The organism is Buchnera aphidicola (Kaburagia rhusicola ensigallis), from assembly GCA_039830025.1.
In the GTDB taxonomy this organism is placed as follows: domain Bacteria; phylum Pseudomonadota; class Gammaproteobacteria; order Enterobacterales; family Enterobacteriaceae; genus Buchnera_B; species Buchnera_B aphidicola_AW.
Genome location: CP140040.1, coordinates 173014 through 230684, shown reverse-complemented (window position 1 = coordinate 230684; position 57671 = coordinate 173014). Strand labels below are relative to the sequence as shown.

The window sequence follows — 57671 nt, the reverse complement described above, 5'->3', positions numbered from 1 at the left end:
ATTTAAAAAAGTACTACTTAAAATCGATGAATTATTGCTTTTAAACGTTTACTCAGCTAACGAAAATCCCATCTCAGGATCAGATAGTTTTGATTTGTATAACGCACTACAAAAATGTAAAAAAACATCAGTAACATTAATATCTAATTATAATGAAATATTTAAAACATTAGTTGAAAAACTATCAGAAAATAACGTGCTCTTAATACAAGGAGCCGGAAATATACATATTATAATAGAAAATTACGTTATTAAAAAACTTAAAAAAATAAAAAAGAAATAATTATTATGATTGAAAAAGTAGCCGTATTGTTTGGTGGTACATCGAAAGAGAGAAATATATCCTTATTATCTGGAAAAAATATATTAAAATACCTATTTAAATCTAAAATAAACGCGTATCCCATAGATACAAAATATTTTCCTATTACGCAATTGCCAAATCAGGGATTTAAAAAAGCATTTATTGCTCTTCACGGAAAAGAAGGTGAAGATGGAACTATACAAGGATTATTAACTCATCTAAAAATTTCATACACAGGAAGCAAAATTTTACCATCAGCAATTTCAATTGATAAAATAAAAACCAAATTACTATGGAAAGGTGCTAATTTACCTGTAGTTCCTTGTTATTTTATTAATATTAAAAAATTTCAAACCATGATTGAAAAAGACTTTAGAAAAAAAATCCTTATGTTAGGATTCCCTGTAATTGTTAAACCTAACACTGAAGGATCTAGTATTGGAATATCACTAGTTTACTCATATCAGTGTTTATATCATGCATGCAAAATAGCATTTCAATATGACAACAACATACTCATAGAAAAATTTATACGCGGATCAGAATATTCTGTCGGAATTTTAGAAGACAAAATCCTCCCATCCATTCGTATATCTTCAAACAACGACTTTTACGATTACGAATCTAAATATATGTCTAAAAAAACAAAATATTTTTGTCCAAGTGGATTAAAAAGAAATAAAGAAATAGAATTGAATAAAATAATAAAAATAGCTTGGAATACTCTTGGATGCATAGGATGGGGAAGAATCGATTTAATCATGGATCGTTCTGAGAAATTTTGGCTATTAGAAATGAATACGTGTCCTGGCATGACTAAAAATAGTTTAATGCCTATAGCTGCCAAGAATGCTGGAATATCCTTAAAATTATTAGTTTTAAAAATTTTACAATCAGCTAATTGAAAAAATTTAAAATAAAGCTATGTATAAAACGAATACATATATTATGTCAAAAAGAATACCAGTCTTACTAAAATATACTATAATATTATCTTTAATTGTTTTTATAATACTTAGTAGTTTCATAATTATAAAATTATCTAAACAATGGTATAAAAAAAAGTTATCTCATTTTATAATTTCAGGACAATTTAGTTATTTAAACAGAAAAGAAATAAAAGATTTTATTTTGTCCTTAAAAACTTCATGCGATTTTTTTTCCCCATGTAATTTTTTTATAAAAAATAAGTTACAAGAATTCACTTTTACACAAAAAATTAAAGTTCAAAAACAATGGCCAGATAAATTACTAATTTATATTGTAAGCACTATTCCCGTAGCATATTGGAATAATGAATATATACTAGATAAAAAAGAAATAATATTTCATATTATAAAAAAAAAACAAAACATTAAAAATATTCCATACTTTTATGGACCACAAAATAGTGAAAAAGAAATTTTAAAAAATTACGACAAAGTAAAAAACGTGCTAAAGAAAAATAAAATTGTATTGAGATCTATCACGATCACACCTTATCATTCATGGAAACTAGTAATTGAAAATAACATTGAAATAGCTTTAGGAAAAATAAATAATATTATTCAATTAAAAAGATTAATGATGATTTGGAAAACTTTAAAATATGAAGAAAAAATCAAAAGAAAAAAAATAAAATACATCGATTTACGATATGAATCAGGTATAGCAATAGCATGGAAATAATGAATACAGGCTAAAATAAATATGAAAGAAAGAGATAGAAATTTAATAGTTGGACTTGAAATCGGAACTACTAAAGTAATTACTTTAGTAGGAGAAATTCTTATAGACGGTATAATTAATATTATTGGAATAGGAATCTGCCCCTCATACGGAATAAAAAAGGGCATCATAAATGATTTGAAATCAATTATAAAATGTATTAAAAAATCTGTAAACCAAGCTGAAAGTATGGCTGATTGTAAGATTTCTTCTGTATATTTAGCTCTATCTAACAAATATATTAACTGTCAAAATGAAATAGGCATTGTTCCTATATCTGAAAATGAAGTGACAATTGAAGATATGAACAATGTAATACACACAGCAAAATGTGTACAAATACGAAATGAACATCATATTTTACATATTATTCCACAAGAATATTCTATTGATCAACACGTAGGTATAAAAAATCCAATTGGATTATCTGGCAAAAGGATAAAAGCGCAAGTTCACTTAATTACATGTCATACTGAAATAGAAAAAAATATCATTAAAGCAGTAAAAACATGCGGACTACACGTTAACCATACTATTTTTTCAGGACTAGCTTCTGGAAAAGCGGTATTAACAAAAGATGAATATCAATTAGGAGTATGCATAGCAGATATCGGAAGCGGAACAATAGATATCGCTATGTACACAAATGGAGTATTGCAGCATAGTTGTGTTATTCCATACGCTGGAAATACTGTAACCAATGATATATCCTATGCATTTAATATTCCTTTTATAAAAGCTGAAACGATAAAAATTCAATACGGACAGGCTGAAATCCTTTCTAATACAAAAACATGCGAACAAATTGAAATATCTAATATAAATAATAAATTAATTAAAACATTTAAAAAAAACACTTTAATAGACGTTATTGAACCACGATATACCGAATTATTAAACTTAATAAATAAAAAAATTTTAAACGTGCAAGAAATACTCAAACAATCTAATAACAATTATAATTTTGGAGCAGGAATAGTGTTTACTGGTGGAGCTTCCAACATTAAATATCTTAAAGAAAATGCTGAAAAAATTTTTACAATACCAATAAGAATAGGTAAACCAAAAAAAATTAGCAGCTTAGTAAACAATATTGAAGAAACAAACTGTGCTACTGCAGTAGGATTACTGTACTATGGAAAAGAACATATCAAAAATTATAAAAAAAATCATGAATCTAAAAATATTTTTAAAAAATGGTTTCAGTATATTAATAACTGGATAAAAAAAGAACTATAATGATACCTAAAAATAATGGATATAAACTTATGTTTGAACCTATAGAAAATAATAATGATGCAATTATTAGAGTAATTGGAATAGGAGGAGGAGGAGGTAACGCAGTAGAATACATGGTACGAGAGCATATTGAAGGAGTAGAATTTTTTGCTATTAATACAGATACACAAGCGTTAAGAAAAATAGAAGTTGGAAAAACTATACAAATCGGAAGTCATATAACGAAAGGACTAGGAGCTGGAGCTAACCCAACAATAGGACGAAATGCAGCTGAAGAAGACCGAGAAAACTTAAAATTAGTATTAGAAGGTGCAGATATGGTTTTTATAGCAGCTGGAATGGGAGGAGGAACAGGTACAGGAGCTGCGCCAGTGATTGCAGAAATAACAAAAGAACTAGGAATATTAACAGTTGCTGTAGTCACAAAACCTTTCAATTTTGAAGGAAAAAAAAGAATGGCTTATGCTGATCAGGGTATAATAGAACTATCAAAACACGTCGATTCACTAATCACTATTCCAAACGATAAATTACTAAAAGTATTGAACAAAGGTATTTCTTTACTAGATGCATTTAGCTCAGCAAACAACATATTAAAAGGAGCAGTGCAAGGAATAGCGGAACTAATCACTAAACCCGGATTAATTAATGTAGATTTTGCTGATATACGTACTGTTATGTCTGAAATGGGATACGCTATGATGGGAACTGGAATTTCTTCTGGAGACAATAGAGCCAAAGAAGCAGCAGAAATTGCTATTTCTAGTCCATTATTAGAAGATATCGATTTATCTGGTGCTCAAGGAGTATTAGTAAATATTACTTCTGGGTTTAATATGAGATTAGATGAATTTGAAGCTGTGGGGAACACTATTCGATCTTTTTCTTCAGATAATGCTACTGTAGTAATTGGTACATCACTAGATACTGAAATGGATGATAATCTTAGAGTAACCGTAGTTGCAACAGGAATAGGAATGGAAACAACATCTATAGATCTATATCTCTCAACACATACATATCCAAAAAAATCACTGTTTAATCATGCAAATAAACAAAATGAACTTTTAAATACCAATAAATATGTCAGAACATCTAAAAAAGAAAAAGTAAACCGTGAATCTGAAACGTTATTACAAGACAATGATAACGATTACTTAGACATTCCAACTTTTTTAAGAAAAAAACCTAAATGAAAATACTTTATTGTATTAAAATAATAAAATTTAAATATTAAAATCTATACAAATAGATTCAAATACGCGCATACTCAGAAATTTAAATCAAATATTAAAATACATTTTATTCTTTATGCATCTTAACATTTTAAAAACATTAAAATATTTTATAAACTAGGAGACATTATATGATAAGTAAAATTAAACTATCATTATCTTTTTCTGACGCAGCAATTAAAAAAATTGATTGTATTACTAAAAACAGAAACACACCAAATTTAAAACTAAGAGTTTACATTACTGGAGGCGGATGTAGTGGTTTTCAATATAATTTTAAATTTGACAAACATCAACATGAAGATGATATCATTATCACTCAATTAGGGATTTCTGTTATAGTAGATCCTATTAGTTTTCAATATTTAATTGGTGGAAAAATAGATTATCAAGAAAACTTAAATGGTTCAAAATTTATTATATTTAACCCTTCAGCAAAAACTACTTGTGGTTGCGGATCTTCATTTAGTATTTGATTAAACATAATTATTAGTTGATACACAGCGTAAAATGAAAATTAAAAAAAATATTAAAATTGGTATTATTGGTGCTTTAAATGAAGAAATCATATTCTTACGTCAAAAAATTAAATATTTAAAAAAAACAAAAGTCCATAGTCAAATATTTTATACAGGGCAACTAAATTGTATAGATATCATATTAACAAAATCAGGAGTTGGAAAGGTTTCAGCTAGTATAACATGTACTATGCTATTAAATTTGTATAAAATAGACTTAATTATCAATGTAGGAACAGCTGGAAGTTTAGATATAAAACTAGTTCCCGGAAGTATAGTCCTTCCTAATAATACATGCTATCATGATGTTGATCTTACTGCTTTTGGTTATGAATTAGGACAAATCCAAAAATTACCTCAATTATTCTCAGCAAATAATTATATGATACGATTAACTGAAATATGTATGTTAAAATCTAACATATACTATAACAAAAATCTTATAATCAGTGGAGACTCATTCATTAATAAGAAAAAATATAAAAAAATATTAAAAGAAAGGTTTCCAACAGCAATTGCTGTAGATATGGAATCAACAGCGATTGCTCAAGTTTGTTATCAATTTAAAAAACCTCTTTTAATTATTAAATCTATATCTGATTATTCAGATAACTATGCTTTATCCAACTTTAAAGAATTTTCGAATTTAGCATCTAAAAAATTTTCAAAAATCACTCAAAATATATTGAAAAATTTATACAAAAAAATAATAACTGAAACATAATTTCTTATTATAAATCGTTTTAAACGATACCTTACATGCAAATTAATTTATATTACGAAAATGTATAATAACAATAAATGTTCTTTGTTTTTAAAAAATATAATATATATGATATAATTTTAAAATATCCATCATGTATTAATCACATACCAATATTAATTTTTTTTTACATTCATCAAATCAGTAACAGTTCCTTGAAAAATTTGAGCTGATAAATTTATGGATTCATATAAAGTAGGATGCGCATGTATAGTTAATGCAATATCTTCTGCATCACATCCCATTTCTATAGCTAATCCAATTTCTCCTAACAATTCACCAGCATTATTACCTACTATACAACCACCTATGATTTTATTTGTTTGTACATCAAAAATTAACTTAGTCATTCCATTGGAATAATTAGAAGAAATCGCCCGCCCCAAAGCTTTCCATGGAAAAACAGCAGCTTCATATTTTATATTATTTTTAATAGCTTCTTTTTCTGTCATACCTACCCAAGCAATTTCCGGATCAGTATATAGTATACATGGAATAACATAAGGATCAAAACAATGATTTTTACCAGAAATAATTTCAGCTACTATATGTCCTTGATGAATACCTTTATGCGCCAACATTGGTTGTCCTGTAATATCACCAATGGCATATATATTAGATACATTAGTACGTAACTTGTTATCTACTTTTAGACATCCATTATCGTCAATGTTAAGCCCTACTTTTTCAATATCTAACATATGTAAGTTTGGTATTCTTCCTACAGACACTAAGATAGCATCATATAACTTATTTTCTTGAATATTATCTTTTTTGATATTAATAGAAACCAATAGACCTTCTTTATGCGATGTAATTTTACTAATTTCAGAATTTAAAATAATGTTAAAATCTTTACTTATTAAATTAGAAAATACATTAATGATATCTCTATCTAAATGAGATAATAAGTCACGAGAACTATCTATAATATCTACTTTTGAACCCAATGAACTATAAATAGTAGCTATTTCTAAACCAATTACTCCTGAACCAATAATTAATAAATTTTTTGGTATATTAGGAATAGATAATGCAGAAGTAGAATTCCAAATTCTCGGATCATTATGAGGAACATAAGACAATTTTCTAGCATGAGAACCTACTGCTAAAATTATGTTTTCAAAAGACACAATAATATTTTCTTTATCCCCTTCAATAAGAATACTATTCGAATCTAAAAATTTAGCAAGTCCGCAAATTACCTTAACATTACGTTTATTTGCTAGATTTTTTATACCAGAATTAAGATTACTAATAACTTTATTTTTCCATTGACATATTTTGCTAATATTAATTTTCGGTTCTTCAAATTTTACACCTAAATTAGACAAATTTCTTGATTCTTTTATCACTTTAGCAATATGTAGTAAAGATTTAGATGGTATGCAACCAACGTTAAGACAAACCCCACCTAAATTAGTGTATCTTTCTACCAAAATAGTATCTATGCCTAAATCAGAACATCGAAATGCAGAAGAATATCCTGAAGGACCAGATCCAATAACAACTACTTGAGTATGTATCTTTTTATATGACATATTTTTACCTATCTGAGAAAGATTATCATATGAAGCTTAATTATAATACAAAACTTTCAATTTGCTATAGTAAACATTACCAGTTAAGTTACAAGTATCACGCTATTAATACATACATACTATATAAAAATAATGATCAAACGTTTAAAGTAATAATAACCTAATATCAGATAACAACTTTTTAACATAATTCATAAATAAAACAGCTTCTACTCCATCAATAACACGATGATCATAAGACAAAGACAACGGAAGCATTAAGCGTGGTACAAATTCTGTACCATTCCAAAATGGTTTTATCAAAGCTTTAGACATACCCAAAATTGCTACTTCAGGATAATTTATAATAGGCGTAAATCCAGTACCACCAATTCCACCCAAATTAGAAATAGTAAAACCTCCACCTGACATACATGATATATTTAAAGTTCCTAATTCAACTTTTTTTGACAACGAAGTTAATTCCACCGATAGCTCTACTAAACTTTTATTATTTACATTATTAATAACAGGAACTAACAATCCATTTTTAGAATTCACTGCAATTCCTATATTAACATCTTTTTTTAATATTACTTTTTTTTTAATTTTAGTACATAAAATACTATTAAATTTAGGAAAAATTTTTAATGACTTTGCTATCACTTTAATTACAAAAACTAATGCAGTCAATTTAGAATTAATATTTTGGTTATCTAAATTAGAATTATAGATTTTTCTGAATTTTTCTAAGTTCGTAATATCCGCATCATCAAATTGAGTTACATGAGGTACTATAGACCAACTTTTAAATATATTTTTACCAGATTGTGCTTGTATATTAGTTAAATATAACTCTGCAACATCACTAGACTTATGAGAATCATATTTAACAAAATCTTTCATATCATTTTTTGTATCACATTTTATATAAGAGTCATCTTTATGTATCATTTCTACTTGATTAATATATGACATGATATCTTCTCTAATAATGCGACCTTTTCTTCCACTTCCTATTACATTATCTAAATTAACATTTAATTCTCTAGCTAGTCTCCTAACAATAGGAGTAGCATGAACTAATGTTTCTGTTTTATTTCGATACGTTTTAAATATTTCACGACTAGAAAAATTAGTTTTATTTTTAAATTTTGTATCATATAAACACATATTTTGTTTGTTATTTAATATATTAAAATTATCCAATAATGTTAGAAAAGCAATCGAAGAACCAGTTTTTACTTTATGCCCTATATTTACTAAGATAGATTTTACAACGCCGAAATGAGTAGACGGTACTTCCATAGATACTTTTTTCCCTTCCACTGTTATTAAAGAATCATCTTTTTTTACTGTATCTCCTACTTTAACTAAAATCTCAATGACTTCGACTACATCCACTCCAATATCAGGAATTTTAATTTCAATATCCATGTTATCTCCTATGCTAACCTTGGATTTACTTTGCTTACATTAATTTTAAACTGATTGATAGCATTAGTAATCACCGCTTTATCAAAATCATTACATTTAGATAATTCTACTAAAGCAGCAATAACTATATAAAATTCATTAATTTCAAAATAATTCCGCAAATTTGTTCTACTATCAGAACGTCCAAATCCATCCGTTCCTAACACACGAAAACTTATGCCAGGTACATAAGCTCTTACTTGTTCAGCAAAGAGTTTCATATAGTCAGTAACAGCAATAGCTGGTGAACTATTCATTATTTTAGTAATATAAGGAACTTTTTTATCTTTATTGTCTGGATGTAACAAATTCCATCGTTCGCAATCTTGTCCATTTCTAGCTAATTCAGTAAAAGATGTCACACTATAAACATCTGAACTCACATTATATTTTTGTAATAACATTAAAGCAGCTTTACAAACACATGGTAAAATAGATCCTGATCCTAATAATTGGACTTTTAGCTTGGTTTTTCCTATACTTTTTAACTTATAAATTCCTTTTCGAATTCCTTCTTCGGAACCTATTGGCATAGCAGGCATCATATAGTTTTCATTAAGTGTAGTAATATAATAATAAATATTTTCTTGTTTATCACCATACATTCTATTTAATCCATCATGAATAATTACTGCAAGTTCATACGAATAAGCAGGATTATAAGATATACAATTTGGTATAGTTAATGATTGAATATGACTATGACCATCTCCATGCTGTAAACCTTCTCCATTCAATGTTGTTCTACCTGAAGTTCCACCTATTAAAAAACCTCTAGCTTGTTGATCTCCTGCTGCCCAACATATATCACCTATTCTTTGAAATCCAAATATAGAATAATAAATATAAAAAGGAATCATAGGAAAATTATTGGTACTATAAGAAGTAGCCGCTGCTAACCACGAAGCGAAAGCGCCTAGTTCACTAATTCCTTCTTGTAAAATTTGACCTTGTCTATCTTCCTTATAAAATGCAAGTTGTTCTTTATCCTGAGGAATATATTTCTGACCATTTATATTATAAATTCCTATTTGACGAAATAATCCTTCCATTCCAAATGTACGAGCTTCATCAGCAATAATAGGAACTATTCTTTTTTTTATAGGAATAATCCTTAAAATAATATTTAACATACGTACGAAAGCTATTGTAGTAGAAATCTCTTTTTTCTGTTCAATCAAAAGCATATTGAAATCGCTTAATTTCGGTAGTTCAAGTTTTTCAGTAAAACGAGAAATGCGAAAAGGAAGATATCCTCCTAACTTCTTTCTCCTTTTATGAAGATATTTGTATTCTTTACTATCCACTTTAAAAGAAACATAAGGAAAAGAACCAAGATCTTTATCTTTTATCGGAATGCAAAATTTATCACGAATATTCCGTATAACTTTTTCATCAATTTGTTTTAATTGATGAGCAATATTTTTTCCTTCTGCAATATCTCCTAATCCATAACCCTTGATAGTATGTATCAATATTATCACCGGTCTATCAACGACATTATTAGCTTTTCTAAACGCTGCATAAACTTTTTTAAAATCGTGCCCTCCTCTGTTCAAATCCCAAATTTGTTCGTCAGTCATATTCTTTACTAAATGCATTGTTTCTTTATATTTTCCAAAAAAATGCTTTCTTACATAAGCTCCATTCTTAGACTTAAATGTTTGATAGTCACCATCTAAAGTCTCATTCATTAATTTTACTAATGTTCCAGTTGTATCTTTTTCTAACAACCGATCCCATGCACTACCCCAGATCACTTTAATAACTACCCAACCTGCTCCTCTAAAAATACTTTCTAATTCATTAATAATCTTTCCATTTCCCATTACCGGGCCATCCAATCTCTGCAAATTACAATTCACAATAAAAACTAAATTATCCAATTTTTCACGAAAAGCAATGGAAATAGCTCCTTTAGATTCTGGTTCGTCCATTTCTCCATCCCCTAAAAAAGCATATACTTTTTGATTAGATGTATTTTTCAAATTTCTATTTTGCAAATATTTTAAAAATTTTGCTTGATAAATAGCACATAATGGACTCAATCCCATAGATACTGTAGGAAATTGCCAAAAATTAGGCATACACTTAGGATGTGGATAAGAAGGAAGGCCATTTCCATTTACTTCTTGTCTAAAATTGTCTAATTGTTCTTGATTCAATCTCCCTTCAACAAACGCACGAGAATAAATTCCTGGAGAAATATGTCCTTGAAAATAAACTAAATCTCCACTATCTTTTTGATTGTAAGCACGGAAAAAATGATTAAAACATACTTCATAAATCATTGCTGCTGATTGAAAAGAAGACAAATGACCACCTAAATCTAAATTTTTTTTTGACGCACGAAGTACAATCATGATCGCATTCCATCTTATTACAGAACATATTTTATGCTCTATAAATAAATCTCCTGGATATATAGGCTCTTTTGAAACAGGTATAGTATTAATATAATCACTCGTAGTCTTATGTTGTATAACTTTTGAATTTTCTCGTTCTAACCTTTCGATAACTGATTGAACAATAAAATTTGCCCGTTCAATTCCTTCTTCACGAATTACTGATTCAATTCCTTGCACCCAATCGTCTGTTTCAATAGGATCGATATCATTAAACAAAAATTCTGTCATATTCCCCACCCTTATAAATTATGTATATAAACTATTAATTAATTTACTTTTTCGTAGTTATCAAAAGAATATATTAATATATCTAATTAAATCTTTAAAAAAATAAAATCTAAAAATTAATGATCCAATAAATAAAAATGTTTATTAAAAATTATTTCACTCATTACATCAGTACACATTAAAAAAATTAAAAAATATATTCTTACAATTAAATGTACATGCGTTACTCTACTTGAAACCATATATTATTAATTTAACTTTTGCATTACGATAATAAAAACTATAAACGAAATATTTAAAATAATAAAAATTTTTAAATAACTTTTGTATTCATACTAATTTAGTAAACATATCAAAATAGTCTATTTAAAAAAAACAATTTCATATTTCTTGATTATTAAATATTTTATTTTCTTGTTCAGAAACTTTTATAAACGTAGTACGTTTTGTTAGTTCTTTTAAACTCGCAGCTCCTACATAAGTACATGTAGAACGCAAACCTCCCAAAATATCACGTATAGTTTTTTCTACTGAACCACGAAACAATAATTTTACTGTTTTTCCCTCCACAGCTTTATATCCGGCTACACCTCCTATATAACGATCCATTGCCGATTTAGAACTCATACCATAAAAAATCATATATTTTTTTTTATTTTCTTCAAAAACAGATCCTTCGCATTCATTATGTCCTGCTAACATTCCACCCAACATAACAAAATCTGCTCCACCTCCAAAAGCTTTTGCTATATCTCCTGATACAATACAGCCACCATCACTGATGATTTGCCCACCCAAACCATGAGCAGCATCTGAGCACTCAATAACAGCAGACAATTGCGGATATCCTATAGCTGTTTTAATTCGTGTAGTACAAACAGATCCAGGGCCTATACCTACTTTGACTATATCAGCACCAGACAAAATTAATTCTTCTACCATCTCTCCAGTAACTACATTTCCTGCGCAAATAATTTTTTCTGAAAAACAGTCTCGTACTTTTTTTAAAAAATCAACAAAATGTTCAGTGTAACCATTAGCAGCATCTATACAAATATACTGTAATTGAGGAGACAAAGAAAAAATTTGCTTCAATTTTATAAAATCTTTTTCTGATGTACCAGTAGATACAATAACGTAATTTAATACCGAATCAGAAATACTACGTACAAAACGCTTCCAATGCGCATATGAATAATATTTATGCACTGCAGTTAATATATGAAATAGTGATAGTACTCGAACCATACTAAAAGTACCTATAGTATCCATATTAGCAGCAATTAAAGGAACACCCGTCCATAATTTTCCAGAATTTTTAAAAATAAAGCTACGAGTGAGATCCACTTGTGATCGACTTTGTAATATAGAACGTTTTGGACGAATAAGAACATCCTTAAACCCTAGCTTAATATCTTCTTCGATACGCATAAATTAATAATCTCTAATTTTAAACAAAACAATATTTTCTCTACTTTTAACAAGAAAACTAGTTTATAATTAATATCATTATCGCATAACAAAATTCATTTATAAAAATTTTAAAATAAAAAATTTTAAAATTAAATTTTATGACTTATATTGTAGCTCTTATTGGAGGGATTGGTAGCGGAAAAACTACCATATCAAATTTATTCAAGGATATTGGTATACGCATTATCGATGCTGATATAATTACAAGAAATATCTTAAAAAATAACAAAATTGTAATAAATGCAATTATAAAAAATTTTGGAGTTCGATTTTTAAAAACAGATGGATCAATAAACCGAAAACTTTTGAGAAATGATATATTTTCTTGTAAAACAAAAAAAATATGGCTAGAAAAATTATTACATCCCATAATTATTAATACTATGCAAAAAGAGATAAAAAGGGTTACATCTCCATGGTGTTTGTGGGTAGTTCCTTTGTTAATAGAGATGAAACTATGTAAATATACCAATAGAATATTATTAGTTGACGTACCTATACAACAACAACTAGAGAGAACCATAAAACGAGACAATGTTAATAAAATTCAAGCCAATCTTATTATTTCTTCTCAGTCTACTCGTCAAGAACGTCTATTAATTGCAGATGACATTATACACAACATTAATACAATACAATCTTTAAAAACATATGTAAAAAAATTAAATAAATATTATTCTGAACTAGCTAAACAATATAATTTTCTGAATTAAGTATTTTATACAACCGAAATACGTTTATGATAATTTAAAGAAAAATATTATTACATAAAAATATTCTTTACAAAAATAGCTTTTTGCATAAAACATTAAATACTAATTTTACGACTATAATAAGAAAAACAAACTATTTTTAGACTAATTTATTTTTATAAATATACATATATATTTACTTTTATAAACAAAAAATAATTTAAAAACGTAACGAAAAAATAGAAAAAATAATCAAAAATTTTAAATAACATCACTTTAAAATTTAACATTTCATTATAACAAATCTTGATCCGCAATATTATAACTTATGTTGATTAATTCTATCATGCATGATGATTTGTATTAAAAAAATTAATTTTAAATAAGATAGACACTACTTCTTTTTTTAATAATTTTAACATAGAAGAAAACATGATAAATGACTCTCTTTTATATTCTTGTTTAGGATCTTTTTGCGCATAACTTCGCAAATGAATACCCTGACGTAAACATTCCATAGCTGATAAATGCTCTTTCCAAAACATGTCTAATGTTTCAATCATTATTGATTTTTCAAGTTGGTTCATATTTTTTATTCCAACTAAATCCCGTTTTCTTTTATAACTAATATTAGCAAATTTTAAAATTCTCTTAGTTAATTCTTCTTCATACAACGTATTATCATCGTGCAACCATTGTACAATTGGACAAACTAAATTAAAATCATTATATAAGCATAATTCTAATTTAGATGTTTTCCATGTTTCTTTCAAAGAATCTTTTTTTATATATTTATTGATAACATCAATAAATATGTCATAGGAAATTCTTTTAATAACATCGTTAATATTTCCAGAATCAATTATACGATTTCTTTGATAATAAATAATACAACGTTGTTCATTTGCAATGTCATCATATTCTAGCAGTTGTTTACGAATATCAAAATTTTGGTTTTCAACTTTTTTTTGAGCATTAGCAATTGCTTTTGTAATAAAAGAATGAGTAATAGCTTCACCATGTTTTACCCCTAATGCTTTCATGATACTAATAATACGATCTGAAGAAAAAATTCGCATTAAAGAATCTTCCATAGACAAATAAAATCGAGAAGAACCAACATCACCTTGACGACCAGATCGACCTCTTAATTGATTGTCAATTCTTCTAGACTCATGTCTTTCTGTTCCTATTATATGCAATCCACCAGATTTTAAAACGAGATCATGTTCTTTTTTCCATTTATCTTTAATATCTTGTATTTTTTTCTCATTAAACGTCTTTCTCTTAATGAAGTTCAACACTAAACTACCACCTAATACTATATCCGTACCTCGTCCTGCCATATTAGTAGCAATAGTAACTGCTTTTAACTTTCCTGCTTGAGCAATAATATCTGCTTCTTGAGAATGAAAATTTGCATTTAAAACATTGTGTTTAATACCTAATTGTACTAAACGTTTAGAAATTAACTCAGATTTTTCAATAGATACTGTTCCTACTAATACAGGTTGATTTCGTTTAATACATGTCTGAATATCTTTTATAATTGCATCTATTTTTTCTAATTCAGTCATATAAATTAAATCAGGCATATCATTACGTATCATAGGACGATTTGTTGGTATAACAACCGTATCTAAATTATAAATAGAACGTAACTCCGATGCTTCTGTAATAGCAGTACCAGTCATTCCTGACAACTTATTATATAATCGAAAATAATTTTGAAAAGTAATTGATGCTAATGTTTCACTTTCACTTTTTATTTCTACTTTTTCTTTTGCTTCTATTGCTTGGTGTAAGCCATCTGACCATCTTTTTCCTTCCATAGTCCGACCAGTATGTTCGTCTACAATAACTACATTTTTATTCTGAACAATATAGTCTACATTTTTAAAAAACAAGTTATGAGCACGCAAAGCTGCTATAACATGATGCATTAAAACAATATTTTTAGAAGAATATAATGATTCTGCACTTTTTATCAAGTTTTCTTTTAATAACCACTGTTCAATTTCTACTAAACCTTTTTCAGTCAAACTAACTTGACGCTGTTTTTCATCAATTAAAAAATGTCCTATTCCAAAAGATATATCTGAATCTTCTTTTTTTTGAGATATTAGCTTAGGTATAATCTTATTAATTCTAAAATAGAGTCCTGAACTGTCTTCCAAATCTTTAGAAATTATTAGCGGTGTGCGTGCTTCATCTATTAATATAGAATCAACTTCATCTATCAATGCAAAATTTAAACTTCTTTGTACTCTATCTTTTTTATCAAAAACCATATTATCTCTTAAATAATCAAAACTATATTCATTATTAGTACCATATGTTATATCAGAAGAATAAGCTTTTCGTTTTAATTCAGGAGACATACCTGAAATATTGACACCAACTGTCAAACCAAGAAAATTAAACAAAATCTTATTATTATCAGCATCTCTCTTAGCAAGATAATCATTCATAGTAACAATATGAACACCTTTTCCTTCTAAAGCATTCAAATACGCTGGCAACGTAGCTGTTAAAGTCTTGCCTTCTCCCGTTCTCATTTCTGCAACACATCTATGATGCAATATAATTCCACCCAATAGTTGTACATCAAAATGACGCATTCCAAATACTCGTTTACTAGCTTCTCTAACTACAGAAAACGATTCAGATAATAAACTATTTAATGTATAACCGCTTTTCAAGCAGTATCGAAAAAAATCAGTTTTATTGCGTAATTCTGTATCTGATAATTTAGAAAATTTACTTTCTAAACTATTAATACGTTCTATTGTCTTTTGAATTTGTTCTAATATCCGATCATTACGATTACTAAATAATTTACTAAAAAATTTAATTATCATATTAATTTATGCTCACGTTTGAATAGAATATTAAAACATTATATTTTATATGAAATGTATTAAAACCACATAAAATATTGTATAAAATAAAATAAAACTATTTTTATTTGCTATCGAATTATAAAAATTATTTCAATATACCAAGTTGTATCAAATAAAAAAATGAATAAATTATTATTGTGATTTTACAATCAAATATTTCATTTAATATTTTATAATTACACATCTACTGTTACTGCAAACAATTTTAATAAACCTAATTACAAAAAACTATTCCGTTTTTATTCCATATCGGTAAATAACGATAAACATTATTAGATTGAATATTACATACTATGTTGCCTTTAAAATTAATACTGAATAAATTTACATCTATAGGAGGTATCAAAACAAGAGGTTGAGGTTGATGAAATTGTAAATAACGACGATAAATTTGCATTGCGCCAGAAGATCCATAAAATTTAGAAGATTCATTATTGTCTCTTCCAATCCAAATTATTACCACTTGTTTTCCATCAATACCAACAAACCAACTATCTACTAAATTGTTTGTCGTTCCCGTTTTACCTGCTAAAAAAGTATCTTTAAATAGCATCCCTAATTGCTTTGCAGTACCATACTTAACTACCGATTGCATAGCATATAGTGTCAAATATGCAGCTTGCTTAGAAATTATCCTTTCAGATTGAGGCAAACTACTGTATAATGTAATATCATCTTTGGACATTACTGATTGAATAGAAAATAAATTCGATTTATTTCCACCACTAGCTATAACTTGAAAAATTTTGGCTACTTCCATAGGAGTTAAATTAATTGATCCCAAAGATATAGCAGGACTAACAAGTAATTGATCATGATGTAAACCTAATTTTATCCAAGTTTCAACTAATTTTTTTAATCCCAATTTCATGCTAAGATTAACTGTAGGAACGTTAATTGAATGACTCAAGGCATCAATTAACATGACTTTATTCATAAATTTAAAATTACTATTTTTCGGTTTCCATATTTTTCCATTACGTAATTTTATAGTAATAGGTGTATCTGCAATCCAAGTACTTAAATTAAAATTTTCTGGCTGAGCTAAAGCAGTTAAATATGTTATAGGTTTAGACAATGATCCGATTGAACGTCGTGCTTGAATTGCTCGATTATATCCCAATGCATCTGGATTAGAACTACCTAACACACTTTGAATTTCTCCATTAACTCTATCAATAACAATGATCGCTGTTTCTAAATCTTTAAGATGTTTTTTTTTCTTTAATATAGGTATAATACTTCTTGCAGCATATTCTGCAGAAATTTGAGACATGAGATCTAATGTAGTAAAGATTTTTATTCCTGATAAATTGTTAATATCCTTACCTAATTTTTCTTTAAATTCTTTTTGAACAATTTGTATAAATGCAGATCTAGATGAAAAAATGCTACCTCGAGATTCAATATTTAAAGATTTTTTTACAAGAAAACTATACAAGTTTTTGTTAATAATATTTTGTTTAAATAACATGTGTAGAACTACATTACGCCGATTTAATGATAAAATAGGATTATTCCAAGGATTATACAAAGAAGCTCCTTTCATCATACCAACTAATAATGCATATTGATCCAAACTTAATTCATTTATAGGACGACCAAAATAGTATAAACTTGCTAACGGGAACCCTCTAATTTCGTTTTTACCATCTTGTCCTAAATAAACTTCATTCAAATACAACTCTAAAATTTGATCTTTACTATATTTCCAATCCATAATTAATGCCATATATATTTCATTAATTTTTCTCCAGAATGATCGAGTATTAGTTAAAAATAAATTTTTTACCAACTGTTGTGTTAGAGTACTTCCACCTTGAACAGTACAACCAGCATGGACATTAGCTAAAAAAGCACGAACAATAGAATAAATATTTATACCATCATGATTATAAAAATATCGGTCCTCTACAGTTAGCAATGCGTCAATTAACATCTGAGGATAATGTCGTCTAGATAAAAATAATCGTTGTTCCCCATTTGGAGAATTTAACATAGTAATGAGTTGAGGATCTAAACGCAATACACCAAAATTATGATTATTAGATAAATTTTTAATTCTTGTTAACATATTACGCGAAAAATACAATTTAGCATAAACTTTATCTTCTCTTCCATCAGGAAAGCAAAAAGGTCGTCTGATTAACGTTATACTACTCTCATCTACAATAAACTCTCCAGATGTTTTTAAAACAGATACATAGTTATATCGAATTCCTTTTAATATAGATATCATCTCTTGTTTAGTATAGTGATTTCCAGGTTCTAAAGTAATAACTCTACTGTATATTGATACAGGTAATTTCCATATTTTTTCATTAATAAAAAAACTTATTTTAGTATATAAAAAAAAGCCATATAGTATTATTGAAAAAAACAATAATAAAAACATCTTTATTAAAAAAATCGCATTTAATCTTATATTAATTTTATACATTACTAATAACCTTTACATCACATATAAAACTTTCAATATACTGTCAACATAATACCGATTTCAAAACATAGATTGACACTAATAAAGAACTATCATATGCCAGATTAAAATTATCATAAAAACAAAAATAATGTATTTATTCATATAAACATAAAAAAATTAATATCATAAATTCATACAAAATAACACATAAGTTTTTTATTACTTTAACAAGTTAATAAACAATGTCTTTGTCAACATTAATATGACATCGGTTTACATATAAAAAAAGGACCGATAGAAGTATTCGGCAAATTAAAAATACTAGGATACCGTACTTTAACTAAATATAAACCTTCTGGTTTAGCTGTGGGAGACGCTAATTTTCTGTCTCTAGACAATAGTAATTCTTCCATCCAATATTCACTATACTTGGATATACCGATATCGATTAGACATCCTACGATATTGCGAACCATACGATATAAAAACGAATTTGCTGTAATATCAATAACTACTAATCGATTTATGCTAAACACCTTTAAGGAAATAATTCTACGAATAGGTGTACATGACTGACAATCTACTGCTCTAAACGAAGTAAAATCATGTTCACCAATTAAACACTTAGCAGCACGATTCATTTTTAGTACATTTAATTCTTTATAAAAACTATATAATCCTTTTGAAAAGATAGACGAACGACACTGATAATTATAAATTATATAACGATATCTACGAGATAAAGCGCTATAACGCGCATGAAAAAATTCCGGAACTTTTTTTTTCCATAATACAGAAATATCTTTAGGTAAATATCGATTTACTCCGATTACCCAAGAACTATATTTTCTAATAGAAGAAGTATAAAAATGAATTACTTGCTCAGTGCTATGTACACCAGAATCAGTTCGTCCCGCACAATAAATATCTACTGAATGATTAGCTACAATTGATAATGCTATTTCTAACTTTTCTTGAATATTTGATACCGATTTTTGATATTGCCATCCATGATAATTACTTCCTTGATATTCAATACCTAATGCAATTTTTATACAATTATTTATTTTTTTCATTAAGTAATCACCTAAATTAGAATAAAAATGCATAATACCACTTTTATCTGAAATTAATATTTCACCAATTTCTATAATTATTTTAATTTAAAAAATGATTACTTTAAATACGAAATAAATTTATTTTTTAAAAAGTATAAAATTTACAATAAATTTATATTTTGATATTATCGACGTACTGTAAAACAAACACTTTTAAACACGAGATCAGTATTATATTATTTATGGTGTAATAACTATATAACATCAAAAAATAAAAAACTAAATGCACACATTTAATTCAAAATATTTGTTTTAAATTATACAGTTATAATTTTATTTTAAATATAATTAGTTCATAGGAATATATCATGCAAAAAGAAAAAGATAAAAAAGTATCTTCCTTGAGTATACTATTTATGGCAGGAGTGCAACCTTATGAAAATAAAAAAAACGAAAAATATATGAATACCAAACAAATCAATCACTTTAAAAAAATTCTTCTTGCTTGGATTACTCAGTTAAAAAACGACATACCTAAAAAAAAATTGTACACACAAGAAAAAACTACAAATTTTCCAGATCCAATTGATCGTGCTGTGCAAGAAGAAGAATTTAGCTTCGAATTGCGCCATCGAGATAGAGAAAGAAAATTAATAAAAAAAATAGAAAAAACTTTAAAAAAAGTAGAAGAAAACGATTTTGGATATTGTGAATCATGTGGAGTAGAAATTGGAATACGTAGATTAGAAGCAAGACCTACTGCTGATTTATGTATAGACTGCAAAACATTAGCAGAAATTAGAAAAAAACAAATATTAGGATAAAATTTATATAATATATTATAAGTGAGCGGGGGTATAACCCGTTTCACTTTAACACTATATTAGAACATTAAACAAGAAGTACACACTTTATCCTTATCAACGATACCCAAGTTATATTATACGATACCAAGCTATTTTAATTTTATTATACTTCTGATATAAAAACAACAATATAATTTAGTGTAATGGATTTTATAATTTATTATAAAATTATTTTAAATAAAGCAACTAATAAACATCTACGCGAGTTTTGGCTCTGTAATACTCATACTTGTTTCATAATAAAAAAAATAACACACACTTTAGCATGTATAATTTTAATATTTTATTTATATTAAATTGCAAATTAATAATATCATCATCATTATGATATTCTTAAAATAAATGTTATTCTAAATTTTATAAGATTTTTATTTTTTATTCAAAAAAATATCATTTCTACAACTAGAAAAAAAATAAATTTTATATTAAATATTAATAACTCAATATAAATTAGTCACAAAAATTAACGAACTACAACAATGCTATTAAAACTGTTTTACTACTGCTATTGTAATACTTTTTAACTAATTTTTTGTCTAATTTACCAATTTTTTATATTTAATTTTAATTGAACAAATGACTTAAATACTATTATTTTTTTATGTTATTTTTTATTATAACAATAATGTTAACACTCTAAAATATCACTAGTAATAATTAAAATGTAAACTCTATTTTGAAGATATATAATATAAAATATTTTAAAAAGTAAAATTTTTATTATATGAAAAAACATTTAATTAAATGTCTTGTATATTTCATGAAATAAAAAATATTTTTACTATAGATATGATAATATATTAAAATAATAAATTTATCATACACTATCATAATAGTTCAATACATTTTTAAATTAAAAATTATCATTAAATATAATTGATATACTTAAGAATAAAAATATACAATTTTTATTCAAAATATACATATATTAATTCCAAAATACATTTAAAATTAGTTCAAACTAAGCTATATACATAAAAAGAGCTTACTCTTTTGTAAAGTGTGGGCTTTTCTTATATATTTCTTCAGGAATACTATAAATATGAAAATACTTAAATTTGGTGGAACTTCATTAGCCAATGCAAAAAAATTTTTATCTGTATCGAAAATTATTAAAGCAAGTTTTGAAAAAGAACAAGTAGCTATTGTACTCTCTGCACCTGAGAAAGTAACTAATCTTTTAATTAATTCCATAGAAAGAGCTATTAGTAAAAAAAATACGCAATTAGATATATGTATAATAAAAAATATTTTTTCTAAGATAACTACTGATATATATGCAACAAATAGTAATTTTCCATACAAAAAAATCGCAGATATCATTGAACACAAATTTTTAAAACTTAAACATATTTTTCATGGAATAAGTTTATTAAACCAATGCCCTGACAATATTCGGGCCAAAATAATTTGCTTCGGAGAATTACTATCTATAGTCATCATGGATGGTATCTTAAAATCTGAACTTTACGAAATTACTATTATTGATCCAGTAAAAAATCTTTTAGCAATAGGAGAATATCTAAATTCTACTATCGATATTAACACTTCTACACAAAGAATCAATGCAATTAACATACCTAAAAATCATATTATATTGATGGCTGGCTTTATTGCTGGAAATAAAAATAACCAATTAGTTGTTTTAGGACGAAATGGTTCTGATTATTCTGCAGCTATTTTGTCTGTATGTTTGAAAGGACATGTATGCGAAATCTGGACAGATGTAGATGGAATATACACATGCGATCCTAAAACAGTAAAAAGCGCTAAATTATTAAAATCCCTTTCATATCAAGAAGCTATGGAATTATCTTATTTCGGAGCAAAAGTGCTACATCCTAAAACTATTGCTCCTATTTCAAAATTTCAGATTCCATGTTTAATTAAAAATACCGAAAATCCAAATTCTGTCGGAACAATAATATGCAAAAACCCAGACGACGCCAAAATGCCTATCAAAGGCATTGCGCATTTAAATGACATTGCTATGTTCAATGTATCAGGATCTGGAATACACAGCATGACATCAATAATATCTCGAATATTCTCTGCTATGTCTTTAAGTAAAATTGAAATAATACTTATTATGCAATCCTCTTCAGAAGCAAACATTAGTTTTTGCATATCTCAACACCATGCTAACACAGCGCGAAATATATTAGAAAATGAATTTCAGTTAGAATTAAAAAATAGACTATTAATGCCAATACAAATTGTAGAACGATTAACTATTCTATCGATTGTAGGATCAGGAATAGAGATACAAAAAAATGTCTTGTATAAAACGTTTTTAGCACTATCTAAAACTAATGCAAAAATATTGGCTATCGTGAAAGGATCATCCAAATATTCTATTTCAATAGTAATAGAAAACAATTTTTCCATATCTGGAATTAAAATAATCCATCACATATTATTTAAAAAACATCGTATTATCGAGTTATTTTTAATTGGTGTTGGCGGTGTAGGAGCTACTTTATTACAACAATTAAATAAGCAACAATGTTCACTAAAATCAAAAAATATCGATTTAAGAGTATATGGAATCGCGAATTCAAAAAGATTCTTAGTAAATATGAACGGAATTAATTTAAATAGTTGGAATCAATCTCTTTCTATGTCAACTCAATCATTTGAAATAAATGATTTAATACAAATATCTAAAAATAATACTTTGGTTAATCCAATTTTAGTAGATTGTACTTCTGACCAAAAGATAGCCCATCAATACCCTATATTGCTTAATAATGGATTTAATATAGTAACATCTAACAAGAAAGCTAATACATCTAGTTTAAAATATTATCAAGAAGTCAGACTAGCAGCATTATACGCTAATAAAAAATTTTTATATGAAACTAATGTCGGAGCTGGTTTACCTATAATAGAAAATTTAAAGAATTTATTACATTCTGGAGACAAATTAATACATTTTAGAGGAATCTTATCAGGGTCATTATCTTTTATTTTTGGAAAATTAGAAGATAACATATCACTTTCTGAAGCAACAAGACAAGCACAAAAACTAGGCTTTACCGAACCTAATCCAAAAGATGATCTTTCTGGAATAGACGTAGCACGAAAATTACTTATATTAGCTCGAGAAACTGGGCTAAAATTAGAATTAAGTGATATTAAAATTGATCCTATATTACCTAAAGAATTCAACTTCATTTCTAATACTAATGATTTTATGATACAACTAAAAAAATTAGATCAAATGTTTTTCAAAAAAATGGAAAAAACAAAAAAATCAGGAAAAACTCTAAGATTTATTGGAATTATTGAAAAAGGAGGGCATTGTCAAGTAAAATTAGATGAAATTGATAAAACAGACCCATTATATGAAATTAAAAATGGAGAAAACGCATTGGCTTTTTATAGTAAATACTATCAACCAATTCCATTAGTATTAAGAGGATATGGAGCAGGAAACAACGTTACTGCTGCTGGAGTTTTTTCTGACATACTACGAATATTGTTATAAAACAAAGGGTATAAATAATGATAAAAATTTATTCTCCTGCGTCAATTGGAAATGTAGGAGTTGGATTTGACGTATTAGGTGCTGCCATTGCACCAATAGATGGATCGTTTTTAGGAGATATTGTCACTATAACCCCTTCAAAAACATTTAATTTAATAAATAAAGGAATATTTTCAAATCAACTACCAACAAACATTAACAAAAATATAGTTTGGAAATGTTGGACTTATTTTTGTTCACTTTTAAAAAAAAACGTTCCAATTACTATAACCTTGGAAAAAAATATGCCAATTGGATCAGGACTAGGATCTAGTGCCTGTTCTGTTGTTGCTTCTATTATTGCCATGAATACATATTTTAATAATCCTATTAAAACAGCTGATCTTTTACTTCTTATGGGAAAAATAGAAGGGAAAATATCTGGTAGCGTACACTATGACAATGTTGCACCTTGTTTTCTAGGGGGGCTTCAATTAATAATTAATAAAAACAACGTTATATGCCAACAATTACCAATATTTAAAAATTGGTTATGGATTATTGCTTGGCCTGGAGTAAAAATAACAACAGCAGATGCAAGGACTATTTTACCTCTAAAATACAGTAAAGATATCTGTATCAAACATAGCCGTTATTTAGCTGGATTTATCCATTCTTTATATACAAAACAACCTAAATTAGCTGCTCAGCTCATGAATGATGTTATTGCTGAACCATATCGAATTAAATTATTACCCAACTTTTTAAAAACGCGACAAGAAATCAAAAAGATAGGATCTATAGGATTTGGAATATCAGGATCAGGCCCAACAATTTTCGCTATTGCTAATGATATAAAAACCGCAAAAAACATACAAACGTGGCTTCATAAAAACTATCTCCAAACTGATCAAGGATTTGTTCATATTTGTAAATTAGATGCCATAGGTACTCGACAAATAGGATAATGCATGAAACTTTATAATATCAAACACATAAGAGAAGAAGTTAACTTTTCAGAGGCTGTAAAACTTGGATTAGGAAAAAATCAAGGGTTATTTTTTCCAAAAGAACTACCGATAATCTCCAAAAATAAACTTTCAGAATTACTAGAAATGAATTTTCTTCAACGAAGCAGTGAAATACTTTCTATTATCATAGGAAATGAAATTGATAAATCAGAGTTATCAGAACAAATTAACGCAGCGTTTTCCTGCATCACTCCAATTATGGTACCAATTACAGAAAACATAGCTTGCTTTGAACTATTTCATGGACCTACACTTGCTTTTAAAGATTTTGGAGCAAGATTTATGGCTCAAGTTATTTCTTTTCTAAACCACAATAAAAACGACATTATAACTATTTTAACTGCTACATCTGGAGATACAGGAGCAGCAGTTGCTCACGCATTTTATAAAATGAAAAATGTTAGAGTTATAATTCTTTATCCTAAAGGAAAGATCAGTGAATTACAAGAAAAACTATTTTGCACGTTAGGAGAAAATATAACAGCTATTTCAGTTAATGGTAGTTTCGACGAATGCCAAAACTTAGTTAAACAAGCTTTTCAAGACTATGAACTAAAAAAATTAATAGGGCTTAATTCTGCAAATTCAATTAATATCAGTAGATTATTCGCACAAATATGTTATTATTTTGAAGCATTTTCTTTAATAACTGATGAACAAAAGAAAAATCTAGTTATATCTGTACCATGCGGAAATTTCGGTAATATCACTGCTGGATTATTAGCCAAATCTTTAGGACTTTCTATAAAATATTTTATAGCTGCTACAAATTCTAATGATACAGTACCAAGATTTCTTAATACAGGTAGATGGTCACCTAAAAATACTATATCAACTATATCTAACGCTATGGATATAAGCCAACCAAACAATTGGCCAAGAGTAGAAGAACTATATAAAAGAAAATCATGGTCCTTAAAAAAACTTGGATTTGGTAGTGTATCTGACCTATTAACAAAAAAAAGTTTGAGAGAACTTAAAGAGAAAGGTTACATTTCAGAACCACACGCAGCAATAGCATATCACTTATTAAAAAATAAAATAAAAGAAAACGAATTTGGTTTATTTTTAGGTACTGCTCATCCATCTAAGTTTAAAAATACTGTAGAACAAATATTAAATATAACTTTATCTTTACCTATAGAGTTAGAAAATAGAATTAAATTACCTTTATTATCACATAATATTCATCCTAACTTTCCTATATTAAAAAACTTTTTATTACAACAATAAAATATTATTTGTATATAGAGATACAATTTTTCTCTATATACAAAAAAAATAATGAGCATAAAACTCTATTAATTTTTTTTAAAACTATTTTTAAAATACTTGTTGCTGGAAATAATAATGTATTTTTATACTTTGTATAGAACATTAATGATATCTCCATCATTTATATAATAATTTTTTCCTTCCATTCTCATTTTTCCAAATTTTTTAACATTTTTTTCTCCTTCATATTTAATAAAATCAGAATATGCAATAACTTGAGCTCGAATAAAACCTTTACTTAAATCCGTATGAATACATTTTACTGATTTATAAATTTCAATATCACTTGTAGTAGTCCATGCACGCACTTCTTTTTTTCCAACAGTAAAAAAAGTTTTTAAGTTTAACAATGCATATCCAGAATTAGGAATAGCACTTAATCCTGATTCATCTAAATTTAACTCGCAACTATTTAAAATTTTTTTTTCGCTATTTCGAATATAATTATTATTTATCACATCCATATAAACCAACAATACGTTAGAATTGTCTTGTTTGGATAATTCATAAACTTTTTTAAGACATGCATTATTATTAGCATTTTTACTCATATTAACAATATACATCATTGGTTTTAACGTAATAAATTTTAAATAACTAATTACGTTTATTTCTTCTTGAGTTAAATTCAATAATTTTAAGAATTTATTTTTTTTTAAAAAGTCCAAACAACGATATAATATTTCAATTTCCATATCTAACGTATTTTTATTTAATAAATGACTTTTTTGAAGTTTTTTTATTCTATTTTTACAAATTTCAAGATCAGATAATATTAATTCTAAATTAATTATCTCAATATCTTCAATAGGGTTTACTTGACCATGTATGTGGACAATTTCATTATTTTTAAATCCACGTACTACATGAATAACTAAATCTGTTTGTCTGATGCAATTCAAGAATTTATTACCCAATCCTTCCCCTTTATAAGCGCCCTTTACTAATCCAGCTATATCTACTAATTCTATGTAAGTTGGAATAATACGGTTAGAATTGACTAACTTAGAAATAACATTTAAACGACTGTCAGAAACTGTAATCCTTCCAATATTAGGCTTAATAGTACAAAATGGAAAATTATCTGCTGATACTGTTGAATTTGTTAAATTATTAAATATAGTTGATTTGCCAACATTAGGTAATCCTACTAGTCCACATTTAAAACTCATAATGATACTTACCTTATCTATGTTAAAAATAAAATATTAAATTTTAAGATTTATGCTTTAAATATTTAAAATAATTTGTTTAACATTTATGTTTTAATATCTCTTGTACTATTTTTACATTTTTCTCTTGTATTAACAAATTAGTAACATATATTGCATTAAATATAGACTTTTCAATTAAACATTTTTCTTCTAATGTTGGCCGAGACAGCACAAAATCAGCTACTGATCTGGATCTTTCAGGACGACCAATTCCAATTTGCATTCTTAAAAAATTATTTTTTTTTGCCCATACGCTAATAATATTTCTTATTCCATTATGCCCATTATGCCCGCAACCCAACTTTAATTTAATACATCCAGGATTTAAATCTAATTCATCATGAATAATCAAAATTTCATCTAATGCGATTCGATAGAACTTAGAAATAATAAAAATAGATTTTCCACTTAAATTCATAAACACGTTTGGTATAAATAAACGCACTTTAAAATTGACATAAAAAAAAGACCCAGTATATCCCAAAAACTTCTTATTTTCTTTTAAAGTTTGATTGTGATAACGAGCTAGAGTCTGAATAAACCAAGAACCCACATTATGTCTAGTTTTATCATATGCGACGATTGGATTGGCTAATCCAACTATCAATTTAATATTTGTCAAATTTATCTCATGATACTACAATTAGAAAACGATTTAATAAAATAATTTTGATTATATTGGAAAATTTATACTCACAAATATTAATATGTGAAAACGTTTATATCACGGTTATATGAAAATTTTTTTTAAAAAATTAAGCGCTAATTATCTATTAAATCTCTTACTCGCTTCATCCCAATTTATTACGTTCCAAAAAGCGCGTATATAATCCATACGTCTATTTTGATATTTTAGATAATAAGCATGTTCCCAAATATCTAAACATAAAATAGGAAATCCTGATACTCCCGATATATTTTGTCCCATTAATGGATTATTTTGATTAACAGTAGTAACAATAGATAATTTCTCATTGTTTTTTACTAACCAAACCCAACCAGAACCAAAATGATTTATAGCTATTCTTTCAAATTCTTCTTTAAAATTAGTTATAGAACCAAAATTATCTTTAATAGCAATCTTTAAATCACCTTCTAAAACTGTTCCAAGTTTTAAAATAGTCCAAAATAAGCTATGATTTGCATGTCCGCCTGCATTATTTTGTAACTTTATTTTATTACTAACGTCTATAATATCTAATTGAGAAATTAAAATATCAATAGATAAATTTATGAAATTACTATTATATAGTATATCATTTGTATTATTAACATATGCTTGATGATGTTTAATATGATGAATTCTCATCGTTTTTTCATCTAAATACGGTTCCAAACTATTATAAGCATAAGACAAAGCAGGTAAAGTATATTTCATTTTTATAATCCTACAAACCTTAATATATATTATTTGACTACAGTTACATCTTAAAAACTTATGACGTTATTGCGAAAAAATATAATTCTATATCAATCATATAGCATTAAAATTATAAATTATATTATCTAATAATTTTCACAAAAACGCTCTTAAATTGATATTGTACAGTAAACAAGAAAAGAATTAAATACATTTTAATATAAACTGGACAGCTAATGTACAAAATTAAACAACAATGTTTTTTAAATAAACGTTTTCGAACTTTTTATCCTGTAATAATAGATATTGAAACTTCTGGGTTTAACTCAAAAACTAATGCGTTATTAGAAATTGCCGCTATTACATTAAAAATGAATTCATCAGGGTTTATAAAACAAGAGAACTTTTTACATTATCATATCAAGCCTTTTATAGGATCAATAATTGATCCTAATGCCATTGCATTCAATAAAATTGATCCATTCAATCCATTACGAAATGCTATTAATGAGTGTAAAGCATTAAATTCTATGTTTCAATTAATTAATGCAGGAATTAAAAAAAATAAATGCAAAAAAGGAATTATTGTCGCTCACAATGCGATATTTGATTATAGCTTTCTCATGGCTGCTATTGAAAGAAATAACATACAAAATAATCCGTTCCATTTATTTTCCGTTTTCGATACAGCTACATTAAGTGGTTTAGCTGTAGGACAAACGGTCTTAGCCAAAGCATGTAAAGCTATTGGATTAAAATTTGACAATAATCAAGCACATTCGGCTATATACGATGCAAAAAAAACGGCTAATCTTTTTTGTGAAATAGTTAATCGTTGGAAAAAATTGGGTGGATGGCCACCCAATAATGAACAATAACATATATTTTCTTTAAAAGTACTAAATTATTATTTAATTATTTCTCATATAAACATTGTTAAAAATTTCAAAAAAACTAAACTTTAGATATATTATTAGGCACTGCAATGTTATCAAAAGCCTTTGCGACTAAATTTTGTAATTTACCAGTTTCAAACAATTCTAAAATAATATTGCAACCCCCTACAAGGTTTCCATTGATCCATAATTGCGGAAAAGTTGGCCAATTAGCATACTTTGGCAACTCAGTTCGAATATCTGGATATTCAAGAATATCAACATATGCAAATTTTTTACCGCATGATAGCAATGCTTGAACAGCTTGAGCAGAAAAACCACAACTAGGTGAATCAGGTGATCCTTTCATATAAATTAATACAGGATTCTTTTTAATTTGATCTTTAATTATATTAATAGTGCTCATATTAACTTTTCCTACATAACTTTTAAAATTATTATTAAAATTGTATAATTTATAAATTATACATAAAATTCTTATACAATTTATTACTAGATTATAATTGTTTTTTATTATACAATTAATAAAAGGGGCTGATTTTGGATTCGACAAAATTATTGAAAACTAAAGTGCATGCCGAGGAACGGTTTGCCTCGATAAAAGCCGTAAAATATAGTAGCAAAAAATAACAACTACGCTTTAGCAGCTTAATAAGTTAAACTAAAGCTTCCTAATTCTTTTTTCTCTTAGAAAGAGAACAGGATCAAAAAATAAGAGATCGCGCATTAAAATTATACTTATAAATTTTAGTCGTTAAAAATATAATAAGAAAAAATTTATAATGTGTCTATACGTTTATAGATTGATTAAATATAATAGACTAAGCATGTAGTACTGAAGTCGTAAAGATTTTGGACGCGGGTTCGAATCCCGCCAGCTCCATAAATACTAAAATATCTTATCTTAAATACGCAAATTAATATTATTCGATCAAAAAGTTAATAATACACATTAAAACTTTTATGTATATGTTTACTACACAAAATATCATGTTCTTCTAAAAAATAATGTTATAATTCACACTAAAAAATATTTGATATATTGCATTAATTACTATTATCTAGACCAATGTAACTTAGAACTTAAGGTTTCGAAATAACTGTAGTTTTTAGGATGTATTAAAAATAAAAAATCATTACTTTTTTGAATCAAAACAATGTCATGTTCTTCTACTGATAATACTATTTGACTATCACAACTAATTCTTAATTCTGATACAGTTTCCATAAATTTTAGACAAACTGTACTAGTGCTATTTATTACTAAAGGACGAGAAGACAAAGTATGAGGAAACATAGGTACTAATACAATTGCATCTAATGAAGCAGCTAAAATAGGGCCTCCAGCTGACAATGAATACCCAGTAGATCCTGTAGGAGTTGAAATAATTAAACCATCAGAACGTTGAGAGAAAGCTAAGTCATTATTAATATATACTTCAAAATTTATCATACGAGCTACGTGTTCAGCATGTAATACTATCTCATTTATAGCTTTACTTATCGAAAACAATCCATTTTTTTTAATAATTTTCACTTCTAATAAAAAACGACGTTCTTGAATATATTCTCCGGACAATACGCATAACAACTGCTTTAATGCAGTGTTAGGATTCAAATCAGTTAAAAAACCCAAATTTCCTCTATTAATACCAATAATTTTTATCTTATAAGCAGACAATATACGAGCTGCATGCAACATGTTTCCGTCTCCGCCTACCACTATTACTAAATCGCACTGTTTACCAATATTAGGTAATGAATCTGCATCTATTCCTTCTAAACCTAATTTACTAGCTACTTTATCTTCAACAATAACATTGTATTCTTTTTTTTTTAACCAATTATACAACATTTTGTGTGTAGAAAACGCACTAAAATGACGAGGATAACCTACTATTCCAATACAATAAAAAAATTGTTTCACGAAATTGGTTCCTTTATAATGCAATTATAAATTATTATTTAATACATAATATTGAATAATTTATTATGATTCTCCATACTTAATAAATATGGAATCTTTCAAACAAATGTAGAGAAAAATTTTATGAACAATAAAAATAAAGATTTAGATTTTATAAAAAATAATAATATAGATGTCAAAAAAAAAGAAGCTAATGAAAATAGAAATAATACTATTGAAGATGAAAATGAATTGAACCAAAAAATACTTAAAATTAAAAAAAACATCATAAATATTAAATTACGAGAACAAGCTGAAATCGAAAATATAAAAAAAAATACTTACAATAAGATAAAAGAAATAAAAAAAATGCAATTTCAATATTTTTGCATTAATTTTATTCCAATATTAGATAATTTAAAAAATATAAAAAACACTGCATATAAACTTAATATTAAACATAATAAAATAATAGAAGGAATCACATTAACACTGAAATTACTATTAGATACAATTCAAAAATTTGATTTAACTATAGAAAATCAAAAACACATAAAATTTAATGCATTATTGCATCAAACCGAATCCAACGAAAAATTAGATGATATTCATACTTATTATGTTTCATCAGTTATTAAAGACGGTTATATATGTCAAGGAGAGATAATACGAAAAGCCACAGTAAAAATACACAAAGAGAAAAATAATATTTAAAATAAAGATATCAAAATAAAAACATTATATTTTTTAAAAATACATGATATATAACATCATATTATAAATACATAACATAATATCAGTCATATAAACCAATTAATTGGAGTTTTATTCTGTTTTTTTAATAAAACATTTGTCTTTGAAAAATGGCGGCATCCAAAAAAACCGTGATAAGATGATAACGGTGATGGATGCGATGCCAACAAAATATGATGTTTACGAATGCAAATATGCTCCATTTTTTTTTTAGCATATGATCCCCATAACAAAAAAATAACTCCTGTGTGATAATCGCTAATAATTTTTATCACTTTATTAGTAAAATTTTCCCATCCTAATTTAAAATGAGAACCAGGTTTGTTCGATTCTACTGTTAAAACAGAATTTAATAAAAATACACCTTGACGAGCCCAATTTTTGAGACATCCGTTTTGAAATAAAAAATTTTTACCTATATCGTTAACTAATTCTTTGTGTATATTAACTAAAGAGGGGGGGATTTTAACGTGTTTTCGCACGGAAAACGCTAATCCATGCGCTTGACCTTTTCTAAAATACGGATCTTGACCAATAATAACTACTTTTATATTAGAAAAATTTGTTAATGCAAAAGCATTAAATACCTCATGTTTAGGAGGATATACTATTTTAGTTTTTCTAATGTTAGCAAGATTTTTAATGATACTAACAAAATATAATTTTTTTTTTCTTCTTTTAATACATCTTTCCAATTCATGATACAATTACTCATAAAAATATCAAAACTTAAATTTTAAAAATACCATTACCATAATAACATTATGCACTGTATTTCTATATTATACTATTTCATTTATCTAAAAATATTCAAAATAAAATACAAAACTAAAACATTAAAAACTGTTTACAAAAATTTTTTACAAAATACAATATTTTAAAATGAAATACCTTATACTTAAAAAAAGTATACCAATCAATCAAGGAAATAAACATGTTAATAACACAACAAGCTCCCGATTTTACTGCACCTGCTATTTTAAATAACAATGATATTGTAGATTACTTTAATTTTAAAAACCATATTAATGGAAAAACCACAGTGCTATTTTTTTGGCCAATGGATTTTACATTTGTATGTCCTTCAGAGATTATAGCATTTGACAAGTCTCTTCCTGAATTTACAAAAAGAGATACAGAAGTTATAGGAGTATCTATTGATTCAATATATGTACATAAAGCTTGGCGTCAAACTAGTCTAAATCAGGGCGGTATCGGGCAAATAAAATATATAATAATATCTGATATAAAAAGAGAAATACAAAAATTATATAATGTTGAACATCCAACATTAGGTGTTGCACTAAGAGCATCTTTTCTCATTGATAAACAAGGAATAATTCGCCATCAAGTAATAAATGATTTACCATTCGGAAGAAACATTTCAGATATGATAAGAATGATAGATGCACTAAATTTTAACGAAACATATGGAGAAGTTTGTCCAGCTAATTGGATACCGGGAAGTCACGGAATGAAACCTACTTCAGACGGAGTGAAACAGTATTTAAAAAATACATATAGCGAAAAATAAAATAATAAAATATTAAATAATTCCTATTAATAAATTAACATTATTATTTACATGAACCAGCAGAAAAATAAGTTCATTGCTGGTTTTATGCATTTTTTATAAAACATTTACAACATGAATATAAGACATTTAAATAAAATTGTCGTCTTCAAAATTGTCATAATCATTATCATCATGAACATCGCAATTCAACGGATGACATTCTTCAACATGATTGTCTGAATTTGTTCTATCATAGTTAATATATTGATTATGCGTAGGATCATTATCTACAGAGTTAGATTCTACATGCGAAGAATCAACGTTATGAACCGAATTTATTACCTCTTCTTCAGATTTTTTATTCTGAAAAAGATTCGTTAACATATTTGCCATCACTACACCACCAGCTACTCCTGTAGCAGTTTGAAGCGCTCCACTAAAAAATCCTCCTGTGTTATTAACAGCTCCTATTTGAGATAAAGCGCCAGAACGAGTTTGTGACGGAAAAGAACTAGCATTAGAATCAAAAGCTCTATTATGTAATGGATTAATAGAACTATTAGAATATGTTTCTGAAACACTTTGATTTTTTTTTGTCCCAAATAAATTTGATAAAAAACCAACAGATATGTTTTTTTTATCCTTTTTATCTTTAAGAACGCTATTTTCTAGTTCAGAAATTTTATCATTCAATTTCTTTATCGCTGTTTCTTGAACCAATATGGTTTGTGCCATATAGTAAGGAGAATTTGGATATTTTTCTAATAAATTTTTAATTAACTCTTCAGCAATATTATCTCGATTAGAAGATTGAATTTCAGTTTGATGTAATCGAAAAAACAAATCTTCTATTAATTTTTTTTCATCAGTACTCATATTATCCTCGTGATATTACATTATAAAATAACATTATTTTCATAATTTAATACAAAACTATTAAATATTAAAAACTATAAACATAAACATAAAACTCCAAAATACTTACATACAATAACATTAAAAATATTTAAAAAACTAACTTTTAAAATATAAATATACTTCACTTACTAAGATTTTTATTTTTATAAATTTACTCGTATTTAGCTTACAATATCATACAACAAAAAATTTTACTTCTGATGTCAATTCTATCACTAAACAAGAGAATACATCATATGATATCGTAAAACAATATTTTATATCAGTTTCAATCCGTATTTAAAACGATTTTTTTAAAAAAACATATAAAAGTGATATTTATATAAAAATGATACTAATCACCATAAAAAATATAATGTATATTCTATATATTACGCATCATAAATTGTAAGTTTTCTAGATCATTATTTATCCTTTGAATATTATTATATTACTCAAATTCCTCAATAACCAAAGAATAAAAATAATATTTTTTCAAATCCTTAGCAATTTGATTGTCTTTATAAAATAATATTTTTTATTAATCAAATTTTCTATTGTGATAACATTACTATCCTAAACATCATTAAAAAGATAAATATAACTATGAAAAAAATTGCAAAAGAAATTATAAAAATCAACATTGAAGACGAACTTAAAAGTTCTTATTTAGATTATGCTATGTCAGTAATTATTGGACGTGCTTTACCAGATGTAAGAGACGGATTAAAACCTGTTCATAGAAGAATATTATTTGCAATGAATGCATTAAGCAATAATTGGAATAAACTATACAAAAAGTCAGCTAGAATAGTAGGTGATGTTATTGGAAAATACCACCCGCATGGAGATACTGCTGTATATGATGCTATAGTTCGTATGGCCCAATCTTTTTCATTGCGATATACACTTATTGATGGACAAGGTAATTTTGGATCAATAGATGGGGATTCTGCAGCAGCAATGAGATACACTGAAATTAGGATGTCTAAAATTGCATATGAATTGTTAAGCGATTTAGACAAAGAAACAGTAAAATTTTTCCCTAATTACGATGGAACAGAAAAAATTCCTGAAGTGCTACCTACAAAAATACCTAATTTACTTATTAATGGTTCATCTGGCATTGCAGTTGGTATGGCTACTAATATTCCTCCGCATAACATCATAGAAATAATAAATGGTTGTCTTGCTTTTATAGATAATAATCAAATTACTTTGCAAGAACTCATGAAACATATTCCGGGACCTGATTTTCCTACCGCAGGCATAATTAATGGATGCACAGGTATTACAGAAGCATATCAAACAGGAAGAGGTAAAATTCATATCAGAGCAAAAAGTAAAATAGAAATTCAAGAAAAAACAAAAAAAGAATCCCTAATTATTTTTGAATTACCATATCAAGTAAATAAATCACGCGTAATTGAAAAAATTGCTGAACTAGTGAAAGACAAAAGAATTGAAGGTATTAGTGGTTTACGCGATGAATCAGATAAAGAAGGAATGAGAATCGTTATCGATACAAAAAAAGAGGCAAAACCAGAAATTATCCTTAATCAATTATACATTTTAACTCAATTACAAGTTTCTTTTGGTATTAATATGGTTGCATTATCTAACGGGCAGCCAAAAATAATGTCGTTAAAAGATATTTTAAACGAGTTTATATCTCATCGCAAAAAAATAATAACTAAACGTAGTTTATTTGAATTAAAAAACATTAAAAATAAAATACACGTTATTGAAGGATTAATTATCTCTTTAGAAAATATTGATATAATTATTGCATTAATTAAAAACGCAAAATCATTATCAGAAGCAAAAAAACTATTACTTTCAAAAAATTGGTACTCAAAACGTTTCCAAAAAACCAATGTACTAAATAATACTTTAAAAGAATACTCAACGAAAACTCAATACAATAAAGACAAAACTTTATTTTTTACTCCAATTCAAGTAAATGCAGTACTAGAACTACGCCTTCAAAAACTCACTAATTTGGAATCTTCTAAACTTATCGCAGAACATAAAAAATTTAAGGAATCCTCTATAATATTAGAAAATATCTTAAAAGATACTCAAACACTCACTAACGTTATGAAAGAAGAACTAATAAATATTAAACAACGTTTTGGAGATAAAAGAAGAACTCAAATCATTACAAATTATGAAGACATCAATATTTCCGATATGATAAATCGAGAAGATGTAGTGGTTACTCTATCGCATTCAGGATATGTAAAATATCAACCATTATCTACTTATGAAGCACAAAAAAGAGGAGGAAAAGGAAAATCAGCAGCAAAAACAAAAGAAGAAGATTTTATAGAAAATTTACTTGTAGCTAATACGCATGACACAATACTATGTTTTTCTAGCCGAGGAATAATATATTGGATGAAAGTTTATCAACTACCAGAAGCTAGTAGAAATGCTCGCGGACGTCCAATAGTTAATCTTCTACCTCTTAGTACTAAAGAAAGAATAACAGCTATATTACCTATTTCAAAATATAAAGATAGCATAAATATTTTTATGGCTACCGCCCAGGGAATGGTTAAAAAAACCAATCTATGTGAGTTCAAACGACCAAGAACTGCTGGAATAATTGCTATTAAATTAAAAGAAGATGACGAATTAATTGGCGTATCTCTTACAAACGGAAAAGACAAAATAATGTTATTTACTGCAGCAGGAAAAGCTGTCCACTTTTCTGAAAAATTAGTTAGAACCATGGGAAGAAATGCTTCTGGCATGAAAGGAATAGCAATAAAAAAACAAGACAAAGTAGTATCTTTAGTAGTACCAAGAGGAATTGGAAACATATTGATTGTTACTGAACACGGATACGGAAAACGGACTGAAATTAGTGAATTTCCAATGAAATCTAGAGCTACTCGAGGAACTATTGCAATAAAAATAACTAAAAAAAATGGAATAATGATTGGAGCTATGCAAGTAGTAGAAAACGATCAAATCATGATTATAACTAATGCTGGAACATTAGTCAGAACAAGAATATCAGAAATTGGAATTCTTGGAAGAAATACACAAGGTGTTATTTTAATTAGAACATCAGAAAAAGAAAAAGTGGTAGCTGTGCAAAAAGCAAATGAATCATTTTTATAAACCATAATACAAATCATGATATAAGTTAACAAGATATTCGTTAATATTAATTTAAAAACATACATTTGAAAAAATATTTTTTAAAAAAAATAAAAAATATTAGTTTTATAATATGAAATGTTTACTTTATTTAAAAAAATACAAATTTATATTCAAAAATAAACCGAGAAATTGAATGTATATTAGTTATTTTTCAAAATTGTATTTCTTTTTGAAAATTATTTATAATAGTAAAATTAAAACTTGCAAAAAATAACCAAAACATATCGAATTCAAAATCATTAACATAATTACGTTTCAAAATAGGAAAAAATAAAATGAATCCAATACTACTAGTCACAAAAAGAGATGGACAAAAAGAACTAATTAATTTAGATAAAATTCATAGAGTATTAAATTGGGCAGCAAAAGATTTAAACAATATTTCTGTATCTCAAGTAGCGCTAAAATCTAGAATACAATTCTATAATTTTATAAAAACTACTACTATACATGAAACTATTATAAAATCTGCAGCAGATCTCATTTCTGAAAATTCACCTGATTACCAATATATGGCTGCCAGATTAGCTATATTTCATCTTCGAAAACAAGCTTTTGGTCAATTTACACCTCCTGATTTATATACGTATATAAAAAATATGGTAAAATTAGGAAAATACGACAGACATTTATTAAAAGATTACTCTGAAACCGAATATATACAAATGAATTCCTTTATCAAACATTGGCGTGATATGAATTTTTCTTATGCGGCAGTAAAACAATTAGAAGGAAAATATTTAATACAAAATAGAGTAACTAAAAAAATTTACGAAAGTGCTCAATTTTTATATGTTGTAATATCAGCATGTTTATTTCATAAATATCCAAAAGAAAATAGAATGCAATATATAAAAAAATTTTATAATGCAATTTCTACTTTTAAAATTTCCTTACCAACTCCTATCATGGCGGGATTAAGAACTCCTACGCGACAATTTAGTTCTTGCGTTTTAATTGAATGCGCTGATAGTTTAAACTCTATTAATGCTACTGCTAGCGCAATTGTGAAATACGTATCTCAACGCGCAGGAATTGGAATTAACGCAGGTCAAATTAGAGCCTTGGGAAGCCCTATTAGAGGAGGGGATGCATTTCATACTGGATGTATTCCTTTTTACAAACATTTTCAGAGCGCGGTCAAATCATGTTCACAAGGTGGCGTTAGAGGTGGTGCGGCCACTATATTTTATCCAATCTGGCATCTCGAAGTAGAAAGTTTATTAGTATTAAAAAATAACAGAGGAATAGAAGAAAATCGAGTTCGCCATATGGATTATGGAATACAAATCAACAAATTGATGTATCAACGCATGATATCAGGAAAATACATTACGTTGTTTAGTCCATCAGATGTTCCAAGACTATATGATTCTTTTTTTTCTGATCAAAAACAATTCGAAAAATTATATGTTAAATATGAAAATAACAAAAAAATTAGAAAAAAGAAAATAAAAGCCACTAATTTATTTTCTCTCATTATGCAAGAAAGGACATCTACCGGAAGAATTTACATACAAAATGTTGATCACTGTAACACACACAGCGCTTTCAATCCAAAACTTGCACCTATTAGGCAATCCAACTTATGTTTGGAAATAACACTACCAACTAATCCATTAAATGATATCCATGATCCCAACGGAGAAATTGCGCTATGTACTTTATCTGCCATTAATTTAGGTTCTCTCAAAAATCTTGAAGATTTATCTGAACTCTCACACTTGATAGTGAGAGCATTAGATTCAGTATTAGATTATCAAAATTATCCAATCATAGGAGCCAAAAAATCAGCATTGTCCAGAAGATCGCTAGGCATTGGAGTAATTAATTTTGCATACTATTTAGCCAAAAACAAAGTACGATATTCAGATGGAAGCGCAAACTCTCTAACTCATCGAACATTTGAAGCTATACAATATTATTTATTAAATGCATCATGCGAATTAGCAAAAGAAAAAGGAGTATGCACTGGATTTAATCAAACAACATATTGTCAGGGTATTTTACCTATAGACACTTATAAAAAAGACGTAGATAAAATTTGCAACGAACCATTACATTTAGACTGGGAATTTCTAAGAAAAAAAATTAAAAAATATGGATTACGCAATTCTACAGTATCAGCATTAATGCCTTCAGAAACATCTTCTCAAATTTCGAATGCTACTAATGGTATAGAACCACCTAGAGGGTTTATTAGCATCAAAGCATCAAAAGATGGTATGCTTCGACAAGTAGTACCTGAGTATAAAAAGCTAAAATCACATTATGAACTACTGTGGAACATTCCTAATAACACTGGATATTTACAATTAGCTGGTATCATGCAAAAATTCGTAGATCAAGCTATTTCTACTAATACTAATTATGATCCTAGATCATTTTCTAATGGGAAAATACCTATGAAACAATTAATAATAGATTTATTAACAGCTTATAAGTTAGGTTTAAAAACGCTATATTACCAAAACACTAAAGATGATGCTAAAGATAATCAAATCGAAATTCCAATTTTCATAAATAATGACAATTGTGAAAATGGAGCTTGCAAAATATAAATTAATAGCTTTACTTTCATTTAAGACACAATATATTTATTACTTATATAGGACAATCACATGACATACACTACTTTTTCTAAAAATAAAAATAACCAACTTTTTGAACCTATGTTTTTTGGACAACCAGTTAACATATCGAGATATGATCAACAAAAATATGAAATTTTCGAAAAACTCATAGAAAAACAACTATCTTTTTTTTGGAGACCAGAAGAGGTAGATTTATCGCGAGATGCAATTGATTTTCAGAATCTTCCAGATCACGAAAAACATATTTTTATTAGTAACTTAAAATACCAAACACTATTAGATTCAATTCAAGGGAGAAGTCCAAACGTTGCTTTTTTACCAATTGTTTCACTTCCTGAATTAGAAACATGGATAGAAACATGGTCATTTTCGGAAACTATTCATTCTAGATCATATACTCACATTATAAGAAATATAGTTAATACTCCTTCTGTAATCTTTGACGATATAGTTAATAATAAAAATATAGTAAATAGAGCTCAAGACATTGCTAAATATTATGACAATCTTATAAAAATGACTAGTTATTGGCACTTATTAGGAGAAGGAACACACATAATTAACGGAAAAAGCATATCCATTAATCTACGCGAGATTAAAAAACTGTTGTACCTTTGTTTAATCAGCGTAAATGCATTAGAAGCTATTCGATTCTATGTAAGTTTTGCTTGTTCTTTCGCTTTTGCGGAAAGAGAAATAATGGAAGGAAACGCAAAAATAATTAGATTAATTGCTAGAGACGAAGCACTGCACCTTACTGGAACCCAACATATTTTAAATATATTAAAAAATGATAATAATCATGAAGAAATGTCTAAAATTACTCAAGAATGTCATAAAGAATGCTGCAATTTGTTTATTTCAGTATCAGAGCAAGAAAAATCATGGGTAGAATATTTATTCCAAGATGGTTCTATGCTTGGATTAAATAAAGAAATTTTATCGCAATACATTGAATACATTACTAACATCCGCATGCATGCTATCGGACTACCTATGCCTTTTGAAATTACCTCTAATCCTATTCCATGGATAAATGCTTGGTTAATTTCAGATAATGTTCAAGTAGCACCTCAAGAAATTTCTGTAAGTTCTTACCTAATAGGACAAATTGATTCTGATATTCATGATACTGAATTTAATAAGTTTAAATTATAAATGTCTTATTCAACTATTGAAATTTATAATAAACAACATATTATCTATTATCAATTCAAAAAAATTCCATTACGCCTTGTATTAAAGCAACACAATATACATATAGAATATCAATGTAAACAAGGATATTGCGGTGTATGTAGAATTAAACTACTAAAAGGTAATATATATTACACAAATGAAATGCGTCCCCTAGCTTCATACAACACAGGAGACATTTTCCCATGTTGTTGTATAGCAACAGGAAATATTATAATTAAAATTTAAAATAAAATACCATTTCATTGCAATGTTATACTATTAACTGTCAAAACTATTTAGATTGCACAGCTGTAATAGCAATAGTATATACTATATCTTGTACTGAAGCTCCTCGAGATAAATCATTAACTGGTTTTTCAATACCTTGTAATATTGGACCAATAGAAATAATGTTAGTAGATCTCTGAACTGCTTTGTATGTAATATTACCTGAATTAAGATCAGGAAATATAAAGACCGTTGCATCACCATCAACAGAAGAATTGGGACATTTTAATTTTGATATTATGCTATCTACTGCTGCATCATATTGAATGGGGCCATCTATGATAAGATTAGGACATTTTTTTCGTACTATAGCAGTTGCTTCTCTTACCTTATCAACTTTTATACCACTACTAGATATTCCTGTAGAATAAGATAACATTGCGATTTTTGGAAATATTCCAAAAGATATAGCAGTATTAGCAGACTGAATTGCAATTTCTGCTAACTGATTAGAATTAGGATTTGGATTAATAGCACAATCTGCATACAACAAAACACGATCTTGTAACAACATAAAAAACACAGACGATACTAAAGAACAATTCTTGGATGTTTTAATTAATTGTAGAGCAGGAAGAATTGTATTAGTCGTGGTGTTTACAGATCCTGAAACTAATCCATCTACTTTACTAGATTCTAATATTAAAGTAGATAAAACAGAATTATCTTTAAGCATTTTTTTTGCATATGTAGTAGTAATTTTATACTTTTTACGTAATTGTATAAAACGTTCTATATAATTATTTCTTATTAATTCTGGGTTTAAAATCTCTATGTTTGATTCTAATCTAATATTATTGAGTTTAGCAATATTTCTAATTTCATTTTGATTGCCTAATAGAACACATTGTGCAATATTCTTACTTGCGCAAATAGAAGCAGCCTGAATAATGCGCAGCTCACTTCCTTCAGGAAGGAGAATTCTTTTTTTATTTTTTTTAGCTAACTTCCGTAAATTATAAATAAATACTGACGAACACATCGGATATTGGGGATCATGCTTATCACTTAAATAAGCTATAAAATTATTATCAATATGTAAAGAAACATGATTTTTCACTATGTTAAACTTGTTATTGTTTTTTATAGATACTTTGCAATTAAACTCTCTTAATAACAAAATTGTTTTTAACATGCTTGTCTTAACTAACAAAATTGGAATACGTGTTACTTTAATAAAAGAGCATGATTCCACCAAACGCATATAAAATTCATTACTATCTGTTAGCAATATAGAAAACATGAGATTATTGCTATTTACAATAGTGCATATTGTTTCTAAATTATAAAAATGATCTGATGACAGTAACAAAATAGTATGAGATAAAAATTGATTATTATATTTAAGAAAATCACTATTTTTATATACAATAACAGATTTAATATACAAAGAACTTATCTTGTTTTTATTTATAACATACGCTTGAAGATAAAATGATATCTCTTCTAAATTAGGTTCTATCAATTTTGAATTCCATGGAATACAACCTAATATCGGTATATTGCAACACTTGGATAATATACTCTTATCAAGAACGTTAAACCTTTTTCGCTTTAACGTAAGATCAAATATATTAAAATAACTCATAAAATTTCCAGATGAGTCAAACTGTATCATTTTAAATTCATTAATTATAATACCTTTGATGTGTATATATTGTTTCTCCATAAAATTTCTTTTAATCACGCTCATAACATTGTTAATTTCAACTATACTGTTATTGCGTATAGTACATACGAAAATAACTTCTGCATTAGTAATGCGTGAAATTTCGTAATTTATTTCATTAGAAAGTAAAGTAAATGATCTTAAACATATTCCTTCTAATAATAAAACATCATTACATTTTACTTTAGAATGCATTTCTAACAAAATATTTTCTATAATGGTTTGTTTTTTGTGTTTTATTAAAAAATGATGTATATGATTTATTTTAATAGGTTTAAGACATACGACAGAACTCATTTTTTCTACAATACTTGTAGTATGATCAACACAACAATGATCATGTGTACTATAAAAAACTGGTTTAAAAAACTTGACATGAAAGTTATTATCTTGTATTTTTTGAATTAATCCTATACTAATAGTAGTTAATCCAACATTAATTCCTATAGGAATTAACATTACAGTACGCATTGAAATTTACTCCAAAAATAACTGCTATTTGTAAAAAAATTATTTTCTGAAAAATAATTATATTACATTAATTACTAATTAATGATACCGCTTCTTTTGCTATTACTAGTTCTTCATTAGTCGGTATTACTAATATAGATACACTATCTTTAGCACTAATTAACCCCTTTTTACCAAACTTAATTAACATATTTGATTCTTTATTAATTTTACAATTTAACAAAGATAAATAAGAAACAGTAATAGTTCTAATTAAACAAGAATTTTCTCCAATTCCACCAGTAAAAATAAGAGCATCTAATCTTCCTTCCATTAATGAAGAATAAGAGCTAATGTATTTAGATAAACGGTGACAAAATACGTCAATAGATAACTTTGCTTTACTATTACAAGAATATTTATCCTCTAAATCACGCAAATCACTGCTAAGTTCACTTAATCCTAATAATCCTGATTTTTTAATCAAAATATTTTCAATGTCTTTCATATTCATCTTTAATTTATTATACATAAAAAAAATAATTGCAGGATCTATATCTCCACTTCTAGTACCCATAACTAAGCCTTCTAATGGTGTTAAACCCATTGAAGTATCTACACAAATGCCATTTCGAATAGCCGCTACTGATGCACCATTTCCTAAATGACAAGTAATAATATTCAACTTCGGTACTGGAATTTTTAAAAATTCAGAAGCACCATGCATGACATAAGAATGACTAATACCATGGGCTCCATATCTTCTAATACCATATTTTTTATAAAAAGCATAAGGAATAGCATACAAATAAGATGTTTTTGGTATCGTACTATGAAATGCTGTATCAAATACAGCTATATTTTTTTTTTTTAGATGAGGAAAACAAACTGATGCAGCTTGAATGCCTAATAAATTGATAGGATTATGCAACGGAGCGAAAAAAGAAGCATTTCTAATATGTCGTATTATTTTTTCAGTTATTATTTCTGACTTTTTCAGATTTGATCCACCATGAACTACACGATGTCCTATACATGAAATGTAATCATACATTTTTAAATCTTGTTTTAGGATATTACATACAATAAAACGAATGATATCTAAATAGCTTATTGATTTTTTAAATTTTTTATTGTATTTTTCAGATTCTATTACCCATGAAATGCTTATTTCAGAAAAACCTAAAAAATCAACTAGTCCTGACAATACTATTTTATTTTTTACCGAATTTATAACAGCGAATTTTATAGATGAACTACCACAATTTAAAGTAAAAACTAACGGATTACACATAATAGTATTCCAAATTTATGAGATACATTGTTGTTTTATTTTTGAAAAATATGTTCTACAAAATTCATTATAAAACAAACATTTAAAATTAAAAATTTTAAATACTAACTAATATTTTCTACAAATATATTAAAATATCGTTATTAATAATTACATTTATGATTTAAAATATTATCTATATAATATAAATTGACTTGTTTATAAGAAATGAATTATGAGTTTACAAAAAAAAATTATCGATATTTTAGGTGTAAAATCTAATATTAATCCTAAATTTGAAATTCACAGAATAATTAATTTTATTAAAGAATACATACTACATCATGATAACATTGAAACATTAATATTAGGCATTAGCGGTGGACAAGACTCAACACTAACTGGAAAATTATGTCAACTAGCTATAAAAAAACTTAATACTATTTCTCATTGTAAAGCTTATAAGCTTATTTTATTATGCTTACCCTACGGAAAGCAAATAGATTCAAACGATTGCCAAGATGCAATAAACTTTATTAGACCTCAAATAACGTTGAACATCAATATAAAAAAATCTGTGTTAAACACTGAAAAAGCGCTACAAAAATCAGGAGTACATGTATCTAATAATATGAAAGAAAATAACAAAGCTAGAGAAAGAATGAAAATACAATATAACATTGCTAGTGCATATAAAGGTATCGTTGTTGGAACTGATCACGCTTCTGAAGCAATTACTGGATTTTTTACAAAATATGGAGATGGAGGAACAGATATTAATCCTATTGCTGAATTAAATAAAAAACAAGGAAAATTGCTGTTACAAGAGCTAAAATGCCCACCTCATCTTTATCTCAAACAACCTAGAGCAAATTTAGAAGATATGCATCCATACAAAACTGATGAAGAAATTTTAGGTGTGACTTATTTAGATATTGATTCTTATTTAGAAGGTAAGAAAATTAATAAAAAAAGTCAATTAGCAATTGAAAAATATTTTATCAATACTGCGCATAAACGTCAAATGCCAATAACACCTCAAACATGGTTAAAAAATATTACAAATCTCGCATGACTTTTATAATGATTAAAAACAAAAAAACTAAAACAATACTAATACTTTAAAAAATGGAATCTATCTTATTAAGATCTCGAATAACATGAACAACACACCTAATCATATTGAATACACATTAACATACAAAATATACAACATAAATTAATTTTTTAATATAATAACACTTATCATACATTTTATTATAAAACAATGCATTTGAAAAAATTTTTACTTTAAAATACATAAAATAATTTTAATGTAATGTAAATTTTTTCTTTTCTATTGCATGAATTTGAACTTTTATTATTTCACTAATAGGATCTTCAGGACAATGTTCTACGAAATAAATAAGATCAGCTAATGCAACATGGTTACATTCTAATTGAGCATATATTAATCCTCGATCACGTATTTCATAAGGATCATTAGGATTAATTTTTAATAACGCATTACTCACATTTAATGCTAATTCCATTTTTTTTTCTTCTATTAACGCATTTTTCAATGTATCTAACATTTTCCTTATAACTGTCAAATTTTGAGCTTCATATAAATCATTTTCGTATAATTCTGCTATAGGACTAATGTTACCTTTCAACCATGCTTCTAGTACGTGTTCGTCTAATGTATCTCCATTAAATGGATTTATCAACCACATTTTTTTATTTAATTTATCAACACGTAAAATTAATTGAGTAGGAAAAATTACCGGAATAAGAGGTAAACAGAGCTTCTGAGCAATATGTAATAATATTACTCCTAATGAAACTGCAGTACCTTTACGAGTTTTTAAAACATTGTCTAACCATAAAACATCAGACAACTTATATACTCCAGTAGCTCCACCAAATTTCCAGTGATCATAAAACAATTCTATTAACTTTTTTAGCTTACAATACATTTCTTTTTCAGGTGCTATATACGATCTAGCTTCTTCTACTCTATTACTTAATTCTTGAACTACAAAATCAGTAGGAAAATCTGATCGAATAAGACGTAATATAAAAACAATTGATTCGCATAACGGTGATTTAGACACATCACAACCAAAAAAAGATGTCATATGATTTCCAATAATTACATTATAAATTTTTATTTAATTGAAAAACCAAATATAACCGTAAAAATTATACGTAATAAAAATATTATTATAACATAAAACAACTAAAATTTACTGAAATACCAACGTAAATCGCATATTAACATGTAAAAATAACATCAAAATCTATCTCTTCTGTCCAACAGTAATTCTATTATTTCCAGAATAATCTTGATAAGTAACTATATTAAAAAAATTATATTTCTTAAATAATTTTTGTACTCGTACTTTTTGCATCCAGCCATGCTCTATCAACAACCAACCCATATTTTTTAAGTATTTTTTAGAATTTTTAATAATATAACGAATAGAACCCAATCCATTGTCCGAAGAAACTAATGCTGCCAATGGTTCAAATAACAATTCTTTTTCTAAATTATCAATTTCATTCAAACTAATATAAGGAGGATTGCTTACAATAATATCAAATGTTTGATTGACAGAAGAAAACCAAAAACTATGAAAAAATACAACATTATTTAATTGCAATATTTTTGCATTTTTTTTAGCTATATAAATAGCTTTCTGTACAAAATCTACACCTACAATATAACAATTAAATTTTATACTAGCCAAGGTCAAAGCTATACAACCACAACCTGTTCCTAAATCTAATATACTTTTGTAATTAACATTATCTAATCGAGTTAAAGTTTGTTCTACTAAAATCTCAGTATCAGGACGAGGAATTAAAGTGTCATATGATACAACAAAAGGCAATGACCAAAATTCTTTTTGTTTAATCAAATATGCAATAGGTTCGCCATTTATTCTACGTTCCAATAAATCGTTTAACTGTTTACAATCATTTTTAGATATTTTATAAGAACTATGACCAACTAACCAATCAATACTTCTGTTAAGAATATGACTAAGCAAAACTTCTGCATCTAATTTATTATTAGAATTGTTCAACTTTAAGCAAGCTATATCTAACCAAGATTTAATATTCATTGAACAATATTATTAAAAAAACTAGATAAATAATTAGCTTGATATTCTTGAATAATTGGCTCAATTAATAAATCTAAATTTCCATTCAATATGTCGTTTAAAGCATATAATGCTAAGTTAATTCTATGATCAGTTACTCTATTTTTAGAAAAATTATAAGTTCTATTTCTATCTGAACGCATTCCACTACCTAAAAGATTACGACGCATAATAGCATCTTCTTCACGACGTCGAGACAACTGTTCTGCTTGAATTCTCGAAACTAACACAGATAATGCTTTAGCTTTATTTTTATGTTGAGAGCGTTCATCTTGACATTCTACTACGTGACCAGTTGGAATATGAGTAATTCTAATAGCTGAATCTGTAGTGTTTACATGTTGCCCACCTGCTCCAGAAGACCTAAACGTATCAATTTTTAAATCGTTAGTATTAATACTTTTCACTTCTTTTTCTGGCACTACAGGAATAATAGCTACTGTACATGTTGAAGTATGAATACGTCCTTGAGATTCTGTTTGTGGTACTCTTTGTACTCTATGACCACCGGATTCAAATTTTAATCTTCCGCATACTCCTTTACCAGTCACTTTCATTATTACATCTTTACAACCACCTTGGTCACTATGAGTAATATTAATAATTTCTGTTTTCCAATGTCTCAATTCTGCATATCTAATATACATTTTCAATAGATTTCCAGCAAATATAGCAGCTTCGTCTCCTCCTGTAGCTGATCTAATTTCAATAAAACAATTTTTTTTATCAAATGGATCATTAGGTAATAACAACGTTTTTAATTCATTTTCTAATTTAACTTTCTTAAAACAAACTATTTTTAATTCTTCTTCAGCCATGTCATGCAATTCGCTATCATCTAATAAATATGAAACTTTTTTTTTGTTATCTTCATTAACTTTCCAATTGATAAAACAATTATTAATATTAGATAATTTTAAATACTCTTTAGATAATTTTCGAAATTTTTTTGGATTAGAAAAAATATTTACGTCAGACAACATATGTTCAATTTCTTTATACCTTGTATGTAAATCTTCTAATTTTTTTATGATAGAATTTTTCATTTTTAAAAACACCCTAAAATTAATTTTTCTATGCGCAATGAATGTACATAGATTATCCTTTATAATAAAAATTTATGATCTCAAAAAAAATAAAGTATATTAATTCTTTCAAATATGTCAAAATATATTTATTTAAACATTTCCGTTAAAAAATTTATACAATCATATACATAACTTTAAAAAATTTACAAAAAAATTATTTACTATTTTATTAAATTCAACCACAAAAATTCTATAAAATTTTAAAACAATATTAGCGCCAAAACCATTTAATGATATTTATTAGTCCTATTAAATAAAGATTAATATAACAATTGCAAAATAATGCCTTTCAAATCATAAGTAAAAGAAAAATGTATATTATAAAAACTAAAAATTTTATCTTAAAACATATTAAATTATGTAACTATATTGCTATTAATAAATAAAATTTTATCCAGTTAACTCAAATAAAAAACCAACTCTATATAAGAGTATACATTTTATATTTAAATCACAACATCTTGTTGCGTAATTATTAGTCAATATGTTTATACTACCATTCATAACACTATTTTTAAATGTATTTGACTTAATTAAAACAAAACATTCTATTATCTTATGCTTTAATAATTGGTGTTTCGATATGATGACAACTACCTGGCTGTCTCCTGCCAAAATAAATCTTTTTTTATATATTACAGGAATACGAAACGATGGTTACCATAACATCCAAACTTTATTTCAATTGTTGAATTACGGAGATATAATATATATTATTCCTAACAATAGTGGGAATATAAAACTATTAACACATACACCATATATACCTCATTCTAAAAATATCATTATCCATGCAGCAAAATTATTAAAAAAAAAGCGCAAAAATTAAAAAATTGCTCGCTAAAGTTAGGAGCTAACATTTATATAAATAAACATATACCGATAGGAGGAGGATTAGGTGGAGGATCATCTAATGCTGCAACAACATTAATCGCATTAAATAAATTATGGAACATAAAATTTAATATTTCGCAATTAGCCAGTTTCGGAAAAAATCTAGGAGCTGATGTTCCTTTTTTTATTATGGGAAAAACATCAATAGCAGAAGGAACGGGAAATATATTATATCCTATAAAAACCAAAAAAAAATGGTATTTAATAGTTTATCCAAAAATTAGAATCTCTACTAAACAAATCTTTTCTCACCCAAAATTAAAAAGAAATTCTCGGAAAAAAAATATTGATTCATTATTAAAAACACCATTTAAAAACGACTGCGAAACACTTGTAAAAAGACAGTTCAATAAAATAAATCATTTAATGACGTGGCTATCTCAGTATGCACTATTTCGAATTACAGGAACAGGATCTTGTGTTTTTTCCGAATTTGATTCCAAAAAAGATGCAATAAAAATTTTTTCTATATTGCCTTTAAATGTCCATGGATTTATTACCAATGGTACAAATATTTCAATTTTACATAAACAATTATAGTTACATTATTTATTTTAAATCATACTTGTAATATTATAAAATTAAAAATTCATATATCTTACATTTTGAGGTTTTCTCGTGCCTGATATGAAATTATTTTCTGGAAATTCTGTTCCAAACTTAGCCAAATCTATTGCTAGTAGATTATACATGAATTTAGGAAACGCATCAGTAGGACGATTTAGTGATGGAGAAATTAGCGTTCAAATAAATGAAAACGTTCGTGGTAACGATGTATTCATTATTCAATCAACTTGCTATCCTACTAACGACAACCTTATGGAATTAATAGTGATGGTAGATGCCTTAAGAAGAGCATCTGCAGGAAGAATTACCGCTGTAATTCCTTACTTTGGTTATGCCAGACAAGATCGTCGAGTTCGTTCATCTCGAGTTCCAATCACTGCAAAAGTAATAGCCGATTTTTTTTCTAGCATTGGAATAGATCGAGTATTAACAGTAGACTTACACGCTGAACAAATTCAAGGATTTTTTGATGTTCCAGTTGATAATGTGTTTGGAAGTTTAATTTTATTAGAAGACATGTTGCAAATAAATCTTAAAAATCCCATTATTGTTTCTCCTGATATTGGAGGGGTAGTAAGAGCTAGAGCTATTGCAAAATTACTACATGATACAGATATGGCCATTATTGACAAACGAAGACCTAATGCTAATGTATCACAAGTTATGCACATAATTGGAGATGTCGCCAATCGCGATTGTATCTTAGTAGATGATATGATCGATACAGGCGGCACATTATGCAAAGCTGCTGAAGCTCTAAAAGATAGAGGAGCTAAACGAGTGTTTGCATATGCAACACATCCAATTTTTTCAGGAAACGCAGCAGAAAATTTAAAAAATTCAAACATTAATGAAGTAATAGTATGTGATACAATCCCATTACCAAAAAATATCAAAACACTTCCTAATGTAAGAACATTAACATTAGCTGGAATGTTAGCAGAAGCTATCCGTAGAATTAGCAATGAAGAATCTATATCTGCTATGTTCGAACACTAATTTCATATTATTCCACTATATAATAGTACAATATTTTGAGTACAATAAAATTATCATTCTTATTTACTGTACTCAAAAACAGTTGCAAGAAGACATTAAAAAATTGCATTAATGTTTAAAAAACCAATTTTATAAAAAAAATTAAAATATATTCTACAATAATATTACATAAAAATACTTTTTATAAAAAATTTTAAAAATATTTTTATAAAATAATTATAATAAGGAATTAATAATGAACTTTTAAAAAATTTGCTATATACAAAGAAAGTTGAAAATTCTAAAAAAAATAACATTGTGCAAACAATCAATATTCCTCGGATAATACCAAAAAAAAATCCTAATATTTGATTCAACATAGATAAATGGAATTGACATAAAAACGTTGTTACTGCATAATTCAATATCCATTTAATTAGAAATAAAAAAATAAAAAAAATTATAAAATTAATCGTATATCTTATAATTTTATTATAAGCAAAAATCGAAAAAAAAGAAAAAAAATAATAATACTTAAAATATATATATACTCCTATTACCCAAACACAAATTGATATTATTTCTTGACAAAAACCGCGAAAACAACTTATAACCGCAGAAATAAAAATTATTGCTATTGAAATATAATCTATTATATTCATAAAATATTCATTTTTATTACAATTTGAAAATATTAAATACCTTATACAAATAAATGCATTTATATTTTTAAAACCTTACACATTTCATAAACTGTAAAAAAAGACCCAAATACCAAAATAGTATCTATAGCTTTGACAACATTTTGAACTTCTTTCCAAGCGCATTTAATGTTAGAGCATACCCTAGAAGCATGCATAGGAAGATATCGTATAATTTTTTCAGCCGAAATACTACGATGTGTATTTAATCTAACGCAATACCAAAAATCAACTATTGGCAATAACGGAGTTACAAGACTTAAAACATTCTTTTCTTTTAATACTCCAATTATAGCATATATTTTACCAGTACCTTTTATTCGTATCATCTTTTTTGATAAAAATTGCGTAGCATGAAAATTATGAGCAACATCTAAAACTACTTGAGGATTATAAGACAATATTTGACATCGTCCAAACAATGATACTTTATCAATACAACTTTTAATAACGTGCTTTTTTATATGAGATATTGATTCAGTAACAGCAGCTAATGCTGTAGCAGTATTAATTAATGAAACTTTCGGAAGTGGTAAATCTAAAAAAAAAGAACTTCTACTAATAAAAGCCCAAAAAGTATTGTATTTTTTGTAAAACCAATCTTTATTTATTAATTTAGAATAGACTTTATTTTTTCTAATAATACCTTTTACAATGTTTGGAATATGTCTCTCAGAAATAATCGCAATTTTATTCTTGCGAAAAATTCCAGATTTTTCAATACCAATAACATTTCGAGTTGTTCCTAAAACGTTGGAATGATCTATAGCTATATTAGTTATAATAGAAACATCTGAATTAATAATATTCGTAGCATCTAATCTACCTCCTAAACCAACTTCTAAAATGATTACATCAAGTTTGCTATGCTTAAATAAATATAAAGCAGACAAAGTAATAAAATCATAATAAGTTAAGGATAATGAACTACACGCATTTTTAATTTCAATAAAAGAAGAAACATGTAAGTCATGTTCTAATTCACATCCATTAATACGTATTCTTTCAGTATATCGAAACATATGCGGAGAAGTATATAATCCTACGCGATAACCAAGCTCTAATAATATTTTTTCCAATACAAAACACGTAGTTCCTTTTCCATTAGTTCCTCCTACTACATAAACAAATGTATTGAAATGTAATATTCCTAATTTTTTAGCAATAGAAACAACATCTTTAATATCGCTACGTTTAATATTTAAATAATATTTTTCCAGATAACCTAACCATTCAAAAAAAGAAAAAGACTTAGTTAAACTATTATTCATATACGTATAACCAAAAAAATTCTTCTGTTCTCAAAACAAAAGTAATAGAAAAATTATATCATACATCTAAACATTGCAGTCACTCATGTACTCAAATGAAACTAATTTATGATTATAAACTATATAATTTAAATCATTCACATGAATTATTACCTTAATAAATAATTTTTACACAATACTAATTTTATAGCACAGTATATTATAAAAAATATTAACTTAATACTAAAAATCATGAACAATCTTATTAAAGATATTATTTAAAAATTCCATCAAACAATATATTAATATAAATATAATGTTATTTAATTTAACGTTGACACGTAACCTATTCACATAATCAGTAGACAACTAGAATTATTTATAAAAAATTAAGTAATATATTTAAAAAACTTTAAAAAAATTATTTCATACAATAATTACTGTATTAAAATTATTATGATAAAATAATTAAGATAAAGAAAAATAACAAAAAATAAATATCAAACTATATTGAATAATTTAGGTTCAGATTGCGATATCAAATTTATCACCATATCTGGAAAAATTCCTAATATTATTATCCACACAGATATCACAAATAAAAAAAATACATATTTCTTACTGCGCGTATCTAAAATTATTCTTTTCACGCTACTATGTATAACTGGTTTTAAGTATAAAAACATAATTATCTTTAAATAAGAATATATGCCTATAATTGATCCTAATATAAATATTATTCCTAAAAACCATAAATTTTCTTTAATGATTAACGATAACAAGTAAAATTTACTAATAAAACCAATAGTGATAGGTATTCCAGACAAAGAAAACAACGTAATAGTCATTATGCTTGACAAAATAGGATTATACCAAAACAAACTACGATAACAAGAAATGCAATCAAATTCTAATTTGCGATTTACATTAGATATAATACTCATTAATCCAAATATGCCGACATTAGATAACCAATAACTTATTAAATATACTCCAACTACTTCTAAAGAAAAATTAAAATTACTAGAATTTAATACAGATACTAGCAAATATCCAAACTGAGAAATAGACGAATATCCTAAAAATCTTTTAATACTAGTCTGAAATAATGCCATAATATGTCCAAAAATTATAGAACAACATAACATTATTTCTAATGAAATATTAAAAAAACCTACATTGAAAAACGTTAAAAAAGTAAAAAGTTTAAAAAACAAACTAAAAACTGCAATTTTTGCTGCAGTTGATAAATATATAAGAACTATTGAAGACGTTCCATTATAAACATCCGGAGTCCATATATGAAACGGAAATATCGATAATTTAAAAACAAAAGCTACAATTACCAATCCAACACCACATAGCAAAACAACGTTTGGATGCGAAATCGACATTAATAATTCGTATATTACACTAAAAAATGTTAAGCTTCCTGAAATAGAATATATTAAAGCAATACCAAATAATGCTAAAACCGATACTGTACATGATAAAATCATGTATTTTACAGCTGCTTCCAAAGAATGTTTCTTAAAATACGTGTATGCAATTAATCCTAACATTGGTAAAGATATTAACTCCATACCAATAAATAAAACAGACATATGATTAGCAATAATTAATGAAATACAACCAATAGTAGAAAATAACAAAAATAGGTAAAATTCTTCATAGTCATAAAGACAATTTTTTAACCATGAATACGCAAATACACAAGAAACCATACTCGATAAAATAATCATTGTAATATAAAATAACGAGTACTTATCTATATGAAATAATACAGTTACATTGGTTGGTACATTTTTTTGAACAAAATATAAAGATAATAAGGTAAATGATAATCCTATAATAGAACATAAAAAAGTAAAAAAATGATTACGATTATATGCAATAAATAACATTATAACTATTGCAGTTGATAACAAAATTAATAATGGAGAACATGATATTAACTGATTTATAGTGATGATCATCAAAAATTATAACCTTGTAATTAAAATAAAATTAGAAAAAACAACCCGAAGATTGTTTAATGGAAATTCAGATATATTCATAATAATACTAGGATAAAACCCAATTAATATTAGTATTACCAACAATAATACTGATATAAATATTTCACGAAAAGAAGTATATGGAATAATAACTACATCATTAAATCTAGAACAAACACCAAAATATGTTTTTTGTATCATCATTAAAGAATATAATGCTGAAATAATTAGAGAAAAAGAAGCAATACTAACTAATAAAACATTATTTTTAAAAGCTCCAAATAATATCATAAATTCACCTACAAAATTTCCAGTACCTGGGATACCTAAATTCGCTACCGAAAAGAACAAAGAAAAACCAGGAATCCACTTTATGCTAGACCATAATCCACCCATTTTTCGCATATCACGAGTATGAGTTCGTTGAAATAATTGACCTATAAGACAGTATAAAGCAGCAGTAGACAATGCATAAGAAATAGTTTGTATAATTACTCCTTGATAAGCTATTTGACTAGCACTATAAATAGCTACTAAAACAAATCCTGAATGTGATATAGATGAATACGCAATCAAGCGTTTTATATCAGTTTGAGAAAAAGCAATTAATGCAGTATAAAATATAGTGATAAGTCCTACAATCATAAAATAATATGCAAATCTAGCTGAAGAATGGGGAAAAAGAAAAATATTAAATCGCAACAAAGCATAAACAGCGGTTTTCAATAATATTCCAGAAATATCTAACGCACCTGAAATAGGAGAGTAAGTATGAAAATCTGGAAGCCAGCCATGAAAAGGAACGATAGGTATTTTTATGGAGAATGCTAAAAAAAATCCTAGCATAATACATGTTTCTAAAAAAAAATTTACATGAATATTATGTAATGCATCATAATTAAAACTTAAAATATGAGTAGAAATGTAATGACAGTGTACTAAAATAAGTATTGAAAACAGTAAAATTAAACCAGAACATTGAGAATACATAAAAAATTTATTAGCAGCAACATATCGATTCAAACAAGTTTTCTTATTATCAACTTTATATCCCCAAAACATTATTAAAAAATATGCTGGAAATATCATTACTTCCCAAAAAATAAAAAATAAAAAAAGATCTATAGAAAGGAAAATACCTATAGAAAAACTTAAAATCCACAACAAATTTAAATAAAAAAATCCTATATTTTTTTTGATTTTATTCCATGAGCACAGTATAGACACCATTCCTAATATGCTAGTCAAAACTAACATTAAAATAGATAACCCGTCGGCAGCTAAATGAAAA

42 protein-coding genes, 1 other RNA gene and 2 pseudogenes (2 of these 45 only partly in view) are annotated in these 57671 nt (G+C 26.6%); 23 read left to right on the top strand and 22 right to left on the bottom strand.

All coding sequences use genetic code 11. The features are described from left to right. From murC to U0T55_00950, 7 genes are all read left to right on the top strand, one after another. Positions 1 to 283, top strand: partial view of a UDP-N-acetylmuramate--L-alanine ligase gene (gene murC, locus U0T55_00980; GenBank protein ID XBC42992.1) — the 3' end only. The gene continues 1154 nt to the left of window position 1, outside the view; 283 of the gene's 1437 nt are visible here — the last part of the coding sequence; its start codon lies off the left edge, out of view; its stop codon occupies positions 281 to 283. 5 nt (positions 284 to 288) lie between these two features. After that, on the top strand, positions 289 to 1209 hold the full coding sequence (locus U0T55_00975; GenBank protein XBC42991.1) for a D-alanine--D-alanine ligase: 921 nt from the start codon (positions 289 to 291) through the stop codon (positions 1207 to 1209). 43 nt (positions 1210 to 1252) lie between these two features. Further along, complete coding sequence (locus tag U0T55_00970; protein XBC42990.1) at positions 1253 to 1972, top strand: cell division protein FtsQ/DivIB; 720 nt, start codon at positions 1253 to 1255, stop codon at positions 1970 to 1972. 21 nt (positions 1973 to 1993) lie between these two features. Continuing rightward, a complete protein-coding gene (ftsA, locus tag U0T55_00965) occupies positions 1994 to 3250 on the top strand; it encodes a cell division protein FtsA (protein ID XBC42989.1) in 1257 nt (418 codons plus the stop codon). Positions 3251 to 3279: 29 nt separating this feature from the next. After that, positions 3280 to 4446, top strand: a complete 1167-nt coding sequence (gene ftsZ / locus U0T55_00960) for a cell division protein FtsZ (GenBank protein ID XBC43064.1) — start codon at positions 3280 to 3282, stop codon at positions 4444 to 4446. 170 nt (positions 4447 to 4616) lie between these two features. Next, positions 4617 to 4961 carry an iron-sulfur cluster insertion protein ErpA gene (erpA, locus tag U0T55_00955; protein ID XBC42988.1) on the top strand — a complete coding sequence of 115 codons (345 nt, stop codon included), beginning with the start codon at positions 4617 to 4619 and terminating at the stop codon, positions 4959 to 4961. 34 nt (positions 4962 to 4995) lie between these two features. Next, positions 4996 to 5727: a 5'-methylthioadenosine/adenosylhomocysteine nucleosidase gene (locus U0T55_00950; protein ID XBC42987.1), complete on the top strand. Its 732-nt coding sequence runs from the start codon at positions 4996 to 4998 to the stop codon at positions 5725 to 5727. Positions 5728 to 5882: 155 nt separating this feature from the next. On the opposite strand, the gene lpdA is transcribed toward U0T55_00950, so the two are convergent. The 4 genes from lpdA to U0T55_00930 all read right to left on the bottom strand — a co-directional run bounded on the left by lpdA (position 5883) and on the right by U0T55_00930 (position 12829). After that, the gene (gene lpdA, locus U0T55_00945; GenBank protein XBC42986.1) at positions 5883 to 7307 is read right to left on the bottom strand and encodes a dihydrolipoyl dehydrogenase; all 1425 of its coding nucleotides are present in this window, start codon (positions 7305 to 7307) and stop codon (positions 5883 to 5885) included. Between the two features lie 144 nt (positions 7308 to 7451). Next, a complete protein-coding gene (locus U0T55_00940) occupies positions 7452 to 8723 on the bottom strand; it encodes a 2-oxo acid dehydrogenase subunit E2 (GenBank protein ID XBC42985.1) in 1272 nt (423 codons plus the stop codon). An 8-nt stretch (positions 8724 to 8731) separates the two neighbouring features. Further along, the gene (gene aceE, locus U0T55_00935) at positions 8732 to 11398 is read right to left on the bottom strand and encodes a pyruvate dehydrogenase (acetyl-transferring), homodimeric type (protein ID XBC42984.1); all 2667 of its coding nucleotides are present in this window, start codon (positions 11396 to 11398) and stop codon (positions 8732 to 8734) included. A gap of 381 nt (positions 11399 to 11779) precedes the next feature. After that, positions 11780 to 12829, bottom strand: a complete 1050-nt coding sequence (locus U0T55_00930) for a GMP reductase (GenBank protein ID XBC42983.1) — start codon at positions 12827 to 12829, stop codon at positions 11780 to 11782. Between the two features lie 140 nt (positions 12830 to 12969). Here U0T55_00930 and coaE point away from each other — a divergent pair, with 140 nt between their 5' ends. Next, positions 12970 to 13584: a dephospho-CoA kinase gene (gene coaE / locus U0T55_00925; protein ID XBC42982.1), complete on the top strand. Its 615-nt coding sequence runs from the start codon at positions 12970 to 12972 to the stop codon at positions 13582 to 13584. A gap of 323 nt (positions 13585 to 13907) precedes the next feature. Here coaE and secA read toward each other — a convergent pair whose 3' ends face one another. From secA to truA, 3 genes are all read right to left on the bottom strand, one after another. After that, positions 13908 to 16424, bottom strand: coding sequence for a preprotein translocase subunit SecA (secA, locus tag U0T55_00920; GenBank protein ID XBC42981.1), 2517 nt, complete (start codon positions 16422 to 16424; stop codon positions 13908 to 13910). 256 nt (positions 16425 to 16680) lie between these two features. Next, a complete protein-coding gene (gene mrcB / locus U0T55_00915) occupies positions 16681 to 18906 on the bottom strand; it encodes a penicillin-binding protein 1B (GenBank protein ID XBC42980.1) in 2226 nt (741 codons plus the stop codon). Positions 18907 to 19145: 239 nt separating this feature from the next. Next, positions 19146 to 19964: a tRNA pseudouridine(38-40) synthase TruA gene (gene truA, locus U0T55_00910; protein ID XBC42979.1), complete on the bottom strand. Its 819-nt coding sequence runs from the start codon at positions 19962 to 19964 to the stop codon at positions 19146 to 19148. 350 nt (positions 19965 to 20314) lie between these two features. Here truA and dksA point away from each other — a divergent pair, with 350 nt between their 5' ends. The 4 genes from dksA (at position 20315) to thrC (ending at position 26545) form a co-directional block, all read left to right on the top strand. Then, on the top strand, positions 20315 to 20770 hold the full coding sequence (gene dksA / locus U0T55_00905; protein ID XBC42978.1) for an RNA polymerase-binding protein DksA: 456 nt from the start codon (positions 20315 to 20317) through the stop codon (positions 20768 to 20770). A gap of 1084 nt (positions 20771 to 21854) precedes the next feature. Further along, positions 21855 to 24302: a bifunctional aspartate kinase/homoserine dehydrogenase I gene (thrA, locus tag U0T55_00900; GenBank protein XBC42977.1), complete on the top strand. Its 2448-nt coding sequence runs from the start codon at positions 21855 to 21857 to the stop codon at positions 24300 to 24302. A gap of 17 nt (positions 24303 to 24319) precedes the next feature. Beyond that, positions 24320 to 25249: a homoserine kinase gene (gene thrB / locus U0T55_00895; protein XBC42976.1), complete on the top strand. Its 930-nt coding sequence runs from the start codon at positions 24320 to 24322 to the stop codon at positions 25247 to 25249. Positions 25250 to 25252: 3 nt separating this feature from the next. Next, on the top strand, positions 25253 to 26545 hold the full coding sequence (gene thrC, locus U0T55_00890) for a threonine synthase (protein ID XBC42975.1): 1293 nt from the start codon (positions 25253 to 25255) through the stop codon (positions 26543 to 26545). A 125-nt stretch (positions 26546 to 26670) separates the two neighbouring features. On the opposite strand, the gene ychF is transcribed toward thrC, so the two are convergent. The 3 genes from ychF to U0T55_00875 form a co-directional block, all read right to left on the bottom strand. Next, the gene (gene ychF, locus U0T55_00885; GenBank protein ID XBC42974.1) at positions 26671 to 27759 is read right to left on the bottom strand and encodes a redox-regulated ATPase YchF; all 1089 of its coding nucleotides are present in this window, start codon (positions 27757 to 27759) and stop codon (positions 26671 to 26673) included. A gap of 79 nt (positions 27760 to 27838) precedes the next feature. Then, complete coding sequence (gene pth / locus U0T55_00880) at positions 27839 to 28423, bottom strand: aminoacyl-tRNA hydrolase (protein ID XBC42973.1); 585 nt, start codon at positions 28421 to 28423, stop codon at positions 27839 to 27841. A 144-nt stretch (positions 28424 to 28567) separates the two neighbouring features. Next, on the bottom strand, positions 28568 to 29179 hold the full coding sequence (locus U0T55_00875) for a Fe-Mn family superoxide dismutase (protein XBC42972.1): 612 nt from the start codon (positions 29177 to 29179) through the stop codon (positions 28568 to 28570). A gap of 218 nt (positions 29180 to 29397) precedes the next feature. Between U0T55_00875 and rnt the strand changes: the two genes are divergently transcribed. After that, entirely contained in the window at positions 29398 to 30039 is a 642-nt protein-coding gene (rnt, locus tag U0T55_00870) for a ribonuclease T (GenBank protein ID XBC42971.1), read from the top strand. A gap of 76 nt (positions 30040 to 30115) precedes the next feature. On the opposite strand, the gene grxD is transcribed toward rnt, so the two are convergent. Beyond that, positions 30116 to 30463: a Grx4 family monothiol glutaredoxin gene (gene grxD / locus U0T55_00865; GenBank protein XBC42970.1), complete on the bottom strand. Its 348-nt coding sequence runs from the start codon at positions 30461 to 30463 to the stop codon at positions 30116 to 30118. Positions 30464 to 30587: 124 nt separating this feature from the next. Between grxD and ssrA the strand changes: the two genes are divergently transcribed. After that, positions 30588 to 30943, top strand: a transfer-messenger RNA (tmRNA) gene (ssrA, locus tag U0T55_00860). 171 nt (positions 30944 to 31114) lie between these two features. Here the strand turns inward: ssrA and nadK are convergent. Further along, positions 31115 to 31984 (bottom strand): NAD(+) kinase, encoded by an 870-nt coding sequence (gene nadK / locus U0T55_00855; GenBank protein ID XBC42969.1) that lies wholly within the window; start codon positions 31982 to 31984, stop codon positions 31115 to 31117. A gap of 123 nt (positions 31985 to 32107) precedes the next feature. On the opposite strand from nadK, the gene grpE reads away from it, so the two are divergent. After that, positions 32108 to 32677: a nucleotide exchange factor GrpE gene (grpE, locus tag U0T55_00850; GenBank protein ID XBC42968.1), complete on the top strand. Its 570-nt coding sequence runs from the start codon at positions 32108 to 32110 to the stop codon at positions 32675 to 32677. A gap of 86 nt (positions 32678 to 32763) precedes the next feature. Here the strand turns inward: grpE and ung are convergent. Further along, positions 32764 to 33431 (bottom strand): annotated as a pseudogene (gene ung, locus U0T55_00845) (uracil-DNA glycosylase). Between the two features lie 219 nt (positions 33432 to 33650). On the opposite strand from ung, the gene U0T55_00840 reads away from it, so the two are divergent. Then, on the top strand, positions 33651 to 34250 hold the full coding sequence (locus U0T55_00840; protein XBC42967.1) for a peroxiredoxin C: 600 nt from the start codon (positions 33651 to 33653) through the stop codon (positions 34248 to 34250). Between the two features lie 129 nt (positions 34251 to 34379). On the opposite strand, the gene U0T55_00835 is transcribed toward U0T55_00840, so the two are convergent. After that, positions 34380 to 35108: a DUF2076 family protein gene (locus tag U0T55_00835; GenBank protein XBC42966.1), complete on the bottom strand. Its 729-nt coding sequence runs from the start codon at positions 35106 to 35108 to the stop codon at positions 34380 to 34382. Positions 35109 to 35735: 627 nt separating this feature from the next. Between U0T55_00835 and gyrA the strand changes: the two genes are divergently transcribed. The 4 genes from gyrA to yfaE all read left to right on the top strand — a co-directional run bounded on the left by gyrA (position 35736) and on the right by yfaE (position 42322). Continuing rightward, positions 35736 to 38261 carry a DNA topoisomerase (ATP-hydrolyzing) subunit A gene (gene gyrA / locus U0T55_00830; protein ID XBC42965.1) on the top strand — a complete coding sequence of 842 codons (2526 nt, stop codon included), beginning with the start codon at positions 35736 to 35738 and terminating at the stop codon, positions 38259 to 38261. A 317-nt stretch (positions 38262 to 38578) separates the two neighbouring features. Beyond that, positions 38579 to 40864, top strand: coding sequence for a class 1a ribonucleoside-diphosphate reductase subunit alpha (gene nrdA / locus U0T55_00825; GenBank protein ID XBC42964.1), 2286 nt, complete (start codon positions 38579 to 38581; stop codon positions 40862 to 40864). Between the two features lie 60 nt (positions 40865 to 40924). Continuing rightward, the gene (gene nrdB, locus U0T55_00820; GenBank protein ID XBC42963.1) at positions 40925 to 42055 is read left to right on the top strand and encodes a class Ia ribonucleoside-diphosphate reductase subunit beta; all 1131 of its coding nucleotides are present in this window, start codon (positions 40925 to 40927) and stop codon (positions 42053 to 42055) included. Continuing rightward, the gene (yfaE, locus tag U0T55_00815) at positions 42056 to 42322 is read left to right on the top strand and encodes a class I ribonucleotide reductase maintenance protein YfaE (GenBank protein ID XBC42962.1); all 267 of its coding nucleotides are present in this window, start codon (positions 42056 to 42058) and stop codon (positions 42320 to 42322) included. Between the two features lie 46 nt (positions 42323 to 42368). Here yfaE and pta read toward each other — a convergent pair whose 3' ends face one another. Then, entirely contained in the window at positions 42369 to 44504 is a 2136-nt protein-coding gene (gene pta, locus U0T55_00810) for a phosphate acetyltransferase (GenBank protein ID XBC42961.1), read from the bottom strand. Between the two features lie 67 nt (positions 44505 to 44571). Beyond that, positions 44572 to 45777, bottom strand: coding sequence for an acetate kinase (locus U0T55_00805; protein XBC42960.1), 1206 nt, complete (start codon positions 45775 to 45777; stop codon positions 44572 to 44574). Positions 45778 to 45991: 214 nt separating this feature from the next. Between U0T55_00805 and nadE the strand changes: the two genes are divergently transcribed. Further along, positions 45992 to 46831 (top strand): ammonia-dependent NAD(+) synthetase, encoded by an 840-nt coding sequence (nadE, locus tag U0T55_00800; protein XBC42959.1) that lies wholly within the window; start codon positions 45992 to 45994, stop codon positions 46829 to 46831. Between the two features lie 235 nt (positions 46832 to 47066). Here the strand turns inward: nadE and sirB1 are convergent, their stop codons facing one another. From sirB1 to prfA, 3 genes are all read right to left on the bottom strand, one after another. Next, positions 47067 to 47876: an invasion regulator SirB1 gene (gene sirB1, locus U0T55_00795; protein XBC42958.1), complete on the bottom strand. Its 810-nt coding sequence runs from the start codon at positions 47874 to 47876 to the stop codon at positions 47067 to 47069. A gap of 162 nt (positions 47877 to 48038) precedes the next feature. Beyond that, entirely contained in the window at positions 48039 to 48866 is an 828-nt protein-coding gene (gene prmC / locus U0T55_00790) for a peptide chain release factor N(5)-glutamine methyltransferase (protein ID XBC42957.1), read from the bottom strand. After that, the gene (prfA, locus tag U0T55_00785) at positions 48863 to 49951 is read right to left on the bottom strand and encodes a peptide chain release factor 1 (GenBank protein XBC42956.1); all 1089 of its coding nucleotides are present in this window, start codon (positions 49949 to 49951) and stop codon (positions 48863 to 48865) included. The genes prmC and prfA overlap by 4 nt, the downstream gene beginning before the upstream one ends. Before the next feature lie 628 nt (positions 49952 to 50579). Here prfA and ispE point away from each other — a divergent pair. Next, a pseudogene (gene ispE / locus U0T55_00780) lies at positions 50580 to 51427 on the top strand (4-(cytidine 5'-diphospho)-2-C-methyl-D-erythritol kinase). Positions 51428 to 51505: 78 nt separating this feature from the next. Beyond that, positions 51506 to 52453 (top strand): ribose-phosphate pyrophosphokinase, encoded by a 948-nt coding sequence (locus tag U0T55_00775; protein ID XBC42955.1) that lies wholly within the window; start codon positions 51506 to 51508, stop codon positions 52451 to 52453. Positions 52454 to 53153: 700 nt separating this feature from the next. Here U0T55_00775 and folC read toward each other — a convergent pair. From folC to nuoM, 3 genes are all read right to left on the bottom strand, one after another. Then, entirely contained in the window at positions 53154 to 54404 is a 1251-nt protein-coding gene (gene folC, locus U0T55_00770; GenBank protein ID XBC42954.1) for a bifunctional tetrahydrofolate synthase/dihydrofolate synthase, read from the bottom strand. Between the two features lie 479 nt (positions 54405 to 54883). Further along, on the bottom strand, positions 54884 to 56359 hold the full coding sequence (locus tag U0T55_00765) for an NADH-quinone oxidoreductase subunit N (protein XBC42953.1): 1476 nt from the start codon (positions 56357 to 56359) through the stop codon (positions 54884 to 54886). A gap of 6 nt (positions 56360 to 56365) precedes the next feature. Beyond that, on the bottom strand, positions 56366 to 57671 hold the 3' portion of the coding sequence (nuoM, locus tag U0T55_00760) for an NADH-quinone oxidoreductase subunit M (protein XBC42952.1). The gene runs 233 nt beyond the window's last position; only the last 1306 of its 1539 coding nucleotides appear in the window; its start codon lies beyond the right edge, outside the window; it ends in the stop codon at positions 56366 to 56368.

Coding starts and splice junctions, on each gene's coding strand:
- U0T55_00975 (XBC42991.1), top strand. CDS start 289: ATGATTGAAAAAGTAGCCGTATTGTTTGGTGGTACATCGAAAGAGAGA.
- U0T55_00970 (XBC42990.1), top strand. CDS start 1,253: ATGTCAAAAAGAATACCAGTCTTACTAAAATATACTATAATATTATCT.
- ftsA (XBC42989.1), top strand. CDS start 1,994: ATGAAAGAAAGAGATAGAAATTTAATAGTTGGACTTGAAATCGGAACT.
- ftsZ (XBC43064.1), top strand. CDS start 3,280: ATGTTTGAACCTATAGAAAATAATAATGATGCAATTATTAGAGTAATT.
- erpA (XBC42988.1), top strand. CDS start 4,617: ATGATAAGTAAAATTAAACTATCATTATCTTTTTCTGACGCAGCAATT.
- U0T55_00950 (XBC42987.1), top strand. CDS start 4,996: ATGAAAATTAAAAAAAATATTAAAATTGGTATTATTGGTGCTTTAAAT.
- lpdA (XBC42986.1), bottom strand. CDS start 7,307: ATGTCATATAAAAAGATACATACTCAAGTAGTTGTTATTGGATCTGGT.
- U0T55_00940 (XBC42985.1), bottom strand. CDS start 8,723: ATGGATATTGAAATTAAAATTCCTGATATTGGAGTGGATGTAGTCGAA.
- aceE (XBC42984.1), bottom strand. CDS start 11,398: ATGACAGAATTTTTGTTTAATGATATCGATCCTATTGAAACAGACGAT.
- U0T55_00930 (XBC42983.1), bottom strand. CDS start 12,829: ATGCGTATCGAAGAAGATATTAAGCTAGGGTTTAAGGATGTTCTTATT.
- coaE (XBC42982.1), top strand. CDS start 12,970: ATGACTTATATTGTAGCTCTTATTGGAGGGATTGGTAGCGGAAAAACT.
- secA (XBC42981.1), bottom strand. CDS start 16,424: ATGATAATTAAATTTTTTAGTAAATTATTTAGTAATCGTAATGATCGG.
- mrcB (XBC42980.1), bottom strand. CDS start 18,906: ATGTATAAAATTAATATAAGATTAAATGCGATTTTTTTAATAAAGATG.
- truA (XBC42979.1), bottom strand. CDS start 19,964: ATGAAAAAAATAAATAATTGTATAAAAATTGCATTAGGTATTGAATAT.
- dksA (XBC42978.1), top strand. CDS start 20,315: ATGCAAAAAGAAAAAGATAAAAAAGTATCTTCCTTGAGTATACTATTT.
- thrA (XBC42977.1), top strand. CDS start 21,855: ATGAAAATACTTAAATTTGGTGGAACTTCATTAGCCAATGCAAAAAAA.
- thrB (XBC42976.1), top strand. CDS start 24,320: ATGATAAAAATTTATTCTCCTGCGTCAATTGGAAATGTAGGAGTTGGA.
- thrC (XBC42975.1), top strand. CDS start 25,253: ATGAAACTTTATAATATCAAACACATAAGAGAAGAAGTTAACTTTTCA.
- ychF (XBC42974.1), bottom strand. CDS start 27,759: ATGAGTTTTAAATGTGGACTAGTAGGATTACCTAATGTTGGCAAATCA.
- U0T55_00875 (XBC42972.1), bottom strand. CDS start 29,179: ATGAAATATACTTTACCTGCTTTGTCTTATGCTTATAATAGTTTGGAA.
- rnt (XBC42971.1), top strand. CDS start 29,398: ATGTACAAAATTAAACAACAATGTTTTTTAAATAAACGTTTTCGAACT.
- grxD (XBC42970.1), bottom strand. CDS start 30,463: ATGAGCACTATTAATATAATTAAAGATCAAATTAAAAAGAATCCTGTA.
- grpE (XBC42968.1), top strand. CDS start 32,108: ATGAACAATAAAAATAAAGATTTAGATTTTATAAAAAATAATAATATA.
- U0T55_00840 (XBC42967.1), top strand. CDS start 33,651: ATGTTAATAACACAACAAGCTCCCGATTTTACTGCACCTGCTATTTTA.
- U0T55_00835 (XBC42966.1), bottom strand. CDS start 35,108: ATGAGTACTGATGAAAAAAAATTAATAGAAGATTTGTTTTTTCGATTA.
- gyrA (XBC42965.1), top strand. CDS start 35,736: ATGAAAAAAATTGCAAAAGAAATTATAAAAATCAACATTGAAGACGAA.
- nrdA (XBC42964.1), top strand. CDS start 38,579: ATGAATCCAATACTACTAGTCACAAAAAGAGATGGACAAAAAGAACTA.
- nrdB (XBC42963.1), top strand. CDS start 40,925: ATGACATACACTACTTTTTCTAAAAATAAAAATAACCAACTTTTTGAA.
- yfaE (XBC42962.1), top strand. CDS start 42,056: ATGTCTTATTCAACTATTGAAATTTATAATAAACAACATATTATCTAT.
- pta (XBC42961.1), bottom strand. CDS start 44,504: ATGCGTACTGTAATGTTAATTCCTATAGGAATTAATGTTGGATTAACT.
- U0T55_00805 (XBC42960.1), bottom strand. CDS start 45,777: ATGTGTAATCCGTTAGTTTTTACTTTAAATTGTGGTAGTTCATCTATA.
- nadE (XBC42959.1), top strand. CDS start 45,992: ATGAGTTTACAAAAAAAAATTATCGATATTTTAGGTGTAAAATCTAAT.
- sirB1 (XBC42958.1), bottom strand. CDS start 47,876: ATGACATCTTTTTTTGGTTGTGATGTGTCTAAATCACCGTTATGCGAA.
- prmC (XBC42957.1), bottom strand. CDS start 48,866: ATGAATATTAAATCTTGGTTAGATATAGCTTGCTTAAAGTTGAACAAT.
- prfA (XBC42956.1), bottom strand. CDS start 49,951: ATGAAAAATTCTATCATAAAAAAATTAGAAGATTTACATACAAGGTAT.
- folC (XBC42954.1), bottom strand. CDS start 54,404: ATGAATAATAGTTTAACTAAGTCTTTTTCTTTTTTTGAATGGTTAGGT.
- U0T55_00765 (XBC42953.1), bottom strand. CDS start 56,359: ATGATCATCACTATAAATCAGTTAATATCATGTTCTCCATTATTAATT.